The organism is Streptomyces sp. NPDC048671 (assembly GCF_055587045.1).
This window is the reverse complement of sequence record NZ_JBVJHB010000020.1, coordinates 1-57,671: the sequence shown is the minus strand read 5'-3', so window position 1 is coordinate 57,671 and position 57,671 is coordinate 1. Positions and strand designations below refer to the sequence as shown.

General features: G+C 71.9%; 47 protein-coding genes (1 of these 47 running past the window's edge). 27 read left to right on the top strand and 20 right to left on the bottom strand.

Features of this window, described 5'->3' with window-relative positions; translation table 11 throughout:
- The 6 genes in view from ACZ6S6_RS32775 to ACZ6S6_RS32750 are tightly spaced (at most 39 nt apart) and all read left to right on the top strand, a layout consistent with a single transcriptional unit that may run on beyond the window.
- Positions 1–216, top strand: partial view of a flavin-containing monooxygenase gene (locus ACZ6S6_RS32775; protein WP_362965638.1) — the final stretch only. It extends 951 nt beyond the left edge of the window; the window shows 216 of its 1,167 coding nt (coding positions 952–1,167); its start codon lies off the left edge, out of view; its stop codon occupies positions 214–216.
- Positions 216–1,571: an NAD(P)/FAD-dependent oxidoreductase gene (locus ACZ6S6_RS32770; protein ID WP_469708516.1), complete on the top strand. Its 1,356-nt coding sequence runs from the start codon at positions 216–218 to the stop codon at positions 1,569–1,571. Before ACZ6S6_RS32775 ends, ACZ6S6_RS32770 begins: the two co-directional genes overlap by 1 nt.
- A complete protein-coding gene (locus ACZ6S6_RS32765) occupies positions 1,568–2,941 on the top strand; it encodes a cytochrome P450 (RefSeq protein ID WP_469708514.1) in 1,374 nt (457 codons plus the stop codon). The genes ACZ6S6_RS32770 and ACZ6S6_RS32765 overlap by 4 nt, the downstream gene beginning before the upstream one ends.
- Positions 2,942–2,980: 39 nt before the next feature.
- Positions 2,981–3,925, top strand: a complete 945-nt coding sequence (locus tag ACZ6S6_RS32760) for a diacylglycerol/lipid kinase family protein (protein ID WP_362965633.1) — start codon at positions 2,981–2,983, stop codon at positions 3,923–3,925.
- 4 nt (positions 3,926–3,929) lie between these two features.
- Positions 3,930–4,544, top strand: a complete 615-nt coding sequence (locus tag ACZ6S6_RS32755) for a flavin reductase family protein (protein WP_469708512.1) — start codon at positions 3,930–3,932, stop codon at positions 4,542–4,544.
- On the top strand, positions 4,532–6,064 hold the full coding sequence (locus tag ACZ6S6_RS32750) for an MmgE/PrpD family protein (RefSeq protein ID WP_469708510.1): 1,533 nt from the start codon (positions 4,532–4,534) through the stop codon (positions 6,062–6,064). The genes ACZ6S6_RS32755 and ACZ6S6_RS32750 overlap by 13 nt, the downstream gene beginning before the upstream one ends.
- 6 nt (positions 6,065–6,070) lie before the next feature.
- Here the strand turns inward: ACZ6S6_RS32750 and ACZ6S6_RS32745 are convergent, their stop codons facing one another.
- From ACZ6S6_RS32745 to ACZ6S6_RS32730, 4 genes are all read right to left on the bottom strand, one after another.
- Positions 6,071–7,648: a helix-turn-helix transcriptional regulator gene (locus ACZ6S6_RS32745; protein ID WP_362965627.1), complete on the bottom strand. Its 1,578-nt coding sequence runs from the start codon at positions 7,646–7,648 to the stop codon at positions 6,071–6,073.
- A 663-nt stretch (positions 7,649–8,311) separates the two neighbouring features.
- Positions 8,312–9,862 carry a long-chain-fatty-acid--CoA ligase gene (locus tag ACZ6S6_RS32740; RefSeq protein ID WP_362965625.1) on the bottom strand — a complete coding sequence of 517 codons (1,551 nt, stop codon included), beginning with the start codon at positions 9,860–9,862 and terminating at the stop codon, positions 8,312–8,314.
- Between the two features lie 21 nt (positions 9,863–9,883).
- The gene (locus tag ACZ6S6_RS32735; protein WP_362965623.1) at positions 9,884–11,596 is read right to left on the bottom strand and encodes an aldehyde dehydrogenase family protein; all 1,713 of its coding nucleotides are present in this window, start codon (positions 11,594–11,596) and stop codon (positions 9,884–9,886) included.
- The gene (locus tag ACZ6S6_RS32730) at positions 11,593–13,149 is read right to left on the bottom strand and encodes a GMC family oxidoreductase (RefSeq protein WP_469708507.1); all 1,557 of its coding nucleotides are present in this window, start codon (positions 13,147–13,149) and stop codon (positions 11,593–11,595) included. The genes ACZ6S6_RS32735 and ACZ6S6_RS32730 overlap by 4 nt, the downstream gene beginning before the upstream one ends.
- Before the next feature lie 169 nt (positions 13,150–13,318).
- On the opposite strand from ACZ6S6_RS32730, the gene ACZ6S6_RS32725 reads away from it, so the two are divergent.
- Together ACZ6S6_RS32725 and ACZ6S6_RS32720 are read left to right on the top strand one after the other, a co-directional pair.
- Positions 13,319–14,512 carry a PucR family transcriptional regulator gene (locus tag ACZ6S6_RS32725; RefSeq protein WP_469708505.1) on the top strand — a complete coding sequence of 398 codons (1,194 nt, stop codon included), beginning with the start codon at positions 13,319–13,321 and terminating at the stop codon, positions 14,510–14,512.
- Between the two features lie 313 nt (positions 14,513–14,825).
- Positions 14,826–14,978 carry an SCO1431 family membrane protein gene (locus ACZ6S6_RS32720; RefSeq protein WP_362965617.1) on the top strand — a complete coding sequence of 51 codons (153 nt, stop codon included), beginning with the start codon at positions 14,826–14,828 and terminating at the stop codon, positions 14,976–14,978.
- A 98-nt stretch (positions 14,979–15,076) separates the two neighbouring features.
- Here the strand turns inward: ACZ6S6_RS32720 and ACZ6S6_RS32715 are convergent, their stop codons facing one another.
- Positions 15,077–16,348: a glycoside hydrolase family 18 protein gene (locus ACZ6S6_RS32715; protein ID WP_469708503.1), complete on the bottom strand. Its 1,272-nt coding sequence runs from the start codon at positions 16,346–16,348 to the stop codon at positions 15,077–15,079.
- A gap of 404 nt (positions 16,349–16,752) precedes the next feature.
- Between ACZ6S6_RS32715 and ACZ6S6_RS32710 the strand changes: the two genes are divergently transcribed.
- A complete protein-coding gene (locus ACZ6S6_RS32710; protein WP_469708502.1) occupies positions 16,753–17,925 on the top strand; it encodes an acyl-CoA dehydrogenase family protein in 1,173 nt (390 codons plus the stop codon).
- A 465-nt stretch (positions 17,926–18,390) separates the two neighbouring features.
- Here ACZ6S6_RS32710 and ACZ6S6_RS32705 read toward each other — a convergent pair whose 3' ends face one another.
- Positions 18,391–18,792 (bottom strand): hypothetical protein, encoded by a 402-nt coding sequence (locus ACZ6S6_RS32705; RefSeq protein WP_362965611.1) that lies wholly within the window; start codon positions 18,790–18,792, stop codon positions 18,391–18,393.
- 203 nt (positions 18,793–18,995) lie between these two features.
- Here ACZ6S6_RS32705 and ACZ6S6_RS32700 point away from each other — a divergent pair, with 203 nt between their 5' ends.
- The 4 genes from ACZ6S6_RS32700 (at position 18,996) to fxsA (ending at position 23,061) form a co-directional block, all read left to right on the top strand.
- Positions 18,996–19,436, top strand: a complete 441-nt coding sequence (locus ACZ6S6_RS32700; protein WP_362965609.1) for an Lrp/AsnC family transcriptional regulator — start codon at positions 18,996–18,998, stop codon at positions 19,434–19,436.
- 45 nt (positions 19,437–19,481) lie between these two features.
- Complete coding sequence (locus ACZ6S6_RS32695) at positions 19,482–21,122, top strand: amidohydrolase (RefSeq protein WP_469708499.1); 1,641 nt, start codon at positions 19,482–19,484, stop codon at positions 21,120–21,122.
- A gap of 528 nt (positions 21,123–21,650) precedes the next feature.
- The gene (locus ACZ6S6_RS32690; RefSeq protein ID WP_362965605.1) at positions 21,651–22,418 is read left to right on the top strand and encodes a polyprenol monophosphomannose synthase; all 768 of its coding nucleotides are present in this window, start codon (positions 21,651–21,653) and stop codon (positions 22,416–22,418) included.
- A 67-nt stretch (positions 22,419–22,485) separates the two neighbouring features.
- Entirely contained in the window at positions 22,486–23,061 is a 576-nt protein-coding gene (gene fxsA, locus ACZ6S6_RS32685) for an FxsA family membrane protein (protein WP_362965603.1), read from the top strand.
- Between the two features lie 167 nt (positions 23,062–23,228).
- Here the strand turns inward: fxsA and ACZ6S6_RS32680 are convergent, their stop codons facing one another.
- From ACZ6S6_RS32680 to yczE, 4 genes are all read right to left on the bottom strand, one after another.
- Positions 23,229–23,603 carry an RNA polymerase-binding protein RbpA gene (locus tag ACZ6S6_RS32680; protein WP_250970851.1) on the bottom strand — a complete coding sequence of 125 codons (375 nt, stop codon included), beginning with the start codon at positions 23,601–23,603 and terminating at the stop codon, positions 23,229–23,231.
- 275 nt (positions 23,604–23,878) lie between these two features.
- Complete coding sequence (locus ACZ6S6_RS32675) at positions 23,879–25,252, bottom strand: MFS transporter (RefSeq protein ID WP_469708496.1); 1,374 nt, start codon at positions 25,250–25,252, stop codon at positions 23,879–23,881.
- Positions 25,253–25,297: 45 nt separating this feature from the next.
- The gene (locus ACZ6S6_RS32670) at positions 25,298–26,062 is read right to left on the bottom strand and encodes a glycerophosphodiester phosphodiesterase (protein ID WP_469708494.1); all 765 of its coding nucleotides are present in this window, start codon (positions 26,060–26,062) and stop codon (positions 25,298–25,300) included.
- Complete coding sequence (yczE, locus tag ACZ6S6_RS32665) at positions 26,059–26,721, bottom strand: membrane protein YczE (protein WP_469708492.1); 663 nt, start codon at positions 26,719–26,721, stop codon at positions 26,059–26,061. Before yczE ends, ACZ6S6_RS32670 begins: the two co-directional genes overlap by 4 nt.
- A 102-nt stretch (positions 26,722–26,823) precedes the next feature.
- On the opposite strand from yczE, the gene ACZ6S6_RS32660 reads away from it, so the two are divergent.
- Entirely contained in the window at positions 26,824–28,323 is a 1,500-nt protein-coding gene (locus ACZ6S6_RS32660; RefSeq protein ID WP_469708490.1) for an SCO1417 family PLP biosynthesis transcription factor, read from the top strand.
- Between the two features lie 91 nt (positions 28,324–28,414).
- Here the strand turns inward: ACZ6S6_RS32660 and ACZ6S6_RS32655 are convergent, their stop codons facing one another.
- Together ACZ6S6_RS32655 and ACZ6S6_RS32650 are read right to left on the bottom strand one after the other, a co-directional pair.
- Entirely contained in the window at positions 28,415–30,007 is a 1,593-nt protein-coding gene (locus ACZ6S6_RS32655; RefSeq protein WP_362966230.1) for a hypothetical protein, read from the bottom strand.
- A gap of 38 nt (positions 30,008–30,045) precedes the next feature.
- Positions 30,046–30,240, bottom strand: coding sequence for a hypothetical protein (locus ACZ6S6_RS32650; protein ID WP_123468223.1), 195 nt, complete (start codon positions 30,238–30,240; stop codon positions 30,046–30,048).
- A gap of 313 nt (positions 30,241–30,553) precedes the next feature.
- On the opposite strand from ACZ6S6_RS32650, the gene ACZ6S6_RS32645 reads away from it, so the two are divergent.
- From ACZ6S6_RS32645 to ACZ6S6_RS32620, 6 genes are all read left to right on the top strand, one after another.
- Positions 30,554–30,946 (top strand): ankyrin repeat domain-containing protein, encoded by a 393-nt coding sequence (locus ACZ6S6_RS32645; protein WP_362966232.1) that lies wholly within the window; start codon positions 30,554–30,556, stop codon positions 30,944–30,946.
- 219 nt (positions 30,947–31,165) lie between these two features.
- Positions 31,166–32,584 (top strand): HEAT repeat domain-containing protein, encoded by a 1,419-nt coding sequence (locus tag ACZ6S6_RS32640; protein ID WP_362966234.1) that lies wholly within the window; start codon positions 31,166–31,168, stop codon positions 32,582–32,584.
- Between the two features lie 217 nt (positions 32,585–32,801).
- A complete protein-coding gene (locus tag ACZ6S6_RS32635) occupies positions 32,802–34,328 on the top strand; it encodes a hypothetical protein (protein WP_362966236.1) in 1,527 nt (508 codons plus the stop codon).
- Positions 34,325–34,498, top strand: a complete 174-nt coding sequence (locus tag ACZ6S6_RS32630) for a hypothetical protein (RefSeq protein ID WP_469708487.1) — start codon at positions 34,325–34,327, stop codon at positions 34,496–34,498. Before ACZ6S6_RS32635 ends, ACZ6S6_RS32630 begins: the two co-directional genes overlap by 4 nt.
- Positions 34,495–35,415, top strand: a complete 921-nt coding sequence (locus tag ACZ6S6_RS32625; RefSeq protein ID WP_362966240.1) for a hypothetical protein — start codon at positions 34,495–34,497, stop codon at positions 35,413–35,415. Before ACZ6S6_RS32630 ends, ACZ6S6_RS32625 begins: the two co-directional genes overlap by 4 nt.
- Before the next feature lie 99 nt (positions 35,416–35,514).
- Positions 35,515–40,344 carry a hypothetical protein gene (locus tag ACZ6S6_RS32620; RefSeq protein ID WP_469708485.1) on the top strand — a complete coding sequence of 1,610 codons (4,830 nt, stop codon included), beginning with the start codon at positions 35,515–35,517 and terminating at the stop codon, positions 40,342–40,344.
- Between the two features lie 63 nt (positions 40,345–40,407).
- Here the strand turns inward: ACZ6S6_RS32620 and ACZ6S6_RS32615 are convergent, their stop codons facing one another.
- Complete coding sequence (locus ACZ6S6_RS32615) at positions 40,408–40,893, bottom strand: hypothetical protein (RefSeq protein ID WP_469708483.1); 486 nt, start codon at positions 40,891–40,893, stop codon at positions 40,408–40,410.
- Positions 40,894–41,295: 402 nt separating this feature from the next.
- Between ACZ6S6_RS32615 and ACZ6S6_RS32610 the strand changes: the two genes are divergently transcribed.
- The 4 genes from ACZ6S6_RS32610 to ACZ6S6_RS32595 are packed head-to-tail and all read left to right on the top strand — an operon-like array spanning position 41,296 to position 45,618.
- On the top strand, positions 41,296–44,160 hold the full coding sequence (locus ACZ6S6_RS32610) for a sensor histidine kinase (RefSeq protein WP_469708481.1): 2,865 nt from the start codon (positions 41,296–41,298) through the stop codon (positions 44,158–44,160).
- The gene (locus ACZ6S6_RS32605; RefSeq protein ID WP_362966246.1) at positions 44,157–44,600 is read left to right on the top strand and encodes a roadblock/LC7 domain-containing protein; all 444 of its coding nucleotides are present in this window, start codon (positions 44,157–44,159) and stop codon (positions 44,598–44,600) included. The genes ACZ6S6_RS32610 and ACZ6S6_RS32605 overlap by 4 nt, the downstream gene beginning before the upstream one ends.
- 9 nt (positions 44,601–44,609) lie before the next feature.
- Positions 44,610–45,032, top strand: coding sequence for a DUF742 domain-containing protein (locus ACZ6S6_RS32600; RefSeq protein WP_362966248.1), 423 nt, complete (start codon positions 44,610–44,612; stop codon positions 45,030–45,032).
- A complete protein-coding gene (locus ACZ6S6_RS32595; protein WP_469708478.1) occupies positions 45,013–45,618 on the top strand; it encodes a GTP-binding protein in 606 nt (201 codons plus the stop codon). The genes ACZ6S6_RS32600 and ACZ6S6_RS32595 overlap by 20 nt, the downstream gene beginning before the upstream one ends.
- Before the next feature lie 110 nt (positions 45,619–45,728).
- On the opposite strand, the gene ACZ6S6_RS32590 is transcribed toward ACZ6S6_RS32595, so the two are convergent.
- From ACZ6S6_RS32590 to ACZ6S6_RS32575, 4 genes are all read right to left on the bottom strand, one after another.
- Positions 45,729–46,919 (bottom strand): lipid-transfer protein, encoded by a 1,191-nt coding sequence (locus ACZ6S6_RS32590; protein ID WP_469708477.1) that lies wholly within the window; start codon positions 46,917–46,919, stop codon positions 45,729–45,731.
- Positions 46,916–47,413: a Zn-ribbon domain-containing OB-fold protein gene (locus ACZ6S6_RS32585; RefSeq protein ID WP_469708475.1), complete on the bottom strand. Its 498-nt coding sequence runs from the start codon at positions 47,411–47,413 to the stop codon at positions 46,916–46,918. The genes ACZ6S6_RS32590 and ACZ6S6_RS32585 overlap by 4 nt, the downstream gene beginning before the upstream one ends.
- A 49-nt stretch (positions 47,414–47,462) precedes the next feature.
- Positions 47,463–47,810 (bottom strand): Mpo1-like protein, encoded by a 348-nt coding sequence (locus ACZ6S6_RS32580; protein WP_362966256.1) that lies wholly within the window; start codon positions 47,808–47,810, stop codon positions 47,463–47,465.
- A 117-nt stretch (positions 47,811–47,927) separates the two neighbouring features.
- Positions 47,928–48,734, bottom strand: coding sequence for a M15 family metallopeptidase (locus tag ACZ6S6_RS32575; RefSeq protein ID WP_469708473.1), 807 nt, complete (start codon positions 48,732–48,734; stop codon positions 47,928–47,930).
- A gap of 57 nt (positions 48,735–48,791) precedes the next feature.
- Between ACZ6S6_RS32575 and ACZ6S6_RS32570 the strand changes: the two genes are divergently transcribed.
- Positions 48,792–49,343 carry an NUDIX domain-containing protein gene (locus ACZ6S6_RS32570; protein WP_469708471.1) on the top strand — a complete coding sequence of 184 codons (552 nt, stop codon included), beginning with the start codon at positions 48,792–48,794 and terminating at the stop codon, positions 49,341–49,343.
- A 6-nt stretch (positions 49,344–49,349) separates the two neighbouring features.
- Here ACZ6S6_RS32570 and ACZ6S6_RS32565 read toward each other — a convergent pair whose 3' ends face one another.
- Entirely contained in the window at positions 49,350–51,701 is a 2,352-nt protein-coding gene (locus ACZ6S6_RS32565; protein ID WP_469708469.1) for a glycoside hydrolase family 31 protein, read from the bottom strand.
- Positions 51,702–51,951: 250 nt separating this feature from the next.
- On the opposite strand from ACZ6S6_RS32565, the gene ACZ6S6_RS32560 reads away from it, so the two are divergent.
- Both ACZ6S6_RS32560 and ACZ6S6_RS32555 read left to right on the top strand, forming a co-directional pair.
- Positions 51,952–53,928 (top strand): acetoacetate--CoA ligase, encoded by a 1,977-nt coding sequence (locus ACZ6S6_RS32560; protein WP_469708467.1) that lies wholly within the window; start codon positions 51,952–51,954, stop codon positions 53,926–53,928.
- Positions 53,929–53,995: 67 nt separating this feature from the next.
- Positions 53,996–54,943 carry a hypothetical protein gene (locus tag ACZ6S6_RS32555; protein WP_469708465.1) on the top strand — a complete coding sequence of 316 codons (948 nt, stop codon included), beginning with the start codon at positions 53,996–53,998 and terminating at the stop codon, positions 54,941–54,943.
- 69 nt (positions 54,944–55,012) lie between these two features.
- Here ACZ6S6_RS32555 and ptsP read toward each other — a convergent pair whose 3' ends face one another.
- Together ptsP and ACZ6S6_RS32545 are read right to left on the bottom strand one after the other, a co-directional pair.
- A complete protein-coding gene (gene ptsP / locus ACZ6S6_RS32550; protein ID WP_362966268.1) occupies positions 55,013–56,683 on the bottom strand; it encodes a phosphoenolpyruvate--protein phosphotransferase in 1,671 nt (556 codons plus the stop codon).
- Positions 56,684–56,759: 76 nt separating this feature from the next.
- Positions 56,760–57,209, bottom strand: coding sequence for a PTS sugar transporter subunit IIA (locus tag ACZ6S6_RS32545; protein WP_362966270.1), 450 nt, complete (start codon positions 57,207–57,209; stop codon positions 56,760–56,762).
- Positions 57,210–57,671 lie beyond the last annotated feature (462 nt).

Below are 57,671 nucleotides of genomic sequence, written 5' to 3'. Positions count from 1 at the left end.
GGCCTCCTGGGGCACCTGAACGTCCTGTCGCAGCCTGGTGGGCGCCCGCTCGTCCACGGGGGCAGTGTCGCACCGCACGCGCCGGGCCTCTATTTCCAGGGCTACCGGCTGCCCCCCGGCCAGCTGCCCGACATGGCCGTCGACGCGCGGGCGATCGCCCGCGCCATCACCGGGACCCGGCGCTTCAGTGCCACCGGCGTGCTGCGAGGCCGGTGATGACCGGCTACGGGACACCGTGGGCTAGTAGCGGGGACACCATCACCCGGCCCCGCCTGAAGGGCACCCACCGCTGCGATGTCGCCGTCATCGGCGCCGGCCTGACCGGCCTGTCCACCGCCGTCGAGCTCCTCGAACTCGATCCGGACCTCGATGTCGTCCTGGTGGAGGCGGACCACGTGGCGGCGGGCGCGAGCGGCCGGGGTACGGGGCTGCTCGGGCCGAGGATCGGACCCCCGACGTCAGTGGCCCGCCGACGGTACGGCGACGATGTCGCACGAGCCTCCTACCTCTGGTCGGCCGCCGCCGTCCAGCACACCATGGATCTCGTGCGGCGCCTGCGCATCTCCTGTGACCTGATCCCGGGAACTCAGCTCGTCGTCGCCGTCGATGAGAAGGCCGCCGAGGACCAGTGGCGGGAGGCCGAGGCCGCCCGTGCCCTCGGCCTCCCGGTCCCACTGGTCGAGCAGGACGAACTGCCCCCCGTCGCGGCCCGGTACCGCAGTGGTCTGCGCCACGGACCGGCGGCCACACTGGACCCCGCGGCCCTCACCGAACAGCTGGCCAGGGCCGGTGAGCAGCGCGGCCTGAGGATCTTCGAGCGCAGCACGGTGCGCCGCATCCGGCGCGGCCTGCTCCTCTGCGTCGCCACCGACGACGGAGAAGTGATCGCTGACGACGTCGTCGTCGCGGTCAACGGATTCAGCTCCGCACCAGGAGCACCGACGGGCGTGATCGGCGTGAGCGTACAGGCCGGGGTGACAGAGAAACTGCCGCCCGAGGCCGTCGAAGCACTGGACGGACTGCTCACCGAGCCCCTGATCGAGCACGGCGAGCTGTCGCCGTACTTCAGGCTTGTTCCCGACGGCCGGGTCGTGGTCGGCGGGGGAGCGGTGCGACGAGGGCCCTTCGGGTCGCTCGCGCCCGCTCCCGGACGGCTCGGCGCGGCCGTACGGGCGCTGTCGCCGGCGCTGGCGGACGTGGAGATCGAGTCCTCGTGGGCAGGGCCCGTCGCCATGACGCGCGACGGCCTTCCGGTCATCGGCCACCACCCCGGCGACCCCCACCTGCACCACGCCGGAGGCTGCAACGGCCACGGCATCGCGGTCTCGGTCCAGCACGGCGCGCAGCTGGCGCGCTGGATCGTGAACGGTGCCATGGACGACCTGCCCTCCGCTCTTCCCTGGGTACGCCCGAAGGCGCCGTGGGTGCCCAGGGGGCGTCTGGTGGACCGGGCGCTCGACCGCTATCTGGCCCATCTGACCACCGCTGCCGAGCGGGCCCGCCCCCCGGACACGGGCCGATACGCGGGACCGGCCGGGCATCCACGCACGACGGACGGAGAGACACCATGAGCAGCGGCGGACGCGACAGCACGAGCGCCAACGAGCGCCTGAGGACATCGGCCTCGATCAGTCACGTGTCGATCGAGGGAGCGATGGACGGGATGCCGCCCGGACCGCCGGACTCGGTGCTCTGGCAGACGATCCGCTTCCGGCGCGGACGGCAGCACTATCTGCCGCAGATGCACGACCGCTACGGCGATATCGTCACCCTGCGCGTGGTGCCCGGCGGGCCGTTCGTCATCCTGCGCAACCCCGAGCACATCAAAGAGGTCTTCCGGGGCGCCCCCGAGGTCTTCCACGCGGGCGAGGGCAACTCCCTCCTGGTCCCGATCGTCGGCCGGCACTCGGTCCTGACCCTGGACGCGCCCGAACACAAGCCCGCGCGCAAGCGGATCATGCCTCCGTTCCACCACGATCGCATCGCTGCTCTGACGTCGACGATGCGGGAGATCGCTGAACAGGAGGCCCGCAGCTGGCCGGTCGGTGAACCCGTCAGACTCCTGGACCGTGCCTACGCGCTGACGCTGGAGATCATGGTGCGGGTCGTGTTCGGCGTCGACGACGCCCGGCGGGCCGCCGAACTCAGCCGCGCGCTGCGCCAGGTGTCCGACATCGGCCTGTCGGACATCCTGGTGTGGATCCGCCCCGAACTGGGCAGGGTGTGGCCCTGGCGCAACGTGGTGCGCAACCTGGAACACGCCGACGCGCTCATGTACAAGGAGATCGCCAGGCGCCGTCGGGACCCCGGTTCCTCCGACCGGACCGACGTACTGTCCATGCTGCTGGAGGACGAGCCGGACGACGAGGTCGTGCGCGACGAGGTGATGACGCTCCTCGTGGCGGGTCACGAGACGACAGCCGTGGCGCTGGCCTGGCTCTTCGAGCGCCTGTTGCGTCACCCGCAGGTCCTCGCGCGAGTGCGCGAGGGCATCGACGAGCCCAAGGACGCCTATCGGACCGCGGTGTTCAAGGAGGCGCTGCGGGTCCGGCCGGTGATTCACAACGTGGCCCGGCGCCTCACCGAGCCCATCGAGCTGGGGGGCTACCGGCTCTCGGCCGGCGTGGCGGTGCTGCCGTCCGTGGGCGCCGTGCAGTCCGATCCGCGTCTGTGGGGCGCCGACGCGAAGGACTTCCGTCCGGAGAGGTGGCTGGAGAGCACTCCTCCGCAGAACGCGTGGATCCCCTTCGGAGGTGGCGTACGCCGGTGCGTGGGAGCGATGTTCGCACAGGTGGAGGTCGAGACGGTGATGGCGGGAGTGCTGCGTGCGGTGGAGCTCGAAGCGGTCGACCCCGGCGATGAGGGCAGCGCCATGAACCACATCACGATGATCCCCAAGCAGGGCACCCGCGTCAGGGTCGTCCGCAGGCTCGCCCCGTAGGACAGGCAGTGATCCGGCACAGCCATGAGAGGTGGGAAGATGACACGACGTTTACAGGTTGCCGCGGTGGTCAATCCGGCGGCGGGGGGCGACGAGGGCCGTGTGGTGGCCGCCCTGGAGGCGGTCGGCACAGCCGACGTCCGGTCGGTCAGGACCACGGCGCCGGGCGACGCCGCTGATATCGCGTACAAGCTCGCCGTCGACGACGTACCGCCGGACCTCGTCGTGGGCGTCGGCGGAGACGGTACGGTCCACGAGGTGGTCACGGGCCTGTACCGGGCTGCTGAGTCCGCCAACGCGGCCGTTCCGCGGCTCCTGGTCGCGCCGGGTGGCACGGGCAACTCCGTGTACCGCGGTCTGTGGAACGACGAACCCTGGGAGACCGTGGCCGGCCAGGCGCTGTCCGGCGCCGCGGCCGCCCGCACGATCGACCTCGCCAAGATCGAGCAGAACGGCCACATGGTGGTCCTCGGCTCCGGAAGCGGACTGTTCGCCGCGACACTGCTTGCTGCCAGGAACCGCCCCGAGACGGGGCGGGACCTTCTGATGGCGGCCGCCCTGGCCGCCATGGCGACTCACGAACCGTATCCGGGGCGCGTGTCCGTCGACGGGAAAGTGCTCCACGACGGCGGCGTGATCGAGACGATCGTGGGTGGATTCCGCCATCGCGGGGGCTTGTTGAACCTGGTGCCGGAATCGGTCCTCGACGACGGGCTGCTGGACATCACGGTCGTGACATCGGCCGTCGACATGGACGTCTTCGCCTGGGCCGCGGTCCACGGCAATGTCTACGAGGTCCCCGGCATCGTGCGGGGGCGCGGCGAACGGATCACTGTCGAGCGCGTCGACGGGAAGCCGGTGCTGTACGAACACGATGGTGAGGTCATGCCGCAGACCACACCGTCCTACGACATCCATGTCGTCCCGGCGGCGCTGACCGTGCTGACCGCGGCCGACGCGCCCGCGTGGTTCAGGGAAGGGTGAAGCCATGGCCGGTGCCAGTTCTCCCGGACTGAGGGAGTCGGTGCTCGACGACACGTCGTGCCGTACGTACTTCCGTAAACTGGCGGCAGCGGTCGCCGTCGTGACCGCGTGCGGTGACTCGGGATGGTCGGGGACGACCGTGTCGACTCTGACGAGCGTGTCCATGTCTCCGCCCATCGTCCTGTGCTGTGTTTCCCACGGCTCCCGGACGGTCGCCGCGATCCGTCACGCCGGGTGCTTCGCCGTCCATCTTCTGGCCGACGACCAGCCCTACCTGGCGGACAGGTTCAGCCGGCCGCCCAGCGACAGTTCACGGTTCGAGGACCTGGGGCACGAGGTCGGGTTGATCCGGGGCGCCCCGGCGATCGCGGGCACGCTGTCGATCGGGTGGTGCGACCTCCACTCCCTCGAAGTGGTCGGCGACCACATCGTCGTGTACGGACGGCTCACCGCCGTACGGGTCGGTGAGGGAGAACCACTGCTCTGGCACGACCGCTCCTACCGAACGCTCCAGGAGCCGGCCGGCCTCGTCCAGGAGCCCGCCGATCCGATCGACAGCTCGGCACGAGCCGACTCGTCGCCGCCGCGTGACAGGGGAATCCGGCTATGGCGTCCATGACTTCCGCCGACATCACGTCAGGCACGCCCGAGGTGGCCGGCAGTCTGTCCAGCCGGCTCGCCGCGTGGGCGCGCACCGTGACGTACGACGACATACCCACGCACACCGTGGAGATGGCCGTCAGTCAGCTCATCTCCAATCTCGCCGCCGTCCGGGGTTCGTTGAACCACCCGGTCGGCAGAAAGCTCGTCCGGGCGTTCGGCGCTCCGGGCCAGCCGGACCCCGGACGATCGGCGTATGTCCTCGCCGCGCTGGCGACGGCGCTGGACTTCGACGAGGTGGCCTACTCCGGACACGTGTCGGCCGGGGCGGTGAACGTGGCGATCGCGGAGGCGCGACGCAACGGGCTCGACGGGAAGTCCCTGCTGGCCACGATCGTCACCGCCAACGAGTGCGCGGCAAGGATCTCGGCGGCAACCATTCTCAGCCCCTTCTTCCGCGGCCAGACGAACACGCACTGCCACCTCGCGAGCGCGGCGGCGGCCCGGCTGCACGCCCGGCGCGCGCCCCTGCGGGAGTGGACCGCGGGGCTGGGCATGGCGTTCGGCATCCTGGCCGTGCCGCTTCACCACGGAGTCGTGACCAGCGATGTCAAGGCACTCGGGGCCGCGGCCCCGGTCCGGCTGGCACTCGACGCGTGCGACGCGGCGGCGCACGGGATGGAAGGGCCGGAAAGTATCCTTGAACACCCCGAAGGGCTGCTGGCGCAGCTGTCGGTGGTGCCGCTCCCGGAAGCGGTGACGGCGGGGCTGGGGCGCCGGTGGCACACCGACACCCTGACGTACAAGCGCTTCCCGGGCAGTGCCTACCTGCACGCTGCCTTCGACTGCGCCGAGCGCGTGCACCGCCGGATGGGCGCGCTCGACGCGGCGCGTGTCCGAAGGATCGTCATCCACGGGTCGCTGCTGACCTGGCAGATGGAACGCAAGGTCATCCCTGTTCTCGACGGCCCGCGCACCAGTGTCTCGGCCGCGACCCTGTCCGTCGGTTACGGCGTTGCCACGCTGCTGATGACGGGAGCTTTCGGGGTGGGGGACCTCACGGAGAGTGCGATCGCCGACGAGGCGCGCTGGTCGCTGGCGGGCAGGGTCACGGTCGAGCACGACATGGAACTGTCGGTACGGATGGCACAGGCCACTTCCCCGCTGGGGGAGGCGTTGCGTCTCGCGGGCGACCGCGCCCTGGAGTGGCCCGAGCTGATGGCGTGGGGCGACGAGGTGCGGGACATCCTGGCCGGACTGGGCGGACAGGAGGAGACGCTGGAGAACGCGACGATGGCCATCGGCGCGCGGATCGAGGTCGAACTGTCCGACGGCACCACGGTGACCGAGCGGTGCGACGCGTTCATCGGATCGGCGGGCCCGGCGACGCGGCGGTTCCACCGGTCCATAGTGTGCGACAAGTTCCGTGCCGTCGGTGGTGCGCAGGACGTGCTGTCCGAACTGGAGCGCATAGACGTGCTCGACCCGTCCCGGACGGCCCGAGCGCTGAGCCGTGCGGTGAGCGTCGACCAGGACTGACCGGCATCAGCGGGTTCCGGCCGGCCCGTTGTCCCCGGAGCCCGGATGCCCGTCGATACGGGCGATGATGGGCCCCAGTTTGACGCGCGTGGAGATCGACAGTTTCCGGAAGACGTTGCGCAGGTGGAAGTTCACGGTGTGCGGGGAGAGGCCGAGCTTCTTCGCCGCCTGCTGGTTCGTCATGCCCTGCCCCACCAGCCGTGCGACTTCGCTCTCCCGGTCGCTCAGCGAGGGGATCGGGCTCAGCCCGTGGGGCCGGGAGGCGACGGTGTCCGGCTCCGCGACGTCACGGTGAGCTGATCCCGTCGCCCGGCGCGCCGCGGCGCGCCCGGAATCGGCCGGCCGGGATACCTGTGGAGGAGGCGTCGAGCCGGAGGATGCCGTCGCCGCCCTGGACAGACGTGACGCCGCGGCGCGGGGAGAGCGGCCGGCGGAGCGGTCCAGGATCGTGGAGAGTTCGGGCTCGCCGCCGGCCCACGCCGTTCGCGCCCTCTCGGCCGCCATTTCCAGCGGGGCGAATCCGCGGTTGTTGTCCGCCAGCTTTTCGATCGCCCGGAGGCAGTTCTCGGCAAGGTCGGTGGCCCCGGCACGCCGCGCGACGCCGATCAGCCACGCCGGCCGTGAGGGATCCTCGATGATGCATCCGGATTCCATGGCGAGGAGGTGCCAATTGGCCCGTATACGGTCAGCCGCCATGCGTGGTCCCTCCCGCGCGGAGACCAGGGCGACTTCCGCGAAGGCGGCCCGCGCGAGGGAGTCGACCAGCGCGTAATAGCCGGTTTTCGCGTGGAACAGCCGTAGCAGTTCGGCGGCCCGGTCGTATTCGGCACGCGCCAGATGAGCGGTCGCCGCGACCGAGAGCGCGAGCTTCACTCCGATAGCGGACGAGGTCTCCTCACTGATGCGTACGGCTGTCGCCGCAGAATCGATCGCCTGCTGGAACCGCCCCGCTTGGAGGTGAAGCACCGACCGCAGGGCTTCAGGCAGGGAGCCGAACACGAGCAGGCCGGAACTGTCTATCAGTATGTCCATGCCGCAGATGACCCGGTCGGCCTGGAGATGTGCGTGGACGTCGCTCAGTTTCTTGGCGAGCAGCAGATCCGCGTAGACGCGCCATATGGGGGCCACGTCGCGGCTGTGTTCGACTGCGGAGCGGCTCAGCGCCAGCCCCTGCATCAGGCTGCCGGAATGCCAGTGCTCGTCCGACTCGACGCAGAGCGTGACCGTTCTCAGCGCGTCAGGACGGTCGGCGGACCCCGCGTCCGGCCCGGGGGCCCAGCGCTGGGAATCCTCACCGACCATGGATGCCACGAATAGCCGGAAGGCGATCACATCACGATAGGCCTGCTCCGATTCGGCCAGTTCCCCGAGTGCTTTGTCGACCGAGGAGAGCGCGGACCTGATATCGCCCCGGACGAAGAGCAGGCGAGCGCCGTCAAGTGTCCGGAGAATCTCCGGACGCAGCACCGTGGAGTGGTAGGAATTGATGAGATAGAGAATATCGCTCACGGAGGACGGGGATGAGGCGTCGGAATGTGCCCCGTCGCCGACCGTCCCGCTCTCGTTGCTCGGTACTCTCTCCATCTGTCTCCTTGTCGGCCTGTTCGAGATTGTTCGCCATGTGCCACCAGGCGCTCATGCCGAAATCGCAATTTCGAACCAGCCTTCATCAGTGCCATTCCTGATGGGGAATCTGCCTGTCAGGCGCCATGTGCGCCGTTTCAGGGCGGGGGAGACCCGGATCCGAGACCGTCCCGGCGCTGCCCGGCTCCTTCGGGAAGAGGCGGGCGGACGCCGGTGGAGGGCCGAAGGGCTGCCGCACCGCGCGGGGCACGACGGAGGGTGGGCACGCTCCGGGCGTGGGGTGCACCTTCTCCGGGTCCGGATCGAATCGGCGGAAGCCGACAGCGTCGGTCCACGTGGCAGCCCTTGTTCCATCGCACTGTCAGGGTCTGTACGTGCTCACTCGTCGACTCCTCCACCGTGCTGCTCGAATGCCTGAACCCTCAGGTCCGTCGGCGGGAGCGGAGCCGACGCTGACGATCCGGTGTATTCGCGGCCCATGGACCGCCCCCGTTGCTCGCATAGCAGTGCGACATTAATTCGTTCAGGCGTTCTCACGCTAGGCTTACTGGCCAGTCACCTGGGTTCTGTGTCAACTTTAACATTCGACGAATGGCTGATTCTCGACCCCTGTTCCGGCGTTTGGGATCGATTGTCGGCGGATGGGAACGCCTGGTCCGCTGCTCAGCCGGCGAGCTCACGTTTGAGGATCTTCCCGGTGGCCGTCATCGGGAGGCGGTCCCGGAACTCCACGAGGCGGGGGTACTTGTAGGCCGCCATGTGCTGCTTGCACCAGATCACCAGCTCGTCCCCGGTCACTGTCGCTCCCGGCTTGCGGACGACGTACGCCTTCACTTCCTCGCCGTGCCTGTCATGCGGTACGCCGACGACAGCGGCAAGACTGATGCCGGGGTGGGTGAGCAACGATTCCTCGAGTTCCCGGGGGTAGACATTGAAGCCGCCCCGGATGATCAGGTCCTTGATGCGGTCGACGATGTACAGATAGCCGTCGGTGTCCCGTCTGCCGATGTCACCGGTGCGGAACCAGCCATGCGGGTCGATCGCCTCGGCCGTCGCCTCGGGCCGGTTGAGATAGCCCTTCATCACGTTGTGTCCGCGGACGTGGATCTCGCCGGGCTCGTCCGGATCGCACAACGTACCGTCCGTGCGGACGATCCTCACCTCGACACCCCATACGGGCAGACCGATCGAGCCTGGTCTGCGAGGCCGGTCCAGACGGTTGAAGGTGGCGATCGGACTGGTCTCGGAGAGGCCGTACCCCTCCAGGATCGGCACGTTGAACCGCTTTTCGAAACCGCTCAGTACCTCCGACGGCAGGGCGGAGCCGCCGCATACGGCCATCCGCAGGTTCCGGGCGATCGCCGCCAGATCGTGAGTGTCGGCGGCCTCGTAGGTGAGCAGCGCCCAGTACATCGTCGGCACCCCGGCGAAGAACGTGACACCCGCCCGCTCCATCACCTCCAGGGCGGCGCCCGCCTCGAAGCGCGGCAGCAGCACGATCGTGGCTCCGCAGGCGAAGGCCGCGTTCAGCTGCACGGTCTGGCCGAAGGAGTGGAACATCGGAAGCGCGAGGAGGTGGACATCGTCCGCCTCCATGGCGAACTGGCGGTTCGCCAGCAGTGTGTTGTGCACCATGTTGCTGTGGGTCAGTTCGGCGCCCTTGGGGCTGCCCGTGGTGCCGCTGGTGTAGAGCACGACCGCGGTGTCGCCCTCCTCGGTCGCCACGGACTCGAAGACCGCCGGCATGCCGCGGGTGAATTCGGCGAGCGTCGTCGCCCCCTGCGAGGGTGTGGGGGACGCGGGGTCCTGGGTGATCACCACGAAGTGCTCGCAGTCCGCCGCGGCGGCGAAGGCGGCCCGGCCCGATGCGGCCATCGGCAGTTCCTCGGTGCCCTCGAAACAGAAGTAGACCCGGGCGGCGGAGTCCCGCAGGTGGTAGGCGATCTCACGGTCGGTGAGCAGGACGTTCAGCGGGACGACGACGGCTCCGGCCTTGAGGATGCCGAAGTAGACGACAGGGAAGAACGGCACGTTGGGACAGCTCAGAGCGACCCGGTCACCGGAGCCGATCCCGCGGGCCGACAGGCCCGCGGCGACCAGGGCGGCCGCGGCGTCGACCTCCGCGTACGACATCCGGGTCCCGCCCAGGACCAGGGCGACGCGGTCCGGGAACTCCCGGGCGGTCTGTTCCAGTACGACGGCCAGGTTGAGCATGGCGCGATCCTCTTCTCTGCGTCAGCCCCGCAGCGCGGAGGCGAAGATTCCCGGCAGCGCCGACCAGCGGGGCTCGGCGGCGAAACCGGCGAGCCGGCGCCCTGTCGTCGCACTGGTCCGGTTGGTGACGAACCACGGGGGCTTGGGGGACAGAGCGAGCTCACCGTACAGAAGGGCGCGGGGAGCCGGCCGGAACGGACCCCGCACCACGGTGCGTTCGGGGTTGCTGAGCAGCAACGCGTTGTGCACGACCCCGATGCCGCTCTGGACGTCGTCGAGCGTGTGGCCGGGGAACGCGCCCCAGCTGGCTGTCGCGGTCAGGTACCCGAGACCGGCCCAGGCGTTGACCGCGACCGTGCCATACCTGAGTTCGGCGATCGCATCGTCCAACGACGGCCCGAGACGGGCCAGGGTGCGTGGATGCGCGACAAGGCCGACGGCCAGGGTGCCGGCGAACTCCTCGTTGGCGGTACGGACCGCGGAGGCGAGGAACTCCCGCTCGTCGCCCGGCAGTTCGAGGACGCCCAGCACCGGCGCGAAGTACTCGGTGGTCACCGCTGGTCCGGGCTCCGCGGCATCGATCCCCTCGATGAGCACGCGCCCGCCGAGGACACGGGCCCGCGGGTAGGACTCCAGCGCCCCCGCCACCCGGTCATCGCTCCCCGGGTAGTACGCGCGGCGCTCAGGGGCCTCGGCCAGCGCCGCCCTCAGATGTGCCAGGAAGCGGTCCTTCTGGGCCCAGTCGGAGCCGACGACCACGACCTGGCTCGCCACGCAGTTGTAGCCGCCGTTGTGCAGCCGCTGGGTGGCCACGTGCTCGGCCTGGAAGCGCAGGTCGGCCTCCGACCACGAGCCCGGCACCACGATGACCGGTGAGACCCCGCCCAGTTCGCTGGTGACGGGCTTCGCCAGCAAGGGCGTACCGGCACGCTTGCGGGCCGCGCCCTCGGCGCCGTCGCCGAAGACGATCGCGTCGTGCGTCAGGGCGCTGCCGGTCATGTGCACATGCCCCACCGACGCGTGGTGGACGAGCCGCGTCCCGATGTCCGCGCCGCCGGTGAGGATCCGCACCGCTCCCACGTCGATCAGCGGGGCCAGAACCGTGCGGAACACATCCAGCAGCCCCGCGGCGACCGGATTGAGTTTGAGGGCGACGACCCGGTTGTGGGCGTACAGCTCGTAGAGCACGTCCAGCACCGGTATCGACGTGATGTTCCCGGCGCCGAGCACCACGCTCACGCCCGCGGTCCTGCCGGGCCGGCGCAGAGCGAGGCCGGCTTCCTCCCGCACGGCCTCGGCCGTGACGCCCGGCGGCATCCACACCTGCGCGCTGAAGCCGCTCAGCAGCAGCCGGTCCCAGATGCCGTGCGGCATGACGCGTACGGCAACGCGCCCACCTGGCGCCGTGGTCAGCGGGAATCCGTCCACCGGGCTCCGCCCCTCCTCCAGCGCGCGGACGCCGGAGGCCAGCGCCGACGTGGCGGTCAGGACCGGGTAGGGGCCGGACATCCATTCCTCGCCGAGCAGCGGACTGTCGTCGGGCAGCTGCTTGTACGCGGCAGCGGCGCGCACCCAGGCCCCGGCCAGGGCGGCGGTCCGGGTGTGCACCTGCTCCAGCAGCAGGCGGCGCCGCGCCAGATCGCACGCCGCCCAGGCCGCTTCGCCCCGGACCAGTTCGGCCAGGGACCGGTCGACCGATGCCACCTGCTCCGCCGTCGCCGGCACCGTGGTCATCGCGCGGCCCCCTTGATGAGATCGGCGGCCTTCTCCGCGGCCATGATGGTGGGCGCGTTGGTGTTGCCCCGGGGGACCGAGGGGAAGACCGACGCGTCGACGACCCGTAGCCCCGCCACCCCCAGCACGCGCAGCTCGGGATCGACCACACTGCCGATGGCGCATGTCGATGTCGGGTGGAACAGCGTCATTCCCGAGGTGCGCGCCCAGGCCAGGATGTCCGCCGTCGTATCCGAGTCGGGAACGTCGAACTGTCCGGTGACCGCGTCGGCCAGCGGGGCCTGCGCGACGATCTCCAGGGCGATCCGCACGCCGTTCACGAGGCAGTCGCGATCCTCGGCCGTGGTCAGGTAGTTGTGCGTGATACGCGGCGCCGCGTCCGGCCGCGACGAGCGCAGTGTGACCTGTCCGCGGCTCGTCGGCGCCAGCACACACGGGCCGAGCGAGAACCCGTGCTCGGCGACGGGACCGAGCCCCTCCTGATGGAACAGCACAGGAGCCAGGTGGAGCTGCCCGTCAGGCGCCTCGATACCCTCCCGCGTACGGAAGAAACCGCCTGCCTCACCGATGTTGGAGGTCAGCGGTCCCCGCCCCTCGCTCCGCAGGAGGGCCGCGTTCTCCGGGCTTGCCGCGGTCATCAGCGACTCGACGTGGGTGCGGAAGTTGAGCAGCGCCATGTAGTGGTCCTGGAGCCCCTGGCCGACCGGAAGCCCGCTCACCACGTCGATGCCTGAGGCGGACAGGGCGGCGGCCGGTCCGATGCCGGACAGCATCAGCAGCTTCGGGGATTCGTAGACACCCGCGGAGACGATCACCTCCTGCGCCGCGCGGATCACCTCGACGGCACCGCCCATGCCCACTTCGACCCCGGTGGCCCGCCCGTTCTCCACCACCACCCGGTGGACCAGGGCCGAAGACAGCACCGTGAGGTTCTGCCGACGCATTGCGGGATGGAGGTAGGCGGTGGCCGCGCTGCATCGCATGCCATCACGCTGGGTGAGCTGGTAGGGACCGACGCCCAGCTGCGACTCCGCGTTGAAGTCGTCGTTGGGCTTGTGGCCGGCCCGTACCGCGGATTCCACGAAGGCGGTGGCCAACGGGTGGGCGGAGCGGCTGTCGCTCACCCGCAGGGGGCCTCCCGATCCGTGGAAGGCGTCCGCACCGCGCTCGTTGTCCTCGGCTCTGCGGAAGTACGGCAGCACCTGCGAGTAGGACCAGCCCGTCGCGCCGGCCGCGGCCCAGCCGTCGTAGTCGGCCGGGTTGCCACGCATGTAGATCATCGCGTTCATCGAGCTGGAGCCGCCGAACGTCTTTCCGCGGGGCAGGTAGAGCCGACGCCCCGCGAGCCCGGGTTCGGGCTCGGTGTCGAGGTCCCAGTCGAGGTCGCTCTTGAACAGTCGGCTGAAGGCCGCGGGAATGTGAATCTCCTGCGCGGTGTCCGGGCCTCCCGCCTCGATCACCGCCACCCGGACGTCCGGGTTCTCGGAGAGGCGGGCAGCCAGCACACATCCCGCGGATCCTGCCCCGACGATGACGTAGTCGTAGTCGTACATCCGACCTCCAATGATCCGTCGAGGTGGTGCCACCGCATGACGGAACCACGGTGGAACCCACTGACCGTGATTCCATCGCTCCGTTCCCGATCAGGCCATGGGCAGCGAGCGGGAATCCGAGCCGCCCGTTTGTGCGCGCGCACAAACGGTGCGGGTCTAGAATCCGTGCGTGGCTGCGGAGTTGGAGGGTGACGAACGAGTCGCGGAGCTGGTCGGCCGACTTCTTGACGACGTGGGCCCGCTCAGCGACGAGCTGACCGTCGAGATCATGAGCGGCGAACACTCCTACGGCGAGGGCGCGCTGCTCGACGAGGAACGGCTGCGTACCGTCGTACGCGACAATCTCCGGACCCTGCTCACCACCCTTCAGCGCAGGCCCGCCACCCTCGACGCTCCGCGTGCGGCCGGACGGCTGAAGGCCGAACACGGCATCCCGCTCGCCGTACTGCTCCACGCGTACCGGACGGCCGGGCGTTTCGTCTGGGACAGGCTGCGCGCCCTGACCGACGACGAGGAGATCGCCGCCCAGCTCCTGCCTCTCGCCTCCAGTCTCTGGGCGGCGATCGACGCGTACTCCGGCGCGGCGGCTGACGCCTACCGCACCGCGGACGAGGTGCACGCACGCCGCGACGCCACGGCACGGGGCGCCATGCTCGCGACCCTGCTCGACGGCAGGGTCGGCACGAGCGCCGGCGCGTGGGAAATCGCCCGGGTCCTGGGGCTCGACCGCCAGGGGCCGTTCCTCGTGGTGTGCGCCGAGACGCGCGAAGGCGCGGAGCCTCTGCCCGGCGCGGGAGTCCGGCTCCGGGCGGCCGGGATCGGCTCCGAATGGATTCCCCAGATCGATGTCGTGGTCGGTCTGCTGGCGCTCTCGAACGAATCGACGGTCGCGACAGCCCTCGACGAGCTCATGGACGGGGTCCGCTCCCGTGTCGGCGTCAGCCGCCCCTTCACCTCACCCGTCAACGCCGCCACGGCCTGGCGCGAGGCGCAGCTCGCGGTGCAGTGCCTGCCGCCCGGCACGGCCGGGAGCCACCTCTACGGCACTTCACCGATCGCCCTTCTCGCCGCCGCCTCCCCGGACGCGGCGGCGGAGATGGCCGAGGCGGTGCTCGGCCCCCTGCGCGCGCTGCCGGAGGTGGACCAGGCCACGCTGCTGGAGACCCTGCGCGCCTGGTTCACCGTCGGCGGCTCCACGGCGCGGGCGGCAGAGCTGCTGCACTGCCATCGCAACACCGTCCTGTACCGCCTCAACCGGATCGCCGGACTGACCGGTCGGCGCCCCACGGAAGCGGAGTCCGCGGCTGAGCTCTACGTCGCGCTCCAAGTCGTACGGCTGGGTCTCGCGGTGAGCGGCGCCTGACGCAGTGCTGCGGCAGGCCCATCGGCTGACCGGACACTCACGCGCGCGGGCCGGTGGCCGAGCGGGTCGTCCGCACCGAGCGGTGCGACGCGAGCGGCGGTGTGGTCTCGGGCACAGGCGGCGTCCGCTGCCTGTACTTCCCCGCGCACCCGATACCCGCCCGGCGCCGGGCTCCGGCCGTCGTCGTGGTCCGCTGACGCGGTCCGGCTCCTGCGGGGCAGTGACGCAGGTCTCTACCCCGCGGGCCCGTCCTGCTGGCACTGTGGTCGGGTCCTCGGGGGACACCGACTGCCGGCCGACCGAACGAGATGCCATGACCGCGACTGCCGCCGCAACCACCACCCCTGCCCGCCGACGCACGCGGACGGGCGGGCCCGGGGACCGCTCCGGGCTGCTGGAGAACCTCCTGGGCTGGACGCTCGTCGTCGTCATCGCCATGTTCGTCACGCAGATCGGTCTCATGTGATCGGTCTCATGTGACCTGACGGGGGACGTGACGGCGGACGCGACGGGGGCGGGGAGTCCGCCCGGCTCCCCGCCCCCGTCATGCCCGCTGCGACGATGTCAGTTGATCGCCTTGATCAGCTCGCCGTCGGTGGTGTCACCGCTGAGCTCCCAGAGGAAGGTGCCGCCCAGGCCCTGCTGGTTCTTGTAGTCCATCTTGGTGCCGATGGTGGCGGGGGTGTCGTAGCTCCACCAGTTGGTGCCGCAGTGCGCGTACGCCGTACCCGCGACGGTGCCGGTGGTGGGGCAGCTGTTCTTGAGGACCTTGTAGTCCTCGATGCCCGCCTCGTACGTACCCGGGGCCGCGCCGGTCGCCGTGCCGCCCGGCTCGTCCTGGGTGACGCCGGTCCAGCCGCGGCCGTAGAAGCCGATGCCGAGCAGCAGCTTCGACGCGGGAATGCCCTGGGCCTTCAGCTTGGAAATGGCGGCGTCGCTGTTGAAGCCCTCCTTGGGGATACCCGGGTAGGAGTTCAGCGGGGAGTGCGGCGCCGTCGGACCCTGGGCGTCCCAGGCGCCGAAGAAGTCGTACGTCATCGGGTTGTACCAGTCGACGTACTGCGCTGCGCCGCCGTAGTCGACGGCGTCGAGCTTGCCGCCGTCGGAGCCGTCCGCGCTGATCGCCGAGGTGACCAGGTTGTTCGCGCCGAACTTGGAGCGCAGGGCGGACAGCAGGTTGCCGTAGGCGTCACGGCCGCTGGTGTCACAGGTCAGACCGCAGTCGTTGGGGTACTCCCAGTCGATGTCGATGCCGTCGAAGACATCGGCCCAACGGGGGTCCTCCACCAGGCTGTAGCAGGAGTCGGCGAACGCGGCCGGGTTCTGCGCGGCCTCACCGAAGCCGCCGGACCAGGTCCAGCCGCCGAACGACCAGAGGATCTTGAGGTCGGGGTGCAGCTTCTTCAGCTTGCGGAGCTGGTTGAAGCTGCCGCGCAGCTCCTGGTCCCAGGTGTCGGCCACCCCGTCGACCGACTGGTCGGCCGTGTACGCCTTCTCGTAGTCGGCGTAGGAGTCGCCGACCGTGCACCTGCCGCCCTGGACGTTGCCGAAGGCGTAGTTGATGTGCGTGAGCTTGTCGGCCGAGCCCGACGTCTCGATGTTCTTGACGTGGTAGTTGCGGTCGTAGACACCCCAGTCGGTGAAGTAGCCGACCACCTTGCTGCCGGCCGCTGTGGGGGCGGCGGCTGCTGCCGCGGGGGCGGCCTTCGGGTCGGCGGGGGCCGCGCCGGCGGATCCGGTGCCCGCGACACCCAGCAGGGCGGCGCCCAGGGCGGCGGTACAGGCGGCAGCGGCGAACGCCCGGAGACGGGCTCCCGGGCGATGCAGTCCGATCATCGTTGCTCCTCGTGGGGGAGGGGACTTGCCGGTGGACGACCGGCTTTCGACGCTCACATAGTTGGCATGAACGCGGAAAGCCGGTTCGCGGTGAACCGTAGATGGACTAGACCAGTTGGGTCAATGGTTCGGACCAATTCCGATGACGGATGCCTGAGCGGCCGCCGACGGCTGCCGTCCGCCGGCCGCCGTGGCCGAAGAGCTCTGTCACCCAGTGACGGATACCGTCCGATCGGGCATACTCAAGCCGCCACAGCCGCTGACCGGCACCTCTCGTAATCCGGGAGGGCAACATCGGCTGGGCCGCAGTCTTTTCGGGCCCCGCCCGGAGATCCCCCGGCGGCGCCGCTCACAACCCCGCGCGCGCGACCGCCGCAACGCCCGACAGGGAGGAGAGCGCCGTCATGTCCGACCGTGCCCCGCAACCAGTGGAACGCCGTCTGCCCACCGAGGAGTCCAGGCAGCTCATCGCGCTCGTCCGAGACATCGTCCAGCGGGAGATCGCGCCGCGGGCGGCCGAGGAGGAGGACGCCGGCCGGTTCCCGCGCGAAGTCTTCACACTGCTCTCCGAGTCCGGCCTGCTCGGACTGCCGTACGACTCCGCCCACGGCGGTGGCGACCAGCCGTACGAGGTGTACCTCCAGGTACTCGAAGAGCTCGCGGCCGCCCGCCTCACCGTCGGGCTCGGCGTGAGCGTCCACTCCCTCGCCTGTCACGCGGTCGCCGGCTACGGCACCAAGGAGCAGCAGGCCGAACACCTTCCGTCGATGCTCGGGGGCGGCCTGCTGGGCGCCTACTGCCTCTCGGAGCCCGCCTCGGGCTCCGACGCCGCCTCGCTGCGGACGAAGGCCGTACGGGACGGGGAAGACTGGGTCATCACCGGCACCAAGGCGTGGATCACCCACGGCGGTATCGCCGACTTCTACACCGTGCTGGCCCGTACCGGCGTCGACGGTGCCCGCGGAATCACCGCCTTCCTCGTCCCCGGGGACGCGGCGGGGCTGAGCGCCGCCCTCCCCGAGAAGAAGATGGGGATGAAGGGCTCGCCCACCGCCCAGCTCCATTTCGACGGCGTACGGGTCCCGGACGCGCGCCGGATCGGCGAGGAGGGGCAGGGCTTCGCGATCGCGCTGTCCGCGCTCGACTCCGGCCGGCTGGGTATCGCCGCCTGCGCCATCGGTGTGGCCCAGGCTGCGCTGGACGAGGCCGTCGCCTACGCCACCGGACGCAAGCAGTTCGGCCGCCCCATCGCGGACTTCCAGGGGCTGCGGTTCATGCTCGCCGACATGGCCACCCAGATCGAGGCGGGCCGGGCGCTCTATCTGGAGGCGGCCAGGCTGCGTGACGCGGGCAGCCCGTTCTCGCGGCAGGCGGCCATGGCCAAGCTGTTCTGCACGGACGCCGCGATGCGGGTCACCACCGACGCCGTCCAGGTGCTCGGCGGATACGGCTACACGCTGGACTTCCCCGTCGAACGGCTCATGCGCGAGGCGAAGGTGCTGCAGATCGTCGAAGGCACCAATCAGATCCAGCGCATGGTCATCGCCCGCCACCTCGCGGGTCCTGAGTCGCACTGACCCGCAGCGGCCGGTCCGACCACACGGGCATCGTCATGATCCGGTTCCACTCCTGGTCATGGCGGCCCGGCAGGGTCCTGCCGGTGCCCTCCCAGTGCCGGAGCATCGCCCGGTAGATGGGCGGATCGGTCGAGTGGGGCACCGGACGCGGCGCCGGGCGGGGCGGCTCGGGCTGCGGCGCCGGTGACGATCCGGGCTGCGGAACCGATTCTTCGGAGGCCGGAACGGCGAGACGGCGGCGACCGGGGCCGGCCGTGGAGTGCAGCAGGGTCATGCCAGGCCAACGCCGCGGGGCGGGGCCGGGTCACTGCCCGGCCGATTCGGGCGCCCGTTCGCCAGGTTCTCCGGCGCGCCGCGGAACCGTTCGCTGCCCGCACCACGCCGGTCGGGCCGTCGTGGTGCAGCGCGGTTCCGCCGTCTCTGGCGGCCAGGGGGCTCGCGGTCCCGCTGAGGCGGGAGGCGGGCTCAGGCGGCGTCGCGCCGGAGCTGGTGCGGCACCCGGAGCGGGTGCGAGCCGTCGCCCCCGGCGTGCGAGAAGGGCTGCATCCTCCAGTCGAGCCCCTGAGGGAGCGTCAACAGCAGGGCCGTCTCCTGCTCCTGGACGTCGGGCGACTCATCGGCGGGCCGCGACTTCGACGCCGGGCGGCCGGTCCCGGCGCACACCGTCAGGACGAACGGGTTCCACGGAGTCGGGCACAGGGCGTGCTCCGGGAGCGTGTCCTCGTCCGCCAGGAGAGCGATCGGCTGCGCGCAGTCCGGGCAGGTGACCCGGTACATCTCAAGTGTGTCGTACGCGTCGGGAGCGGTGTCCTCGAAAGGATCAACGGGCTCCGGTTCGGTACGTCCGGTGAGCTTCAGGCTCTGCATGGAAATTCCCCCCTCGGGTGGGCCGACAAGGCGCCGCGGCCTCGGCCAAAGCAAGCACTTCCCGTCGTGGATCGGCCGTAACCGCGAGGGGCCCGGCTACTGGCCCGTAAACCTGTGGCATTCATCACATGGCTGCCGCAGGTTCCCCTTCAGTCGCTCCCGCGGCTGTGCCTGGAGGCGCCCGGGGCCATAGATTGATCCATATGGAGGAGCTGGACCGTCAAATCGTGGAGTTGCTCGTCAAGGACGGGCGGATGAGCTACACCGACCTGGGCAAGGCCACCGGCCTGTCCACCTCGGCCGTTCATCAGCGGGTCCGCAGGCTGGAGCAGCGCGGGGTGATCCGGGGCTACGCCGCGGTCGTCGACCCCGAAGCCGTCGGCCTGCCGCTGACCGCGTTCATCTCGGTCAAGCCCTTCGACCCGAGTGCCCCGGACGACATCGCCGAGCGGCTCGCCGGTGTGCCGGAGCTGGAGGCGTGCCACAGCGTCGCGGGTGACGAGAATTACATTCTGAAGGTGCGGGTCGCGACCCCGCTTGAGCTTGAGCACCTGCTGACGCGGATCCGCACACTCGCCGGTGTCTCCACGCGCACCACGGTCGTCCTGTCCACGCCGTACGAGGCGCGGCCGCCGCAGATCTGAGGGGTCGCGCACGGGGCGGGACCCGGCAGGCGGGAGACTGGTCCCATGACCGAGAGCACCGCCCCCCAGAGCGAACACCGCACCGTGCTGCTGCGCGGTGGAGACGTCCACAGCCCCGCCGACCCCTTCGCCACCGCCATGGTGGTGGAACGGGGCCATGTCGCCTGGGTGGGCTCCGAGGGGGCCGCCGACGCCTTCGCGGGCGGCGTCGACGAGGTGATCGACCTCGACGGGGCGCTGGTCACCCCCGCGTTCACCGACGCCCACGTCCACACCACGTCGACCGGACTGGCCCTCACCGGCCTCGACCTCTCCGGTGCCCGCACCCTGGACGAGGCCCTCGCTCTCGTACGGACGTACGTGGCGGCGCACCCCGCCGACCGGGTGGTCCTGGGTCACGGCTGGGACGCCACGCGCTGGCCCGAGCAGCGGCCGCCCTCGCGCGCCGAGCTCGACGCGGCGGCCGGCGGCCGGCCGGTCTACCTGCCCCGGGTCGACGTGCACTCGGCGGTCGCCAGTACCGCGCTGCTGGACCTGGTCCCCCGAATCGCCTCGATGCCCGGCTACCACCCGGAGGCGCCGCTGACCGCCGCCGCCCACCACGCGGTGCGCGCGGCCGCCCACGGTGCCGTCTCGCCGCGGCAGCGCGCCGACGCCCAGCGTGCCGCGCTGAGCAGGGCCGCGTCCCTGGGCATCGGCGCGGTCCACGAGTGCGGCGGCCCCGACATCTCCGACGAGGAGGACTTCACCGCCCTGCTGAAGCTCGCCGCGGGGCAGCGCGGACCGCGGGTCTTCGGCTACTGGGCCGAACAGGTCGCCGACGGGAAGGACGCCCGGCGCATCCGGGAGCTCGGCGCGGTGGGCGCGGCCGGCGACCTCTTCGTCGACGGCTCGCTCGGCTCGCACACCGCCTGCCTCCACGAGCCGTACGCCGACGCCCCGCTGACCGGCGCCGCCCACCTGGACGCCGGGCAGATCGCGGCCCACGTCGCGGCCTGCACCGAGGCCGGGTTGCAGGCGGGCTTCCACGCCATCGGCGACGCCGCGCTCTCCGCCGTCGTCGAGGGCATCAGGGCGGCCGCCGAGAAGGTGGGCGTGGGCCGGGTCCGGGCCGCGAGGCACCGGGTCGAGCACGCCGAGATGCTCACCCCCGAGACCGTCGCCGCTTTCGCGGAACTGGGGCTCACCGCCTCGGTCCAGCCCGCCTTCGACGCCGCCTGGGGCGGTGAGGAGGGCATGTACGCCCAGCGGCTGGGTGCCGGGCGGGCGAGGACCCTGAACCCGTACGCGGCCCTCCTGCGGGCCGGTGTGCCCCTCGCCTTCGGCTCCGACAGCCCGGTGACCCCGCTGGACCCGTGGGGGACCGTGCGGGCCGCCGCGTTCCACCGGACGCCCGAGCACCGGATCTCCGTGCGGGCCGGCTTCACCGCCCACACCAGGGGCGGCTGGCGGGCCGTCGGCCGCGATGACGCGGGCACCCTGGTGCCGGGCGCCCCGGCCGACTACGCGGTCTGGCGCACCGCGGAACTGGTGGTCCAGGCACCGGACGACCGGGTCGCCCGCTGGTCGACGGATCCCAGGTCGGGGACGCCCGGACTGCCGGACCTCAGTCCGGGGGCCGAACTCCCGGTCTGCCTGCGCACGGTCGTCTTCGGACAAACTGTCTACGTACGGCCGAACGAGTGACGTGCGGACATTTCGTACCGCCGACCGAAGGTGCCCCGGTTCTCCCGCGACCTGGGGATCTCCGGTACTGACCAGGCAAGTTCGGTAAACGATGCAGGTCAGGCAGGTATTGACAGAATGCGCCCACCGGCCGGTAGGTTCGGCCGAGTCCACCACAGGACGTCCGACCGGTTAAACCTCCACGCAGTCGTCGAACGCCGCTGAGTCATGGGGTGGTGTGCCGCACCGGCGCACCACCGCTGACAGCCAGGTTCAGCGCCCGCGCCTCGGGGGCGAGGGAAGGTTTCAGCCGGACGGAGGGTGCGACCCGGGTGGGGCCCGGACGTTCAGTAGACAACGGCCCTGGGCCGACCCGCAGCCGGCGGGTCCCGGGTCGGCCCGAAGGACGCCGGGCCCCGATCCGCAGTTCTGTCCGTACTTCCGCTCTTCTGTCCGCCGCCACGCTCCGGGCCGCCCCGACCAGGTCGGTCTGCGGCCCCGTCACGCTGGATATGGTGTGCACCTGCGTACGGACTTAAGGGGCAGTAAGTGAACGACGGCGGTCAGAGGCGATACGGCCCGCTCGGCAGAACCTTGGTGATCATTCCGACCTACAACGAGGCCGAGAACATCAAGCCGATCGTCAGCCGGGTGCGCGCCGCCGTACCGGAGGTCGACATCCTGGTCGCCGACGACAACAGCCCCGACGGCACCGGCAAGCTGGCCGACGAGCTGGCCGCCGAGGACGACCGGGTCCATGTGCTGCACCGCCAGGGCAAGGAAGGGCTCGGCGCGGCCTATCTCGCCGGCTTCCGCTGGGGGATGGAACACGACTACGGCGTGCTCGTGGAGATGGACGCGGACGGCTCCCACCAGCCCGAGGAACTGCCCCGGCTGCTCACCGCCCTCAAGGGCGCCGACCTGGTGCTCGGCTCCCGCTGGGTTCCGGGCGGGCGCGTGGTCAACTGGCCCAAGTCCCGCGAGATGATCTCCCGAGGCGGCAGCACCTACTCGCGGCTGATGCTCGGGCTCCGGACCAGGGACGTCACCGGCGGATACCGGGCCTTCCGCACGGAGACCCTCAAGGGCATCGGCCTCGACGAGGTCGCCTCGCAGGGCTACTGCTTCCAGGTGGACCTGGCACGCCGCGCGATCGAGGCCGGCTACCACGTCGTCGAGGTCCCGATCACCTTCGTGGACCGGGAGATCGGTGACTCCAAGATGAGCCGGGACATCCTCGTCGAGGCGCTCTGGCGGGTCACCACCTGGGGCGTCACCACCCGTACGAACCGGGTGCTCGGACGCCGGACGCCCTGACGCCTCCGGGGCGATGATCGTCACCCCCCTTACAGCGCTCGGACCCGTGGCCAGGCACACTGGGGGCATGACGACCGGCACACCGCCCCCGACCGCCCGCCGGCGCTCGCGCGCCCGGACCCTCGTACCTCTCGCCATCGCCGCCTGGGCGGTGCTGGAGATCTGGCTGCTCATCGTGGTGGCGGAGGCGGCGGGCGGGTTCACCGTCCTGCTGCTCCTGGCCGCGGGCGTGGTGCTCGGAGCCGTGGTGATGAAGTCGGCCGGCCGCCGCGCCTTCCGCAATCTCACCGAGACGCTCCAGCAGATGCCGGGACAGCCGGGCGCCGACGGCTCCTCACCCGCTCCGCCGAGCAGCAGGGGCAACGGCTTCCTCATGCTCGGCGGGCTGCTGATCATGATTCCGGGGATGATCTCGGACGTCGCCGGACTGCTGCTCCTGGTGCCGCCGGTCCGGTCGGCGCTCAGCAGGTACGCGGAGCGGTCGCTGGAGCGCCGGATGCGCGCTGCGGCTCCCGGCGGCCTCTCGGACGCCTTCCAGCAGGCCCGGATGCACAGGCCCGACGGAAAGGTCGTCCAGGGCGAGGTCATCCGCGACGACCCCTCCCACCCGGACGAGAACCCCCGCCCGCCCCTGGCGCCGTAACCCGCAGACGGCAGAACCAAGCCCGTCCGGATCAAGCCTGTCCGGCGGTCGAGGACATCTCTGCCGGTGCCCCCCTGGGCACCGGCCCACGGGACAGAACAGAGCCGCGGGCCGCGACACACAAGGTGTCGCGGCCCGCGGCTCTGTCTCAGTGCTGTGCTACGCGGTCAGGCAGACTTCCTGCTGTCCCGCGGATGCACGGCAATATTCATGGCTCCGGAGCGCAGAACCGCCAGCCTCTCGGCCAGCACCTCCTCCAGCTCCTCGCGTGTGCGCCGCTCCATGAGCATGTCCCAGTGCGTACGCGCAGGCTTGCCCTTCTTCTCCTCGGGGCCATCCCCGTCCACCAGGAGTGCCTGGGCGCCACACGCCTTGCACTCCCACTCCGGCGGAATGTCCGCCTCTACCGAGAACGGCATCTCAAATCGATGTCCGTTCTGGCATGCGTACTCCACCGCCTGGCGCGGGGCCAGATCGATGCCGCGGTCCGTCTCGTAGCTGGTAACCACAAGTCGCGTGCCGCGGAGAGCTCGCTCACTCATGAATCGTGCCTCCCGGGCTTGTCGCCCACAGGACAGGTGTCGCTGTCGTCGTCATCCGGCTCAACGTCCGGTCGGCGGCAAAGATTCCCGTTGCCGGTCATGCGTCGCCCGTCGTACCGCTGAGTATTCAGGTTTGCCAGGGTTCAAGTACCCGCCAACGCCCGGTTTGTCACATCTGGCAGAAGTTGTCACCCAACGGTTTGGATTCTTCCACTGGCAGTAACGGTCCTCCGGGCAGGCCAAAGGCGTACACTACCGGCCTTTTACTTCAACGTCTAAATCCGCTCGGGAACGGGATTCCCGGCCGCCGCCACGGCCAGCCGTACCGGCACCCTCGCGAGCAGCACCGAACCGACCACGAAGAAGATCACCAACGAGATGATCGCATCCCGATAACTGCCGGTCAGCTGGTACGCGAGCCCGAACACCAGTGGCCCCAGCCAGCTCAGTCCGCGGTCGCTCATCTCGTACGCCGAGAAGTACTCGGCCTCCTTGCCGCGCGGCACCAGATGCGAGTAGAGCGAGCGCGACAGGGCCTGGCTGCCGCCGAGGACCAGGCCGATCGCCGCGGCCAGCGCGTAGAAGAACGCCGGCGCGTCGGCGGGCAGGAAGTATCCGGCGACGAGAATCGCCGTCCAGACGACCAGGGACGCCAGGATCGTGTGCTTCGCGCCGTACACCCGGGCCAGCCGGCCCATCCCCAGCGCTCCGGCCACCGCGAGTATCTGGACCAGCAGGACGGCCGTGATCAGCGTCGTCTGGTCGAGGCCCAGTTCCTCGGAGCCGTACACCGAGGCCTGCGAGATCACCGTCTGCACGCCGTCGTTGTAGACGAGGTAGGCGAGCAGGAAGGAGAGGGTGAGCGGATGGCGGCGCATGTCGCGCAGGGTCGCCATCAGCTGCCGCCACCCGGACCCGACCGCTCCGCGGCTGCCCGGAGCCACCCGCCGGTCGCGCAGCCGGCGCAGCGGTACGACGGTGAACGCGCCCCACCAGACGCCGGCCGAGGCGAGACAGATCCGGACGGCCTCCGACTCGGAGAGGCCGAAGGAGTCGTGGCCCGTGTAGAGGATCAGATTGAGGACGAGGACCAGCGCCCCCGAGGTGTAGCCGAAGGCCCAGCCCCGCGAGGAGACCGCGTCGCGTTCGTCGGGCTCCGCGATCTGCGGCAGGTAGGCGTTGTAGAGGACCATCGACACGGATATCGCGGCATTCGCCACAATGAGCAGGAACGCGCCGAGCAGATAGCGGGTGCCGTCCAGGAAGAACATTCCGGCGGTCGCGGTGGCGCCCACGTAGGCGGCCGCCGCCAGCAGCGGCTTCTTGCGTCCCGAGCGGTCGGCGGCGGCGCCGACGACCGGCATCAGGATCACCGCGACGATCACGGACGCCGAGACCGCGTAGGCGAACAGCGATCCGGCGCGGACCGGGACGCCGAGCGGATGGACGAAGCCGTCGGCGTCGGCGGCCGCCTTGGCGATCGACGTCAGATACGGCCCGAGGAACACCGTGAGGACGCTCGTCGAGTAGACGGAGCAGGCGAAGTCGTAGAAGTACCAGCCGCGCTGCTCGCGCCGGCGCTCGCCGGGGTCGGGCGACCCGGCCGTGTTCTCCGCCGGTTCGGCGGCATCCGCGGTCTCGGCGCTCATCGCACACCCCTCGTCTCTCCCCGTGGAGACGTCACCGGGCCGACGTCAGGCCCAGGCCCCCCGCTCGCTCAGCACCGTACGCAGCGTCTCGATGTGATCGGTCATGATGCCATCCACGCCGAGGTCCAGGAGCGCTGCCATCCGCTCCGGTTCGTTCACCGTCCAGACATGCACCTGGAGCCCCCGCGCGTGCGCCTCCCGCACGAAGCGCCGGTCCACGACCCGGACGCCGCCCTGGCTCTCCGGCACCTGCGCGCACACCGCACCGGCGCGCAGCGCCGCCGGGATGCCGTACGAGCGCAGCCGCAGGCCCAGGACACCGCGGACTCCGTAGGAGGTGGCCAGCCGGGGGCCCGCCAGCCGGTGCGCCCTGGCGACCCTGGCCTCGGAGAACGAGCCGACGCACACCCGGTCCCAGGCGTCCGTCCGGCGGATCAGGTCCACCAGCGGCTCAAGGGCCGGCCCGGCCTTGATGTCCACGTTCCAGCGGGCCGCCGGGAACGCCTCGAGCAGCTCCTCGAACAGCGGCAGCGGTTCACGGCCCGCCACCCGGGCCTGCCGTATCTCGCTCCACGGCAGCTCCGACAGCCGGCCCCGGGCGTCCGTCATCCGGTCCAGCGTGGCGTCGTGGAAGGCCACCAGCCGGCCGTCCGCCGAGGCGTGCACATCGGTCTCGAAGTAGCGGTACCCGGCGTCGGCGGCCCGGCGGAACGCGGCCGCCGTGTTCTCGATCCCGTCCGCCGATCCGCCCCGGTGGGCGAACGCGAGCGGGGCGGGGTGGTCCAGATAGGGGTGGCGTACGGAAGTCACTGCGGCAGTATGGCCTGCCCGGGTGCCGGGGTGGCGGCCGTGGTGGCGCCGTTGTCCGGGATCGCGAAGAGGCGCAGGAAGAACTGGGCGAGCGGGCCGATCGCCAGGGCGTACAGGACCGTGCCGACGCCGAGGGAGCCGCCGAGCAGGAATCCGGTCACCACGACCGCCACCTCGATCGCCGTGCGGACGAGCCGGATGGAGCGGCCGGTGAGCCGGTGCAGCCCGGTCATGAGCCCGTCGCGCGGACCGGGGCCGAACCGGGCCGCGATGTACAGCCCCGTCGCGACACCGTTCAGCACGATGCCCGCCACCATCACCCCGGCCTGCGCGGCGAGCCCGTGCACATCGGGGACGAGCGCCAGCGTGCCGTCCATCGCGATCCCCACCGCGAAGACATTGGAGACGGTGCCCAGCCCCGGCCGCTGCCGGAGCGGGATCCACAGCAGCAGCACGATCGCGCCGATGATGATCGAGACGACGCCGATGGTGATCCCGGTGCGCTCGGCGAGCCCCTGGTGGAGCACCCCCCACGGCTCCAGGCCGAGCCCGGCGACGACCAGCAGCGCCGAACTCGCCCCGTACAGCGCCAGGCCTGTGTACAGCTGGATCAGCCGTCGGGTGAGGTGCGTTCCGCGCGGGGCGTCGGTGGTGGACAAGTGGTGCCCCCTGGTGTGGTGGTAGTGGACTGCTGCGTGTCACTCTGTGGCAGGGGATTGGCTGCCAACCATGGCCAATCCGAGGAAGGTGGACTGATTCTCATGGCGCAGTGGACTTCGGCGGTCGGTGCGGCTCAGCTCGCCCGGCAGCTCCACGCCCAGCAGCCCAGGCCGACGGGCCCCGGCAACCGCAAGCCGCCGGCCTACCGCGCGCTCGCCGACGGTATCCGGCTGCTCGTCCTGGAGGGCCGGGTCCCGGTCGCCGCCCGGCTTCCCGCCGAACGGGAACTGGCGCTCGCCCTGGCCGTCAGCCGTACGACGGTCGCCGCGGCCTACGAGGCGCTGCGGGCCGAGGGCTTCCTGGCGTCCCGGCGCGGGGCCGGCAGCTGGACGGCGGTGCCCGCGGGGAACCCGCTGCCCGCCCGCGGCCTGGAGCCGCTGCCCCCGGAGGCGCTCGGGTCGATGATCGACCTGGGCTGTGCCTCGCTGCCCGCCCCCGAACCGTGGCTGACCCGGGCGGTCCAGGGCGCCCTGGAGGAGCTGGCCCCGTACGCGCACACCCATGGCGACTACCCGGCGGGGCTGCCCGCCCTGCGGCAGATGATCGCCGACCGGTACACCGCCGCCGGCATCCCGACGATGCCCGAACAGATCATGGTCACCACCGGTGCGATGGGCGCGATCGACGCCATCTGCCACCTGTTCGCGGGCCGCGGTGAGCGGATCGCGGTGGAGTCCCCGAGTTACGCCAACATCCTCCAGCTGATGCGGGAGGCGGGCGCCCGCCTCGTACCGGTGGCCATGGAGGAGGGGCTCGGCGGCTGGGACATGAACCGGTGGCGCCAGGTGCTGCGGGACGCGGCCCCGCGGCTCGCGTACGTCGTCGCGGACTTCCACAACCCCACCGGCGCCCTCGCCGACGAGGACCGGCGCCGTGCGCTGGTGGACGCCGCCCGCTCGGCCGGTACGGTCCTGGTCGTCGACGAGACGATGAACGAACTGCACCTGGACGACGACGTGCGGATGCCGCGCCGGGTCTGCGCCTTCGACCCTGCGGGCAGCACCGTGCTCACCGTCGGGTCCGCCAGCAAGGCCTTCTGGGCCGGCATGCGGATCGGCTGGGTGCGCGCGGCACCGGACGTCATCCGCAGTCTGGTGGCCGCCCGCGCCTACGCCGACATGGGCACCCCGGTCCTGGAACAGCTGGCCGTCAACTGGCTGATGCGCACCGGCGGCTGGGAAGAGGCCGTACAGATCCGCCGGGAGCAGGCGCGGGGCAACCGGGACGCGCTGGTCACGGCCGTGCGGCGGGAGCTGCCGGACTGGGAGTTCGCCGTACCGCGCGGCGGTCTGACGCTCTGGGTGCGCACCGGCGGCCTCTCCGGCTCGCGGCTCGCGGTGGCCGGGGAGCGGGTCGGGGTGCGGGTGCCGTCCGGGCCCCGGTTCGGTGTCGACGGCGCCTTCGAGGGATACGTACGGCTGCCGTTCACGGTCGGCGGGCCGGTGGCGGACGAGGCGGCCCTGCGGCTCGCGGCCGCAGCTGAGCTGGTCAGCTCGGGGGCGGCCGCGGGCGCGGAGGCGCCTCGGACGTTCGTCGCCTGAGCGGTCACCGGGGCGGGGGGGGGGGGGGGGGGGCGGCGGGCCCCGCGGCCCCCCCCCCCCCCCCCCCCCCCCCCCCCCGCTCCCGCATCCGTCAGTCGCTGACGGCCACGGACTCCATGGCGACGGAAGCGGTCGCGGTCTTCGCCGTCGCCGGGTCGGGCGCGCTCGCCTCGATCGCCGTCCGCCGTTCGGGCAGCAGGCCGAGCACCGTCTGCCGCTGCGCCTCGCTCGTCGCGTCGTCGTACGGATCGGGCGTGGCCGGCACCTGGATGCGCAGCACCGGACCGGCGCCGAGCCGTGCGTACCCGCGGCCGGGCGGGACGTCCGGGGTCGGGGTGGTGTGCGGCTCGAGCCCCAGGACGGACTCGATCTGTACGGGGGAGCAGTGGCCGAGCACCACGCGGGCCCGGGTGTGGGTCCGCACGGTGTCGTTCAGGCCGTCCAGGCTGTCGAACTGCTCGGTCATCACCACGGTGACGTTGGCGGCCCTGCCGTGCCGCAGCGGGACGTGGAGCAGCTCCTGCGGGTCGGGCCCGCCGTCGGCGGCGGCCAGGTGGCCGAGCACGCTGGGCCGGTCCAGCAGGATCCAGAGCGGGCGCCTGGTGTCCTCGGGGGCGGCATGGCCGGACTGCCGGGCCCGGTTGGCCTCGATCAGCCGGCGCTCCGTCTCCTGCGCCGCCCATTCCAGGGTGGCCAGCGCCCCGGCCGCCCCGCACTCCACGGCGAGCACGCCCTCGCGGCCGTTGAAGCAGGCGTACTCGCCGATGCCGCTGCCCTCGACGATCAGGATGTCGCCCTGCTGGAGGGCCTGGAGGGCGATGGAGCGCATCAGCGTGGTGGTGCCGCTGCCTGGCTGGCCGGCGATCAGCAGATGCGGCTCCGTGGTGCGTGCGCCGGTCCGCCAGACGACTCCCGGCGCGTCCCGGGTCTCGTCCCCGTCGTTCACCGGGACGGTGCGCCGCACCGCGTCGTCGTCCGTGAAGCCGAGGACGGTCTCGCCGGGGGCGGTGACGAAGCGCTGGGCGGCGATCGAGGTGGGCAGGGCGTCGAGCACGCTCATGACGAGCTGGTTGCCCTCCTCGTCCCAGCTGAACCGGTACTCCCGGCCGCGGCCCGACTTGGCGTGCAGCAGCTGTTCGATCCGGGCACGGGAGGCGGCCTCGCTGTCGGTGAAGTACGCGGGGTACGTCACCCGGAGCCGGGAGACCCGGCCGTCGCCGTCGAACTCGTAGTCGTTGAAGACCTGGTCCCAGTCGCCGCCGTGGGCGAACAGCGGACTGGGGTCGTCGGGCGTGGAGAAGTACGGCACGAGCGCCTCGTACAGAGCCTGTAGGCGCCCGGTCTCCGCCTCGTCCGGGCCGGTTCTGACGGGAGTGCGTGCCCGTCCCTTCCATGCGGCTGCGCCCATCACCGCGACCAGGGCCATGATCGACCCGTAGGGGACGAGCGCGACCACGAGTACGCAGGCCGCGACGAGGAACAGCGTGGGACCACGCCGGTCCTTGGGCGTCGCGGCCCACTTCTGCCGTCCTGCACCTGCCAGCAGCCGCAGACCACGGGTGATCATGATCAGCGGATGGAGCACATCGGTGGCGCTGTCGGCGGCCGTGCGCGCGAACTCGCGACTGCGAGTGATCGAAGCGCTGCCGCTGCTCAGAATGCGGGGGAGTGGTCGCCGGGCCACGTCTGTCTCCTGATGGGGGTGGGAGCGGGAGCGGTACGTCAGAACTTGATCCCGCCCAAGAGGCCGGCGAGGCTCGCACCGCCCGCGGTGATGCTCGGTGCGATGGCGGTGCCGGCCAGATAGAAGCCGAACAGGGCGGTGATGAGGGCGTGCGAGGCCTTGAGGCCGTCCTTCCTGAAGAACAGGAAGACGATGATGCCGAGGATGACGACGCCTGACATGGAAAGGATCATGAGTGGTTCTCCTGGTCGGGGGGACAGTCACCATGAGTCCTTCCAGGGTCACCGGAAGTATCTATAGGATAAAAGGTGCAAGTGGGTGAAAAGTCGGGTTTTTCACTGGACTGGCGGACAGTGGAGCGCAGGCCGGAGGGGTTCGCGGTGTCGCCTGTCGCTCCGCCGTCACCCGACGTGATCTTTTGCCATGGACGGGCCGGGTCGTGTGCGCGTCCGGGCAGTACCCTGTCGATTCACTCGTACGGCCTCAAGGCGCATGCCCCCACAGGCCGGCGGCGGAGAAAACGGTTAATGGAAGGGCGGTCCCCCGATGAGCGAAACCCCTGATCCCGAGGTGGTGGAGCTGGCGACCAAGGTCTTCGACCTGGCGCGCCGCGGCGACACCGACGCGCTGGCGGCCTACGTCGACGCCGGTGTTCCCGCGAACCTCACCAACGACCGCGGCGACTCGCTGCTGATGCTCGCCGCCTATCACGGGCACGCCCCCGCGGTCACGGCACTGGCCGGTCGCGGCGCGGACCCGGACCGGGCCAACGACCGGGGGCAGACGCCGCTCGCCGGAGCCGTCTTCAAGGGTGAGGACGCGGTGATCGCGGCCCTGCTCGCCGCAGGGGCCGATCCGGCGGCCGGAACACCCTCCGCCCTGGATACCGCACGCATGTTCGGCAAGGCCGACCTGCTGGAACTCTTCGGTTCCCGCTGACCGGGTCCGCCGTAAATGTGGTCGCGGTGGCGAAATGGGTGGGTCATCATGACGTCGCGGGCCCGATTCGGGCCACCGACGAGAGGCAGAGGAAGATGGTCTACACCAGGCAGAAGACGGCGGTCGGCCGATCATGTTGCTGCGCGGTCTAGTGCCTGTCCGGCACGCGGCACTGCACAGTCCCCGGTTGCGTCGACAGCTTGATGTGAGGCTTTTCCCATGTTTGATCCGTTCATAGCGCCGAGCGGCACTCTGCTCGGCCTGCTGCAGAGGGGCCGCGGCGACGGCACGCTCCACGCGCTCGCCGCACCGCGCCCCGAGGCCCTGGCGGCTCTCAACCACTGCGTCCTGAGCGATCCGCGTCACGACTGGCAGGTGGAGAACCGCTCCCTCTACTACGCGCGCCTCTACCTCGACCTCGACGGCGGCATCGAGGAGATCGAACGGCACCTCGGTGATCCCGACGACCACCTCGACACCGACGAGTCACGGACCGGCCTGGCCCTCGCCGTGCTCGGCCACCTCGCCTCGTACGGACGCGACGACGCCCTCGCCCTGCTGCGGCGCTACGCCGCGACCGGCTCCAACTGGGCCTGGGCCCTGGACGAGCTGGCCCTGCGCGACGACGACGCGGGCCTCCGCTCCCTCGCCGTGCCCGTGCTCGCCCGCTTCGGCACGGACGCCGAGGGCTCCGCCGACCTGGCCACCGCCGTACGCGACGCCTTCGAACCCCGGCCCTGGCGGCTCTGGGCCGACGATCCGCGCGAAGCGGTCGGCGCCCGGGTGAGGGCCGCCTCCGAACAGGGCTCGTTCGACCGCTGGCAGCGCCAGATGCGGCCCGGAGGACCCCGCCCCGGCTGGAGCGTCCAGGCCGTCTTCGACTGGGCCCAGCAAGGACTCGACCGAGGCAGCGACCTCCATGTGCCGGCCGCCCGCTGTCTCTCCGCCGTCGCGGGACCGGAGGACCGGCCCGTGATCGTCGAGGCCGCCCGCAGCGGTCCCGAGGGCGCCCGGTGCGCCGCCCTGCACTACCTGACCGAGGCCCAGGACCCGGTCGTGCTCGACCTGATCGAGGCCGCGGCGGTCAGCTCCTCGCGCACCGTCGCCGACGCGGCCGTCGCCGCCTTCGAGCGGATGTGCGGTGAAGCCGCCGTCGACCGCGCCCGGCGCTGGGCCCGGCGGCCCGACGCGCTCGGCGCCTCGGCGGCGGGTGTACTGGCCGGCCGCGGCGCCGCCCAGGACGCCCCGCTGGTCCTGGGCGCCCTGCGCGAAGCCGTACGCGGCGACGGGCCCGACGCCCCCCGCCTGTGGACACTGGTCGACGGCACCGGACGGCTGGGCATCGCCTGCGCCGCTCCCGTCCTGCGCCACGTCTACCGGGAGACGTCCTCCTCCCACCTGCGGGGCAGAGCCGCCCGCGCACTGGCCGCTACCGACCCCTCCTTCGCCACCGGCTTCGCAGTCGAGTGCCTGTGGGACTGCGAGGAGACGACCCGCGAAGTCGCCGCACGCCACGCGGAGACCGGCGACATCAGGGTGGCCGAGCGGCTGCGCCGGCTGGCCGCCGACCCGGCCGAGGAGGCCGAGGTGCAGACAGCAGTACGCAGCAGGATCGGCCCGGACGCACCCGCCGTCTGACCCGGTACGAACAGCAGGGGCGTCGCGCGTCGGGGGCGCGCGGCGCGACGCCGCCCGGCCGGCCGCGGCCGGGGGTGCGGACCCCGTACCGAGGGCCGCGGAGCGGAGCCGTCCGGGTCCCGCGGGGACGGCCGGCAGAGCATGACCGACTCCGGGGCAACCAGCCGCTTCTGCGCCGTTTCGACCGTTGTCAGTGCGAGGACCTAATCTGTGCAGCGTGACTTCGCCTGCCTATACGGAAAACGCTGCGCCCCAGCTCAGCGCGGGGCCGCGGCCCGCACCGGGCCCGGCCGCCGACGAGGGGCTCTCGCGGCGGCTGCGTGCCCTCGCCTGCACCGCGCCGCTGCACGACCTCGACGTGCGCAAGGCGAACCTCGCCGGTGAGTTCACCGTCTACGCGATGGCGGAGGTCGCGCTCGCCGCGATCGACCACGTCACGCTCAACATGGACTTCGACACCGGCGCGGACCACGACCAGATAGTGGCCAGACTCCTCCCGCGCGTCGCCGCGCAGGCCCCGCGCCGCCCGGCCGCCGAGCACGAACGGGTCGCCCGCTGGGTCCTGGAGAACCTGATCAACGTCGGCAGTGTCGACCGGGGCTTCCGGGCCGTCTACGGCACCTTCGGCCCGGACGGCACCTACGTGCGCCGCGACTACGACTTCAAACTGATCGAAGAAGTCCCCGGATACGGCGGCAGCGTCTATCTGCGGGCCACCGACGAGGCGGTCAACGTCCTGGTCGGCGCCCTCGACACGGACGTCACCAGCGCCCAGATCGCCGCCGAGGTGAAGCTGGAGGTCCTGATCAGCCGCGGCCGCCTCGCCGATGCGCAGCTCGCCGCCGAGCAGGCCCGCTACCGGACCGTGCAGTACGCGGAGACCCTCCGCAAGACACTCGACGCGACCCGGCGCAACGTCCGGGCGGTCGACTGGCTCAACGCCGTGCCCGACATGATCGCCGAGGCGCTGGAGCACGTCGCCGACCGCTACCGCCACGAGAACGCCATCCTCACCAACATCCGCAAGGCCCGTGACGAGGCCGAGGAGCCCGAGCACAAGCGGCGCGCCGCCGAGCTCGTCGACATCGTCAAGGACTGCATCCGCCGCCACACCCAGCTGCAGTCCCGTCTGCTGGAGGCCGGACCGCTGTTCCGCGCCGAGCAGGACCGGCAGGCGTTCGCCGCACCGGCCGTCCGGACCGGTCTCGACCTGTACGGACAGCTGCTGGCACCGCTGCTGCCACTCCCCGTCGAGCAGGCGATCCGGGCCACCGACGCGTTCTTCGCCCACGGCACGGGACTGCGCACCCCCACCTCGGTCCGGGTGGGCGATCTGGTCGACATGCTGCTGACCCCGCCGCTGGAGCGCGAACACCTGGGCGCCGAGATGCCCGAGCCCGATCTGATCGCCACCCCGGCCGACAGCCGGTTCAGCGAGGAGCAGCTGGCGAGCGCCATGGAGCTGCTGGACCTGGAGCCGGACGCGCCACGCCGCCTCTCCGGGCTGCTGGCCGAGGCCAGACGACGCGACGCGGACCTGCCCTACCTGGTCGCCCTGCTCGCGGTGCACGCGGCGAGCCCGCCGGTCGGCACCGCCTACCGGCAGGGAGAGCGCCGCCTGCTCTTCTCCGTCGACGACGGGACCCAGCTGGAGGACCACGAATTCGGCGGGGCCGACCTGATCGTGGGTATGGCCCTGCTGGACGCGGCCGGCACGGCAGCGGACCGCTCGGAGGCGGCGTGAGCGGCCCGCGGCCCGCCCGGACCGCTCCCGCCCGGACCGTGCCCGTCCGGCTCGCGGCCGCAGGCACCGGCACCGTCCCGCACCCAGGGGGCGGGACGGCCGCGAGCATCCGAACCGCCCACCCCGTACCCGTACCGAAGACCGTCCGCAACAAGGAGCGCCCGTCGTGAGCGACCACCGCGCAGAGCACGCCGACGCGTGGAGCGAGCAGAGCGCCGGGTACCCGGCCGACCGGACCGCGTCCGCGCAGCCGTCCGCACCCGCCGCGGTCACCCCGGCCGACGCCGCCGACGCCGCCCGGCTCGTCGCCTTCGGGCTCCAGCCCAAGCTGCTGCCCGCCCGCGACGCCGAGTACGCCGAACTGCTGCGCCGCTACCGGGAGGAGCCGGCCTTCGGCCGCCTCGCGGACGCCGTGGCCACCGGACTCGGCCTCATCGTGCTGGAGGTGTCCACCCGGGCCGGCATGGCCGTCACGGCGGGCGAGGACTCGGTCTTCGCCGTCCGCATGGGCGACTACGCCCGCCGGGCCTCGCCGGACTCCGCCGACCGCTTCCTGCACGGCCTCGCCCACCTGGCCGTCGCCGCGATGGCCTTCCCGCGCCCCGAGGACCTCGCCGACGACGCGTACATCGGCCGGATCACGGTCAACGGCGTCGACGCCTTCGTACGCCAGGCGTGCCACCGCCTGGAGGAGCGCGCCGACGAGCACGGCGACAACACCGACCCGGCCAGTGACGCCCCCGGCCTGGAGGCCGGCTGGCGGATCTACGCCCGGCGCAGCTCCACCGGAGCGACGAAGGACGCCCGGCGGCTGGCCGGATCCACCACCGGCATCGTCGGCAAGGCCGTCGCCTTCCTCACCGACTCCGGCTTCCTCCAGCGCACCGGGGACGACGCCGGAGGAGCCTTCCGCACCACCGCCCGCTACCAACTCCAGGTCCGCGACATGGCGGGCGGTGCCGCCATGGCCGAACTGCTGGAGCTGGGGGTGGTACCGGTCACCGACGGATCGGCGACGCTGCTGCCGCCACCCGACCCCGACGACCTGGAGCTGGCGGCCGACGCGGGCCTGCCCTTCCACGGCTGACCGGCCCCCCGGCCACCGCACGGTCCGCCACCGCCACCGCCACCGCCACCCGCCACCGACGCCTCCCTCCCGCTGCCTGAACGACGAGAGTCCGCCGCCATGTACGAGTTGTCCCGGGTCCGCCTCTACTCCATCGGGCCTGCCGGTGCGCGCTACGCCGACACCGTGCTCGACCTGCGCGGGGTCGGCGCGCCCGTGCCCCACCCCGCACCGGCGCAGGCGGAGTTCTTCGAGGAGGAACCGGTCGGCCCGCCCCGCCGCCCCGCCCCCGCCGGAGTGCTCTTCCTGGAGAACGGCGGCGGCAAGTCCGTCCTGCTGAAGCTGATCTTCTCGGTGATGCTGCCCGGCCACCGCAACACCCTCGGCGGCGCCAGCTCCGGCGTCCTGCGCAAGTTCCTGCTCGCCGAGGACTGCGGGCATGTCGCGCTGGAGTGGCAGCACACCCTTACCGGCGAGTGCGTCGTCGTCGGCAAGGTCAGCGAATGGCGTGGACGCCAGGTCTCCAACGACCCGAGGAAGTTCGCCGAGGCCTGGTACTCCTTCCGGCCCGGCCCCGGACTCAGCCTCGACTCGCTGCCCGTCGCGGAGGCCACCTCGGTGGGCCGCCCCGCCGAAGGCGTCTCCGGCGCCCGTGGCAGGCGCCGCACCATGAAGGGCTTCCGGGACGCGCTCACCGAGGCCGGCAAGTTCTACCAGCACCTCGACGTGCACTGGGAAGAGATCCACGACCGCTGGAACGAGCACCTCGGAGACATCGGCCTGGACCCCGAACTCTTCCGCTACCAGCGCGAGATGAACGCCGACGAGGGCGAGGCCGCAGGACTCTTCGCCGTCAAGAAGGACTCCGACTTCACCGACCTGCTGCTGCGCGCAGTCACCGACACCCGCGACACGGACGGCCTCGCCGACCTCGTCAGCGGCTTCGGCAACAAGCTGGGCCGCCGAGCCGAACTCACCGCCGAGCGCGACTTCACCGCGGGCTCCGTCGATCTGCTCGGCCGTATCGTGGAGGCCGCCGGAGCGCGTTCGCGGACCCGGGACATCCACGCCGGTGCCGAGCGCCGCACCCGCACGCTGGCCCGCAGGCTCTTTGCCCGCGCCGGCCTGGAGCGCGGCCGGACCGCGGAGCTCGCCCAGCAGGTCACCGGCGCGGCCCACACCGTCACCGGCGCCGAGCAGACCCGCGGCCGGGCCGCCCTGATCGCCGCCGAACTCGCCTACCGGCACGCCTCCCTGGCCCTCACCGCGGCCGAGAAGAGCGCGGCGGCCCAGCGCCGGGAGCTGGGCGACGCCCGCACCCTGCACTCCGCCTGGCAGGCCGCCGAGGCCGTGCTGCGCCACCGCGCCGCCGCCGACCGCGCCGCCCGCGTCGCCGTCGCGATCCGCGAGGCCGAGCGCGACGCCGCCCCGGCGCTGGCCGCACGCGCCACCGCCGCGGCCGATCTCGTACGGGCCCTGCACACCGCCGCCGAGGCGGGCGAGAGCGTCGCCAACGAGGAGGAGGAGCGCTCCGAGACGCTCCAGACCTCGGGCGAGGCCGCGCACCGTGACGCCACCACGGCCGCCACCGAGGCCCAGCGCGCCCGCAGCGAGGCCGGCCACCTCCGCCAGCGCCTCTCCGAGGTCGAGCAGGAGACCGCCGAGGCGGTCCGGGCCGGCTGGCTCGACGACACCGCACCGAACGCGGACCCAGCCCGCGCGGCCCTCGCGGCGAACGACGCCGAAAACTCCGCGGTGGCCGCCTGGGACACCGCGCGCGAGGCCGCCGGGTCGGCGGCGGACCGGTCCAGGCAGGCGGCGGCCACCGAGAGCCGCGCCGAACTCGCCGCGGCGCGGGCCGCCGACGGCGCGCGGGCCGCCGAACAGGCCTACGAGGCCGAGCTCAGGGCCGCCGAGTCGATCGCCGCCGAGCACCGCCTCGCCGATCTGCTCGGCCTGCCCACGGCGCAGGGCAGCGGCGTACCCCGGCCGCGGCGGGGCGCCACCGGACCCGAATCCGGGGCGGAGGCCGGTGCCGATGACCAGGGACCGCGACAGGAAACCCCGGACACCGAGGGGGGAGCCTGCGGCTCCGGCGCCGACGGGACCGGACCGGCCGCGCACGGCGCCCACACCGTCACGGCCCGGCAGCCCCGCCCGGCCGAACAGCCGCTCACCGCAGCCGAGTTCGACCGCAACGCCGAAGAGCTGCGCGAGCTCCTCGACCAGGGCGTCAGCTCCGCCGAACGACGCCTCTTCGAGCTGCGCACCGCGGCCGCCGACGACTCCCGCATCCTGGGCGCGCTCGGCGACGGAGGACTGCTGCCGCCCGGCCCCGACGTCCTGGCCACCGTCGAATACCTCGGCGAGCACGGCATCCCGGCCCTGCCCGGCTGGCGCTACCTCGCCCAGGCCGTCGACCCCGCCGACCACGCGGCCGTGCTCGCGGCCCGGCCCGAACTCGTCGACGGCGTGGTGATCACCGACCCGGACGCGCACGCCCGCGCCCGTGAGGTCCTCGGCGCCGCCGCTCTGCTGCCGCGCTCGGCCGTGGCCGTCGGCACCGCCGCCGCCCTGCTCGCCCCCGTCCCGGAGCCCGGCACCGGCTCCGCCGCGAACGGTGACGGGGTGTTCCTCGTCCCGCCGAACCCGGCCATGCACGACGAACACGCCGCCGACGAGGAGCGGCACGCGCTCAGGAGCCGCACCGCCGCCCGCGACGAGGACATCCGCACCCTCGCGGCCCGGCTCGCCGCCGACCGCGCGCTCGCCGCCCGGATCGGCTCCTGGCGCCTGGACTGCCCGCCCGGCACACTCGCCGAACTGGCGGAAGCGGCCGGCACCGCCCGTACGGCCGCCGAGACGGCCGAGGCCGCGCTCGCCGAGGCCCGTACCGTGCGCGCCGAGGCCGACGAGGCCGCCGCGGACACCGCCCGCGTCCGCGACGAGCGCCAGGAGGCCGCCCAGCGCGCCCGCCGGGCCGCCGACGCACTCGCCGGACTCGCCTTCCGCCTCCGCGAACGGGCGGGCTGGCAGGTGAAGCTGCGCGAACTGGCCGACGAGGCGGCGGAGTCCGAGGGCCGCGCCACCGTCTGCCTGGACCGCGCCAGAGCCGCCGACGAGGACCGCAGGGCCGCCCAGCGCGCCGCCGACGACGCCCGCCGCACCGCCCGCGCCCTGCGTGCCGAACGGGCCGAGATCGCCGGCGCGCCCGAGCACATCCCGGAGCCCGCGCCGGACGCCCCGCGCCACGCGCTGCCCGCCCTGCGCGAGGCCTACCGGGCGGCGTCCCAGCTCTACGAGAAGGTGGGCGTCGGCGCCGACCTGCGCGCCGAACAGGCCCGCGCGGAGAGCGACGAGAGCGCCGCACTGGCCGAGCTGGACCGGCTCACCAACAAGGTCCGCACCCGGGCCGCCCAGCTCCTGGAAGGAACGGACGGCGCCGACGGCCCGTCCCGGCAGGCGGCGGCCGCCCGCGCCGAGTCCCTGGTCCAGCTCCTGGAGACCCGGGCGTCGGCCGCCAGCGAGCAACTGGGCAGGCTGCGCGGCGAGGCCGAGCGGCTGGCCCCCGCCGACGGCGAGACCCTCCACACCGAACTCCCCGACGAGCAGGTCCCCGCCGACGCCGGACAGGCCCAGGCCCTCCTGCGCACCGCCACGGGCGAACTCACCTCCGCCACCGCGGCCCTGGACACCGCCAGGGCCGCCCACGCCGAGCTGCTGCACGCCCATCGCACGGCCGAGGACTCGGCAGGCGGCTTCGACGAGACCGCGGCCCTCCTGCGCGACCTCCTCAGGGACCACGGCGACGACGAGCCCGAGACCCCCGAGCCGTACCCCGGCAGCCTCGACGAGGCCCGGCAGTCCGCCGCCGAGGCACGCCGTTCACTGCGCGGCTGCGCCGCCGACCTGTCCACCTCGGAAGCGGCTGTCCGGGAGGCGAGCGATGTGCTGGTCCGGCACGCCAACTCGACCCGTTACGAACAGGTCCGCACCCCGGCCCGCCAGCAGATCCGTGAACTCCCGGCCGCCGCACTGCCCGATCACGCGGAGAAGTGGGCCATCGCCTTCGCCCCCAGGCTGCGGGTCCTCACCGATGAACTGACCCAGCTGGAGCGCAACCGCGACTCCATCGTCGACCGGCTGCGCGGCCTCGTGGACTCCGCGCTCACCACGCTGCGCTCCGCCCAGCGGCTCTCCCGGCTCCCCGAGGGCCTGGGGGAGTGGTCCGGCCAGGAGTTCCTCCGGATCCGCTTCGAGGAACCCGACCAGGCCACCCTGACCGAACGGCTCGGCGAGGTCGTCGACGAGGCCACCAAGGCGGCCCTGAAGAAGAACTCCGACCTGCGCCGGGACGGCATGTCCCTGCTGCTGCGAGGTGTACAGGCGGCACTGGAGCCCAAGGGCATCGCCGTGGAGATCCTCAAGCCGGACGCGGTGCTGCGCGCCGAGCGCGTACCGGTCGGGCAGATGGGCGACGTCTTCTCCGGCGGTCAGCTGCTGACCGCCGCCATCGCCCTGTACTGCACGATGGCCGCGCTGCGCAGCAACGACCGGGGCCGTGACCGGCACCAGCCCCAGCACGCGGGCACGCTCTTCCTCGACAACCCCATCGGTCGCGCCAACGCCACCTATCTGCTGGAGCTCCAGCGTGCGGTGTCGGACGCGCTCGGCGTACAACTGCTCTACACCACGGGGCTGTTCGACACGACGGCGCTCGCCGAATTCCCGCTGGTGATCAGGTTGCGCAATGACGCGGACCTGCGGGCCGGGCTGAAGTACATCAGCGTCGAGGAGCATCTGCGCCCCGGACTGCCGCAGCAGGACCCCGGCGTCGAGACGGTCCACGGGGAGATCACCGCCACCCGGATGTTCAAGCGCACCGCACCGGCGCCCGACGCGCTCCCGGCACGGACCGAGGCGGAAGGCACGGACGGAAGCACCGGCTGAGCCGGCAGGTGCGGTCACGTGGGTGTGGGCCGGTCCCCTCCCGGCGTGGCCGCCACGGCGGGTTCAGGCCCGGGACAGCCTGCGGCCCGCGGAGCGGCGGCGTATCCGTGTACCGTCCCGCTGCTCCGTCCGGGCGGCCCGCCTCGCCCGGCGCCTCTCGCGGCGCAGCCGCCGGGCGGAGCTGCTCGGAATCGACACGACGCCGTTGCGCTGATTCCACACCTGCCGGGTGACCCACACATCCAGCACCGACCATGTCGCGCCCACCGTGCTGGCCACGCTGCTCAGCACCATCGGGAAGGCCAGCCAGGACCCTGTCACCGTGGCCAGGAAGGCCACCATCGCCTGGATGATCGTCAGCGACATGATCAGAACGGCCCGCACGGCCGCGGTACGCACCGGGTCCGGCATCCGCCGCCGCAGCGCGGGCTCCTCGACCCAGAGCTGCTGCCGCGGAATCACCGGACGGCCCGCCGCCGCGGGCGCCGCACCCTTCGCCGCCCGGACCCGCGCCGACTCCGCGGCGCCATGACGCTCTTCCGTTTCCAAGGACTTTCAACTCCCCACCGCTGTCCGACTTCAGGGTTGCTGCCCGGCATGAGCGGTTTCTACGCGGACGGGCCGCCCCATCCTGCCGAATGCACCCCTGCAGTCCCCCTACCCCCGTACAGACAGACGAGTGCCGGGCTGTGAAGATTCCCCCGAACCGTCACGGAACGTAGAATTCCAGCCAACTGGCACGGGGAGGAATGTGGGGCTCTGGCTGGTCTCTTCTGTCGCCTTCACGAATTTCATCTCCAGGAATACCGGGACAACTCATGGTCAACTCCCAGTAAGGCGGCCGAAAATCGTCCGGGCGGGCCTTCGAGTTGTCTGTGCGTCGGTAGTAGGCTCGCGCCGTTTGTTGACGGAACACCATCACCGCCCTGCGGTGCCGAGCTGGGGGAGGCCATGCGCTTTCGCGGAAAGTCCATCCGCAGGAAGATCGTGGCGTTGCTTCTGGTGCCGCTCGTCTCCCTCACCGCACTATGGGGCTTCGCCACCTATCTCACCGGCCGTGAGGCCGGCCAGCTGATGAGCGCGAGCACCGTGGTGGAGAAGATCGGCCACCCCCTGGAGGACACCGTCCGGGCCGTGCAGAACGAGCGCCGGCAGACTCTCGTCTTCCTCGCGGACCCGCGCGCCTCCGACGCCCTGCCGGTCCTGCGCCGCCAGCGCGCCGCCACCGACCGGGTCGTGAAGCAGGTCAACAGGAGCGCGGGGCACAAGGACATCCGTGAAGCGCTGCGGCCCGACGCCGAGACCCAGCTCAGCTCGATCCTGGGCGCGGTCCAGGGGCTGCAGTCGCTCCGCGACTCCGTCGACAAGCGCACCATCGACCGGGCCAAGGCGATGGAGTACTACAACGGCCTCATCGACCCCTGCTACCGCTTCCTGACCGGCCTCCACGTCATGGAGAACGTGTCGATGGACAAGCAGGTCCGTGCCCTGGCGGGCATCTCGCGCGCCCGCGAAATGCTCTCCCAGGAAGACGCGCTCGTCGCGTCGGGGCTCCTCGCGGGACGGCTGACGGCCCCCGAACTCCGGCAGATCTCCGACCTCATCGCCAAGCGCGGACTGCTGTACGAGATCAACCTCGAAGCGCTTCCCGCCTCGGAGCGCCGCCGTGTCGAGCAGTACTGGGCGAGCCCGGACAGTGAGCCGCTGCGCTCCGCCGAGGGCAAGCTCATCGCCCAGGGGCCCACCCAGGACCCCCGCGAGATGGACGCCGCACGCTGGCAGGAGGTGGCCCCGCCGGTCCTGGACCGGCTGGCCAACGATTCGACCGAGATGAACAACCGCTTCCAGGACCGCGGCAGGCCCGCCGGCTACGGCGTCCTGATCAAGGCGGGTGTCGCCGGCGTACTGGGATTCCTGGCCCTGCTCGTCTCGGTCTTCGTCTCCGTGCGCATCGGCCGCGAACTCATCCGCGACCTCTCACGCCTGCGCAAGGACGCCCACGAGGTCTCCGGGGTACGCCTGCCGAGTGTGATGCGGCGTCTCGCGGCGGGCGAACAGATCGACGTCGAGACCGAGTCCCCGCACCTCAACTACGAGCGGGACGAGATCGGCCAGGTCGGGCAGGCACTCAACATCCTGCAACGGGCCGCCGTCGAGGCCGCCGTCAGGCAGGCCGACATGCGTCGCGGGGTGTCCGAGGTGTTCGTCAACCTCGCCCGCCGCAACCAGGTACTGCTGCACCGCCAGCTGACGCTCCTGGACACCATGGAGCGCCGCACCGAGAACACCGAGGAACTCGCCGACCTCTTCCGTCTCGACCACCTCACCACGCGCATGCGGCGCCACGCCGAGGGCCTGGTGATCCTCTCGGGAGCCGCACCGTCACGGCAGTGGCGCAAGCCCATCCAGCTGATGGACGTGGTGCGCGCCGCGGTCGCGGAGGTGGAGGACTACGAACGGATCGAGGTCCGCCGGCTGCCGAGGATCGGTGTGGGCGGCCCGGCCGTCGCCGACCTCACCCACCTGATCGCGGAGCTCCTGGAGAACGCCACGGTGTTCTCGCCCCCGCACACCGCGGTCCAGGTGCACGGCGAGCGCGTCGCCAACGGGTTCACCCTCGAAATCCACGACCGCGGGCTCGGCATGCCCGCGGAACTCCTCCTGGACGCCAACCTCCGACTCGCCGAGACACCCGAGTTCGAGCTGTCCGACACCGACCGGCTCGGCCTCTTCGTCGTCAGCCGGCTGGCCCAGCGGCAGAACGTCAGGGTGTCGCTCCAGCCCTCCCCCTACGGCGGCACCACCGCGGTCGTCTTCATCCCGGCGGCGCTGCTCACCGACGCCCCGGAGGCGCACGGCACCGGATTCCGCCTCGACCGCAGGTCCGAGAGGGCGATCGCCGGCAGCGGGCCGGGCGGCGACGCGGCGGGCAGCGGCAAGGACGGCGGCAAGGACGACGGCCGCCCGCAGAGCGGCAGATCCGCCGGCCTCTCGCCGGTGCCCACCGGACTGGCGGACCCGGCGCTGCTCGACGGTCCCGTCGAGCTCGAAGGACCGGTCGGCCCACTGGACTTCACCCGTGACCCGGTACTCGAAGCCGTCGCCGGACCAGGACTCGACCCGGTGCTCGACGGAGTGTCCGACCTGGAGGACACCGAGAGCGAACGAGGCGGCATCTTCCGGGCCCGTGAGCTCCGCCGCGACGGCGAGCGCGATCAGCACCAGCAGGCCGCCGACCAGACCGAGGATCAGGACGGGGTCCGGGAACTGCGCCCGGACGGCGTCAGGCCGCTGCCCCGCCGCACACCGCCGACCCTGGTCACCGACCGGGGCCGCCGGATCGACGAGGCGGGCCGGGACCACCCCACGGCCGCCGACCCGGAGCGCACGCGCCCGGCGCCCGGACCCGTCCGGTCCGCGGACCGCGGCCGGCCCACCGAACCCCGGCAGCCCAACGGCTCGCGGACCCGCACCGAGCACGCCATGTCCCCGGCGGCCACGCCCTCGGTGCCTGCGCCCCGTCCGCAGTCACCCGCCCGGACCCCGGCGCCCGCTCCCGAGACGGTCGGCGGGCTGCCCCGCAGGATCCGGCAGGCCAGTCTCGCCCCGCAGCTCCGCGAGGGATCCGTCGGCCGCGCCGCCGAGCCGGACCTGGTGGAGACGGTGGAGGACATCGAACGCGACGCCGACGAGGTACGCAGCCGCATGGCGTCGCTCCAGCGCGGCTGGCAGCGCGGCCGCCTCCAGAACGCCGAGGACGTGACCGGCCCCGGTGACACAGCACAAGGAACCACTCCGGGAGGGGACGGTCCATGACCGCACCGAACGCCGCAGCACTCAACTCAGCACGCCAGGGGTCCGGCGAACTCAACTGGCTCCTCGACGAACTCGTCGAGCGCGTCGCCAGCATCCGCAAGGCGCTGGTGCTCTCCAGCGACGGTCTCCCCACCGGCGCGTCCAAGGACCTGACCAGGGAGGACGGTGAGCACCTGGCGGCCGTGGCCTCCGGGTTCCACAGCCTCGCCAAGGGAGTCGGGCGGCACTTCGACGCCGGCCGGGTCCGCCAGACCGTCGTCGAACTCGACGAGGCGTTCCTGTTCGTCACGGCGGCCGGTGACGGCAGCTGTCTGGCCGTGCTCGCCGACTCCGACTCGGACGTCGGGCAGGTGGCGTACGAGATGACGCTGATGGTCAAGCGTGTGGGCGCCCACCTGGCCAGCTCCCCCCGGTCGACCGGTCTGCCCAACGGAGGGTGAGTGGATGGCATGAGCGCCGACTCCTCGCGTTCCCCGGCCGCCCCCGGCGGTCCGCAGTCCTCGCGCTGGTACGACGCCGACGCGGGGCCGGTCGTCCGTCCGTACGCGATGACGCGGGGACGTACCAGCAGCGCGTCCCGCCACCGTCTCGACCTGATCGCGATCGTCGTCCCCGAACCCGCGGCCGACGATCCCGGCCGGGACCAGACGCTCTCCCCGGAACACGTGGAGATCGTCGAACTGTGCAGCGGCATGCCCCAGTCGATCGCCGAGCTCGCGGCCGGTCTGGACCTCCCCGTCGGGGTGGTCCGGGTGCTGGTCGGTGATCTCGTCGAGGACGAGCTGGTGCATGTGACCCGTCCCGTTCCGCCGGCCGAGCTGCCGGACGTGAACATTCTTCGCGAGGTGATCAATGGCCTTCGGGCGCTCTAGCCGCAGCAGGCGGCCCGTGGAGCCCGTTACCCTGAAAATCCTGGTGGCGGGCGGCTTCGGAGTGGGCAAGACGACCATGGTGGGAGCGGTCAGTGAGATCAGGCCGCTGCGCACCGAGGAGAGGCTGACCGAGGCAGGACGTCCCGTGGACGACCTGGAGGGTGTCGAGGCGAAGACCACCACGACGGTGGCCATGGACTTCGGGCGGATCACGCTCCGCGAGGACCTGGTGCTGTACCTCTTCGGCACCCCGGGGCAGGACCGGTTCTGGTTCCTCTGGGACGAACTCGCCCAGGGTGCGCTGGGGGCGGTAGTCCTCGCGGACACCCGGCGCCTGGATGACTGCTTCGCGGCGGTCGACTACTTCGAACGCCGGGCGATCCCCTTCGCCGTCGCCGTCAACTGTTTCGAGGGCGCCGACCGGTTCCCCACCGGGACGGTGCAGGCGGCGCTTGACCTGGATCCGGAGGTACCGGTGCTTCTGTGCGACGCGCGGGACCGGTCGTCCGTACGGGACGTACTGGTGGCCGTCGTCGAACACGCGCTGGCCCGCGCGGACGCACCGCGCGAACCGGCCACGACGTAGTCCGGCCCCGAGCCGGCCGGGCGGCACCGGCAGCACGCGGCACGTACCCCCGGCCCATAGGGGGACGTGCCGCGCGTCGTGCGTCCACAAGCCGCTGCGGGCACGGCCCGTCAGCGGACCGCGACCACCGCCGAGCCGTGGCCGAACAGCCCCTGGTTCGCGGTGATTCCGGCACGCGCCCCCGGAACCTGACGCTCTCCCGCCGTGCCGCGCAACTGCCAGGTCAGCTCGCAGACCTGGGCGATCGCCTGCGCGGGCACGGCCTCGCCGAAGGACGCCAGCCCGCCGCTCGGGTTCACCGGGACGCGCCCGCCGAGCGCCGTCGCCCCCTCCCGGACGAGCGCCGCGCCCTCACCGGCCGGGCACAGCCCGATGTCCTCGTACCACTCCAGCTCCAGCGCCGTGGAGAGGTCGTACACCTCGGCCAGCGAGAGGTCCGAGGGCCCGATGCCCGCCTCCTCGTACGCCGCCCGTGCGATCGAGGCGCGGAAACTCGCGGCCGCCGGTTCCGCGGCGACCGCCGAATCGGTGGCGATGTCCGGCAGATCGAGCACCGCCTTCGGGTACGTCGGCGTCACGGTCGACACGGCCCGGATGCGGACCGGGTCCGCGGCCCCGTGACGCCGGGCGAACTCCATGCTGGACAGCACCAGCGCCGCCGCACCGTCGGACGTGGCGCAGATGTCGAGCAGCCGCAGCGGATCGGCGACCACCGCGGACGCCGCGACCTGCTCGGCGCTCACGGGCGCCCGGTAGCGGGCGTTGGGGTTCAGCGCGCCGGCCGCCGCGTTCTTCACCTTGACCAGCGCGAAGTCCTCCGGGGTGTCCCCGTGCACGGCCATCCGGCGGCGGGCGTAGAGGGCGAAGTACGCGGGGTTCGTCGCGCCGAGCACCCGGAACCGCAGCCAGTCCGGGTCGTCGGGCCGCTCGCCGCCCGCCGGGGCGAAGAACCCCTTGGGCGCCGCGTCCGCCCCCACCACGAGCACCACGTCCGCCATACCGGCCAGGATCTGCGCCCTGGCGGTGTTGACGGCCTGGGCGCCCGACGCGCAGGCCGCGTACACGCTGGTGACCCGGGCGCCCTGCCAGCCCAGCGCCTGCGCGAACGTCGCCCCGGCCACGTACCCCGGATATCCGCCGCGCACGGTGTCCGCGCCGACCACGGACTGCACGTCCGGCCAGTCGACGCCCGCGTCGGCGAGTGCGTTGCGGGCCGCCACCCTGCCGTACTCCACGAAGCTGCGCCCCCACTTGCCCCACGGGTGCATCCCGGCCCCGAGAACGGCCACGTCCCCGCTCATCGCGCACCGTCCCCGGAGCCCGAACCCGAGCCGGTGTCCACGGGCCGCCAGTGCCAGGTCGTCCACACCGTGCCGTCCTTTGTGCCGTCGCCGGATTGCGGACCGAGCATCCCGGGCACGACCTCGACCGTCATCCCGACCGCGAGATCCGCCACGCCGACCCCCGGCGCGGCCTGCCCGAGCACCACCATCCGCTCGGCCGCGAGCTCCACGGCCACCAGCGTGTACGGCTCCCAGGGCACGTCCGGGTCCGAGGGGTAGGGGGCGGGCGGCCGGTAGCGGCCGTCGGTGTACGACCAGACCGTGCCGCGCCGGGACAGCGGGACCTCGACCGGTTCGCCGCCGTCACAGCCCGGATTGCGGCAGAAGCCGTCCTGGCGGGGGAAGAAGACCGACGAGCAGAGCGGACAGCGGGTGCCCAGCAGCCGGAAGTCCTCATCGGGGCCGTCCTCGGTGAACCACCCGGCCACCACGGGTATGTGCTTGCTCGGCAAAGTTCCTCCCCAGCACTGAATCTGACGGAACGTCAGAAGTGTGCCACGGTCAGCTGTTGTCGGCGAGCCACTTGGCGGCGGTCTCCGCGAGCTCCCGGTCGCGGCCGGCCAGCATCATCCGGATCATCTGCACATCGCCGCGCAATGACCAGGCCGGATGACCGAAGGAGGCCGGGTTGTTCCCCTCGATCAGGAAGTGGGCGGGCCAGGCGGTCCCGTACCCGATCAGCGGCAGCGCCGCCGCGTACCGCTTGCGGCCGCGTGCCAGGCCGTAGGCGGTGATCGCGAGCCCGGTCAGGGTGCCGGTCAGATGGACCCAGCGGGTCGCTGCCCTGGAGTGCATCGCGACGTAATAGGGCCAGAATTCCTCGTACGAATCGAACGTCTGCTGTGACATACGGGCACCGTAATGGCTGGAACGGCAACCGGATACGGCCGATTCGCGTCCGAGAAGAAGAACGGGTGGCCGGAACCCACGGGGGTGGTCCCAGTCACCCGTTTCTCCCCTTCGGTCTCAGTGGCCGGCGACGGACCGACGGGCCACCGGGAAGTCGAAATAGGTGTCGGGGAACAGCTCCGGCGTGAAGGTGTAGTGCCACCACTCCTCGGCCAGATTGACGAATCCGGCGTCGGTGAGCGTCTTCTTCAGGAACTGCCGGTTGGCGCGCCGCACGCCCTGGATCCGCGGATCGTCCGTGTGCGAGAGCGTGTCGAAGCAGTCGAATCCGGTGCCCATGTCGATCGAGTTGTCCGGGAAGCGCTCGGCCTGCGGTGCGTAGCAGGGGACCAGTTCCTGACCCGGCCGGTAGGGCGGGGCCGGCCGGGCCGGCAGCCTCACCAGCGTCAGGTCCACGGTGCTGCCCCGGCTGTGCCCGGACTTCTCCGCGATGTAACCGTCGGCGAACAGCCGGGTCTTGTCGACCCGCGGATAGAACTCGCCCTTCATGGTCTCGTCGTCGAGATCCTTCGCCCACCGTACGAAGTGGTCGACGGCCCGCTGGGGCCGGTAGCAGTCGTACACCTTCAGCGAGTAGCCCTGGCGCAGCAGCCGGAGCTGGGCCCGGTGCAGCGCCTGGGCGGCGGGCCGGGTCAGGATGCACAGGGACTCGCGGTAACCGTCCACCGGTTCGCCCATGAAGTCGTGCCCGGTGGGATAACGCATCTCCTGGATGATCGTGGGATCCACCGCACGCAGCGCGACGAATTCGGCGGGAGCCCTGGGCTCGGGCCTCGCCCGCGCCGCCGGGGCGACGGCGGTGACGGCGAGCAGGGCGGCGGCAGTGGCTGCCAGGGCACGGAGAGTGGAAGCAAGACCTGTCATGAGCACATCGTCCATCAGTCCTGCGGCACCGGGCAGGTGATCGGATACAGTCCGCGCGTGTCCGAGACGACGAGAACTCCCGAGAAGCCCGAGAAGCCCGTGAAGGACTCCCACTGCGACAGCTGCGGAGCCCCGTACACCGCCCTCGCGTCCCCGGACGCCTGGCCCCGCACCTGCACCGTCTGCGGCGCCACCGCCTACCGCAACCCGCTCCCGGTCGCCGTCGCCCTGCTCCCCGTCACCGGCCGGGACGGCACCGGACTGGTCGTCATCACCCGCACCATCGAACCCTGCCTCGGCGGACGCGCACTCCCCGGCGGCTTCGTCGACCACGCCGAGGACTGGAAACACGCGGTCGTCCGCGAACTCCACGAGGAGACCGGCATCGAGGCCCACCGCGACGACGTCCGGCTCGCCGACGCCCTCAGCTCACCGGACGGCCACCTGCTCCTGTTCGGCCTGCTCCCGCCCCGGCCGGCCGCCGCCCTCCCGCCGTCCGCACCCACCGAAGAGACCTCCGGACACGAAGTCCTGCACGCCCCCGAGGAACTGGCCTTCCCCCTGCACACCGAGGCCGTCCGCTCCTGGTTCGCCGGCCGCTACCGCTGAGCGCGCTCACCGCCCCCGGACCCGCACCGAGCAGTCCACCAGCCCCTCCTCACCGTCCCGCTCCACCACGACCCGCCCGCCCACCAGCCGCGTCGTGTACCGCTCGACCACCGCAGGCTCCCAGCCGTCCCCCGCGTCACGGACCACGAAGCCACCACCGCCGCGCCCCTCCACCGGAGCCCAGACCTCCAGCTCCAGCCCACCGTCCGCACCCCGCACCGGAATCACCGACCCGGCCCGCGCCAGCACCGGCACCCGCGACAACGGCGCCTCGACCACCACCTGACCCGGCCCCTCGTACACCGCACCGGTCACCGTGTCGTACCAGCGCCCCGGCGGCAGCCGCACCGCCCGTTCACCCACCCCCGGCCCCAGCACCGGCGCCACCAGCAACGCGTCCCCCAGCAGGAACGCGTCCTCGCACTCCCGCAGTGCCCGGTCGCCCGGCGCACCCCACCACAACGGACGCGCGTACGGCGCGCCCGTCAGCCGGGCCAGCTCCGCCAGCGTCACCCAGTACGGGCGCAGCCGCTCCCGCTCCAGCAGCACCTCGCGGGCCGCGTCGAGCACCCGGGGCCCGAACTCCCACGGCTCCCGCCGGCCCGCGTCGATCGCCGAATGCGTACGGAACAACGGCAGATACGCGCCCAGCTGGAACCACCTCAGATACATCTCCGGCGACGGCGACCCGTCGAACCCGCCCACGTCCGGGCCCGAGTACGGCACCCCGCACAGCCCGAGACCCAGCACCAGCGCCAACGAGGCCCGCAGCCCCGGCCAGCCCGTCGACACATCACCGGACCAGGTGCCCCCGTACCGCTGCATCCCCGCCCACCCGGACCGCGAGAACAGGAACGGCCGCTCGTCCGGGCGCAGCCGGCACAGCCCCTCGTACCCGGCGCGCGCCATGGCGAGGCCGTACACGTTGTGCGCCTCCCGGTGATCGCCGTCGCGCCCCTCCAGCGAGTGGCGCGCCGAACGGGGCAGCGTCGGGTCACCGAACGCCGCGAACGACACCGGCTCGTTCATGTCGTGCCAGACACCGGAGAACCCCTGCGCCAGCCGCTCCCCGTACAGCCCGCCCCACCACTCGCGCACCCGCGGATCGGTGAAGTCCGGGTACACGCACTCACCCGGCCACACCTCCCCGCGCACGGTCCGGCCCCGGGCGTCCCGCACGAACGCACCCGAGGCCCCCACCGCCCTGCCGCCTTCGAACACCGCGTTCCCCGGCGCGGCCGGCACCGCCGGGTCCACGATCGACACCAGCCGTATCCCGTCCCCGCGCAACTCCTCGGCCAGCCCCGGAAGATCGGGGAACCGCTCCCGGTCCACCGTGAACACCCGGTGCGCGTCGTAGTGGTCTATGTCCAGATGCAGCACGGACAACGGCAGCCCCCGCTCCCGGTACCCCGACACGATCCGCCGCACCTCCCGCCCGCTCCCGAAGCCCCAGCGGGCGTGCTGCGGACCCAGCGCCCAGGACGGCGGCAGCGCCGGCGCGCCCGTCAGGGCCGTCCAGCCCTGGAGCACCCGGGCCGGCGTGCCCGCCACCACCCAGCAGCGCAGCGGCCCGCCGTCCATCCGCACCTCGGACATCCCCGGACGGTCATGACCGGAACCCGCGCCCTCCTCCCCCTCGCGCAGCGTCACCCGCCCCGCCCAGGAGTTGTCGTGGAAGGCCAGATGAGTCCCCGCGTCCGAGACCACCAGCTGGACCGGCATCGTCAGGTACAGCGGGTCGTCGTCCGGCCCGAACCGCCCGCCCGGATCGGTGTTCCACAACCCGTACACGCCGTCCCGGAGCCGAGGCCCGCCCGCTCGCCCGCCGAGCCCGAAGAACCGCGCGTCCGCCGGGACCTGCGACCGCTGCACCCAGCGCGCGGCCCCGCCCGCCACCGGCTCCCACCACCGGGGCGGCAGCTCGCGCCGGAGCACCACGCCGCCAGGAGTGCGCAGCTCCACCGCCCCGTGCCGGGACACCGCGACGGTCAGCCGCTCCGAGACCACCTGCCATCCGCCGTCCTTGTCCGGCTCCAGAACGGCCCGCGGATCCGCGTCGGGCGCCGGCCCCGGCAGGGCGTACGACGGCAGCGGCTCCGCCCCGTCCCATCCCCAGAAGACCGCACCCCCCACGGCCACCCGGACGCTCAGCTGCGAACGCGCGAACCGCACCACACCACCGCCGGGCCCCGGCTCCGCCCCCACCGCGGGCCCCGGCACCCTCGCCCGCTCCGGGCCGCGCGACGGCAACGCCCGCGCATCCGCCCGCGAGCGCCGCCACGCCGAACGCACCGTACGCAGTCCCTGCTTCGAACCCACCGACTTCACCGAGCGCACCAGGTCACGACCGTTCATGCGGCTCACCCTGCCATCCGGCGAGCGGGGAACGGGCTCTGTTCAACTTTCGTTCATCCACGGGCCGGACGTGGCCGGACGTGGCCGGACGTGGCCGGACCACATATCCGGACACGCGGTCATGGGTGGGCGGCCCTGGTGCGAAAGACGATCACATGGCATCGTCCGTGAAAGCCGCCTCACGCGCACACCCCAGCACGTGCGCGCGACCCACGCTGACCCGCGTACCCGTACAGCCAGGAGCCGACCCATGACCTCAGCAGCCGACGAAGCCCCCCTCTGGCAGCCCGGCCCGGACCGCATCGCGACCGCGACCGTCACCCGCTTCCAGAACTGGGCGGCCGAGCGCCACGGAGCACCGGCCGAGGGCGGATACGCAGCGCTGCACCGCTGGTCGGTCGACGAACTGGACACCTTCTGGCAGGCCGTCGCCGAATGGTTCGACGTACGGTTCTCCACCCCCTACGAGAGCGTCCTCGGCGACCGCACCATGCCCGGCGCCCAGTGGTTCCCCGGCGCCACCCTCAACTACGCCGAACACGCGCTGCGCACCGCCGAGGACCCCCTCCGCGCCGACGCGCCCGCGCTGCTCCACGTGGACGAGAGCCACACCCAGAACCCCACCTCCTGGTCCGAGCTCCGCCGCCGGGTCGGCTCGCTCGCCGCCGAGCTCCGCGCACTCGGCGTCACCCCCGGCGACCGGGTCAGCGGCTACCTCCCCAACATCCCGGAAGCGGTCGTCGCCTTCCTCGCCACCGCCGCCGTCGGAGCCGTCTGGACCTCCTGCGCCCCCGACTTCGGCGCCCGCAGCGTTCTCGACCGCTTCCAGCAGGTCGAGCCCGTCGTCCTGTTCACCGTCGACGGCTACCGATACGGCGGCAAGGAACACCACCGCGCCGACACCGTCGCCGAGCTGCGCCGCGAACTCCCCACCCTGCGCGCCGTCGTCCACATCCCGCTGCTGGGCACCGACGCACCCGAAGGCGCCCTCGACTGGTCCGCCCTCATCGCCGCGGACACCGAGCCCGTCTTCGAGCAGGTCCCCTTCGACCATCCGCTGTGGGTGCTCTACTCCTCCGGCACCACCGGCCTCCCCAAGGCCATCGTCCAGTCCCAGGGCGGCATCCTGCTCGAACACTTCAAGCAGATCGGCCTGCACTGCGACCTCGGCCCCGAGGACCGCTTCTTCTGGTACACCTCCACCGGCTGGATGATGTGGAACTTCCTCGTCTCCGGTCTCCTCACCGGCACCACACTCGTGCTGTACGACGGAAGCCCCGGCTACCCGGACATCAGCGCCCAGTGGCGCGTCGCGGAACAGACGGGCGCCACGCTGTTCGGCACCTCCGCCGCCTACGTCATGGCCTGCCGCAAGGCCGGCATCCACCCGGGGCGCGACTTCGACCTCTCCCGTGTCCAGTGCGTCGCCACCACCGGCTCCCCGCTCCCGCCCGACGGGTTCCGCTGGCTCCACGACGAAGTGGCCGACGAGCTGTGGATCGCATCCGTCAGCGGCGGCACCGACGTCTGCAGCTGCTTCGCCGGAGCGGTCCCCACCCTCCCCGTCCACATCGGTGAGCTCCAGGCCCCCGCCCTCGGCACGGACCTCCGGTCCTGGGACCCGGCGGGCAACCCGCTGACCGGCGAGGTCGGCGAACTCGTCGTCACCAAGCCCATGCCGTCCATGCCGATCCGCTTCTGGAACGACCCCGACGGCAGCCGCTACCACGACAGCTACTTCGACATGTACCCCGGAGTCTGGCGCCACGGGGACTGGATCACGATCACCGACCGCGGCTCCGTCGTCATCCACGGCCGCTCCGACTCCACCCTCAACCGCCAGGGTGTACGCATGGGCTCCGCCGACATCTACGAAGCGGTCGAGCGCCTCCCGCAAATTCACGAATCACTCGTCATCGGACTGGAGGAGCCCGACGGCGGCTACTGGATGCCGCTCTTCGTCCACCTCGCGCAGGGCGCCGCGCTCGACGACGAACTGCGCGCCGCCATCAAGCAGACCATCCGCGAGAACCTCTCCCCGCGCCACGTCCCGGACGAGGTCATCGAGGTCCCCGGCATCCCGCACACCCTGACCGGCAAGCGCATCGAGGTTCCGGTCAAGCGCCTGCTCCAGGGAACGCCCCTGGCCAAGGCCGTCAACCCCGGCTCGATCGACAACCTGGAACTCCTCCACTTCTACGAGGAGCTGGCGCGCAAGCGCCGCTGACCGACGGCACTGTCAGTACCCCTGATTACTCTGAGTGAGCAATGATCGACAGCGCACTGGGGGAATCATGGCGCAGACCAGGAACAAGCAGACCAGGAACAAGCCGACCAGGAACAAGCGGGCCACGATCCACGGCCGGACCGGCGCCACCATGCGACGCACGCTGCGCCGCGAAGCACCGAACACCATCGGCCTCCTGACCGATGAACAGGACTTCGCGGTGATGCGGCACTACGCCACGTTCGCCTTCGACGACCACTGCGTCTACCTCCAGCAGGTGGAACGCCTGCTCAAATCACTCGCCGCACAGGGCATGCACACAACGGTCGCCCTCTTCGACCCGGAGGAGTACGCGGAGTTCTGCGCCGAATCGGACATCGCGGCAGACTCCCCGGCGAGCCGCAGCCGCTTCACCGCGGAGATCGCGGCGATCGGAGCCACCGTCACCTACACCGGACAGCCGCTCGACACCCTGATCCCGCTCCTCGTCTCCCGGGCGGTACGCCGGGCCACCTGGGAGTACGCCACGATGCTCCTGGCCGGCCTGGGGGAGTGCGCCGACTGCGGCCAGGACGTGGGCCGCGCGGCGTTCGACCGGGCGTCCCACCTCCTGCTGCGCACCCTTGAGACAGCGGGCCCCGGCACCCACCACCTGGTCTGCAGCACCCCCACGGAGAGCGAGCAGCTGCTCGCCGCCCTGCACACCGAACGGGACATGAGCGGACCGGCCCGCCTCGACTCGGCGGAAGGAGCCGAATTCGTGACCGTGCTGGCCGTCGGCATCGCCCTCGAAAGCCGCGGGGGAGTCGTCCTGCGGACGAGCGCACCCGGCACCCCGGACCGGGTGCACGGCTGGCGGCTGACCCGCGGCGGCCTCGCCCCGCTCACCGCGGGCGAGGTCTTCAGCGCCTACTGCACCGATGCCGACACCGGGGAACCGGTCTCCCCGGAGTCCGGCGTGGAGTACTGCGCGGGCTTCGACATCGGCGCCGACGAGCCGGAACCCCACCACTGACAAGCCGAAGGGGCTCCCCGCCACCATCGGCGGGAAGCCCCTTCTCCTCAGCGTCCTGGCGCTGCGGTCCTACTCGCCCGAAAGCACCGCCTGCGCGGCGACCCGCGCCTCCTCGGCGGAGTCCGCCGCACGGGCGGCGGCCGCGGCCCGCTCGCACTGCGCGAGCGTGTACTTCGCCAACGTGGTGCGCACATAAGGAATGGAAGCGGCGCCCATCGACAGCGACGTCACTCCCAAGCCGGTCAGGACACAGGCGAGCAGCGGATCGGCGGCAGCCTCACCACAGACACCACAGCTCTTGCCCTCGGCCCTGGCCGCATCGGCCGACATCGCCACCAGATCCAGCAGCGCCGGCTGCCACGGATCCTGCAGCCGGGACACCGCACCCACCTGACGGTCCGCCGCGAAGGTGTACTGCGCCAGGTCGTTGGTGCCCAGCGACAGGAACTCCACCTCCTGAAGCACCGAACGGGCGCGCAGCGCGGCCGACGGAATCTCGACCATCGCACCGAACTTCGCGTTCAGCCCGGCCTCGCGGCACGCGTCGGCGAACGCCTTGGCGTCCGCACGGTCCGCGACCATGGGCGCCATGACCTCCAGGTACACGGGCAGCCCCTCGGCCGCCTTCGACAGAGCGGTCAGCTGGGTCCGCAGCACATCGGGGTGATCCAGCAGACTGCGCAGCCCGCGCACGCCCAGCGCCGGGTTCGGCTCGTCCGCCGGAGTCAGGAAGTCCAGCGGCTTGTCCGCACCGGCGTCCAGCACCCGCACCACGACACGTCCCTCGGGGAACGCCTCAAGCACGGCGCGGTACGCCGCGATCTGCTTCTCCTCGGACGGCGCCTGCTTGCTGTCGTCGAGGAAGAGGAACTCGGTGCGGAACAGCCCCACACCCTCGGCACCCGCCTCGATCGCCGCCGGCACGTCGCCGGGCCCGCCGACGTTGGCGAGCAGCGGCACCTTGTGGCCGTCGGACGTCGCACCGGGACCGGTCGACGTGGACAACGCGGCCTTCCGCGCGGCCGCGGCGCTCTCCATCTCCGCCCGCTTCTCGGCGCTCGGCTCGACGAAGATCTCACCGGTGCTGCCGTCCACCGCGATCACGGTGCCCTCGGCCAGCTCGCCTGCGCCGGGCAGCGCCACGACGGCGGGCACACCGAGCGCCCGCGCCAGAATGGCGCTGTGGCTGGTCGGTCCGCCCTCCTCGGTGACGAAGCCGAGCACCAGGGTGGGGTCGAGCAGCGCCGTGTCGGCAGGAGCCAGGTCCCGCGCGATCAGCACATACGGCTCGTCGCTGTCGGGTACACCCGGCATCGGCACGCCGAGCAGCCGGGCCACGATCCGGTTGCGCACATCGTCGAGGTCGGCGACACGGCCCGCGAGGTACTCCCCGGCACCGGCCAGCAGCGCCCGGTACGAAGCGAACGCGTCGTACACGCCCCGCTCGGCGGTGCTGCCGACAGCGATGCGCCGGTCGACATCAGCCATGAGCTCGGGGTCCTGGGCCATCATGGCCTGGGCCTCCAGCACGTGCTGGGCCTCGCCGCCGGCCAGGTTGCCGCGTGCGACGAGGTCGGCCGCCACAGCGTCCACGGCCTGCCGCGCCCGCCCCTGTTCGCGCTCCGCCTCCTCGGCCGGGATCTGCTTGGCCGGCGGTTCGAGCACTGCCGTGCCCATGTGCCGTACCTCGCCGATCGCCACACCGTGGCTCACGCCTACGCCCCGCAGCGTTGTCTCCATTTCACCTGTCTCCGATTGTGCGGTGGACGATGTCCCCGCGGTGGATATCCGGTCGGCCGTCACTGCGCCGAACGCATTACTGCCAGCCGAACAGTGCGTCGGCGACCTTCACGTCGCCGTCCTCGACGACGTCGGAGAGGGAATCGGGAGTTGCCTCCAGCGCCACGACGGGACAGATCGGGGACTTGCCGGCCGCCTCCACGGCGGCCGGGTCCCAACGCACGATGCGCTGGCCGCGCGTGACGGTGTCACCCTTGTTCACCAGGAGCTCGAAGCCCTCACCATTGAGCTGGACCGTGTCGATACCGAGGTGGGTCAGAACCCCGTGTCCCTCACTGTCCACGACCACAAAGGCGTGCGGGTGGAGGGAGACGACGATTCCGTCGACCGGCGACACGGCCTCCGACGGCTCGCGTACGGGGTCGATGGCGGTACCGGGACCGACCATCGCGCCGGAGAAGACCGGGTCGGGCACCGCGGCGAGCCCGATGGCGCGTCCGGCAAGAGGGGACGTCACAGTGGTCATGGGGAGCCTCCCAGAGTGGAGCTTCTATGGCGCCGCCAGGGCTTGGTAGGAGGGCGGCGTACTGCTCAGCAGGGTAAGTCATGGGAAGTCCCGGTTCCGCCTGAGTCCTGGCGGTTCGAGGACCTAGGGGTGCACCGGAAACGATTTGCCTCGTCTCTCGGCAGCCTGTACTGTCGTACTCCTGCCTGGCCCCAACGCGACATTGAGTCGGGGGTCGGCGGCGACTATTAAGCCCAAACCCTAACCCGACGTCGGCACCGGCATGTCTGCTGGGGCTGGTCAATCGGACCGGAGAGGCCTGATAGAGTCGGACTCGCCGAAAGGGAAAAAGCGAAAGCGAAATTCCCCGGAGGTAATCAAGAACAATCCCGCTTCGACCGGGAATCGGACACGAAAGAGTCTGATAGAGTCGGAAACGCAAGACCGAAGGGAAGCGCCCGGAGGAAAGCCCCAGAAAATGTT

Bases quoted from the DNA above. Each gene is read 5' to 3' on its own strand.
- ACZ6S6_RS32770 (WP_469708516.1), top strand. From the start codon at position 216: ATGACCGGCTACGGGACACCGTGGGCTAGTAGCGGGGACACCATCACC.
- ACZ6S6_RS32765 (WP_469708514.1), top strand. From the start codon at position 1,568: ATGAGCAGCGGCGGACGCGACAGCACGAGCGCCAACGAGCGCCTGAGG.
- ACZ6S6_RS32760 (WP_362965633.1), top strand. From the start codon at position 2,981: ATGACACGACGTTTACAGGTTGCCGCGGTGGTCAATCCGGCGGCGGGG.
- ACZ6S6_RS32755 (WP_469708512.1), top strand. From the start codon at position 3,930: ATGGCCGGTGCCAGTTCTCCCGGACTGAGGGAGTCGGTGCTCGACGAC.
- ACZ6S6_RS32750 (WP_469708510.1), top strand. From the start codon at position 4,532: ATGGCGTCCATGACTTCCGCCGACATCACGTCAGGCACGCCCGAGGTG.
- ACZ6S6_RS32745 (WP_362965627.1), bottom strand. From the start codon at position 7,648: ATGGAGAGAGTACCGAGCAACGAGAGCGGGACGGTCGGCGACGGGGCA.
- ACZ6S6_RS32740 (WP_362965625.1), bottom strand. From the start codon at position 9,862: ATGCTCAACCTGGCCGTCGTACTGGAACAGACCGCCCGGGAGTTCCCG.
- ACZ6S6_RS32735 (WP_362965623.1), bottom strand. From the start codon at position 11,596: ATGACCACGGTGCCGGCGACGGCGGAGCAGGTGGCATCGGTCGACCGG.
- ACZ6S6_RS32730 (WP_469708507.1), bottom strand. From the start codon at position 13,149: ATGTACGACTACGACTACGTCATCGTCGGGGCAGGATCCGCGGGATGT.
- ACZ6S6_RS32720 (WP_362965617.1), top strand. From the start codon at position 14,826: ATGACCGCGACTGCCGCCGCAACCACCACCCCTGCCCGCCGACGCACG.
- ACZ6S6_RS32715 (WP_469708503.1), bottom strand. From the start codon at position 16,348: ATGATCGGACTGCATCGCCCGGGAGCCCGTCTCCGGGCGTTCGCCGCT.
- ACZ6S6_RS32710 (WP_469708502.1), top strand. From the start codon at position 16,753: ATGTCCGACCGTGCCCCGCAACCAGTGGAACGCCGTCTGCCCACCGAG.
- ACZ6S6_RS32705 (WP_362965611.1), bottom strand. From the start codon at position 18,792: ATGCAGAGCCTGAAGCTCACCGGACGTACCGAACCGGAGCCCGTTGAT.
- ACZ6S6_RS32700 (WP_362965609.1), top strand. From the start codon at position 18,996: ATGGAGGAGCTGGACCGTCAAATCGTGGAGTTGCTCGTCAAGGACGGG.
- ACZ6S6_RS32695 (WP_469708499.1), top strand. From the start codon at position 19,482: ATGACCGAGAGCACCGCCCCCCAGAGCGAACACCGCACCGTGCTGCTG.
- fxsA (WP_362965603.1), top strand. From the start codon at position 22,486: ATGACGACCGGCACACCGCCCCCGACCGCCCGCCGGCGCTCGCGCGCC.
- ACZ6S6_RS32680 (WP_250970851.1), bottom strand. From the start codon at position 23,603: ATGAGTGAGCGAGCTCTCCGCGGCACGCGACTTGTGGTTACCAGCTAC.
- ACZ6S6_RS32675 (WP_469708496.1), bottom strand. From the start codon at position 25,252: ATGAGCGCCGAGACCGCGGATGCCGCCGAACCGGCGGAGAACACGGCC.
- ACZ6S6_RS32660 (WP_469708490.1), top strand. From the start codon at position 26,824: ATGGCGCAGTGGACTTCGGCGGTCGGTGCGGCTCAGCTCGCCCGGCAG.
- ACZ6S6_RS32650 (WP_123468223.1), bottom strand. From the start codon at position 30,240: ATGATCCTTTCCATGTCAGGCGTCGTCATCCTCGGCATCATCGTCTTC.
- ACZ6S6_RS32645 (WP_362966232.1), top strand. From the start codon at position 30,554: ATGAGCGAAACCCCTGATCCCGAGGTGGTGGAGCTGGCGACCAAGGTC.
- ACZ6S6_RS32640 (WP_362966234.1), top strand. From the start codon at position 31,166: ATGTTTGATCCGTTCATAGCGCCGAGCGGCACTCTGCTCGGCCTGCTG.
- ACZ6S6_RS32620 (WP_469708485.1), top strand. From the start codon at position 35,515: ATGTACGAGTTGTCCCGGGTCCGCCTCTACTCCATCGGGCCTGCCGGT.
- ACZ6S6_RS32610 (WP_469708481.1), top strand. From the start codon at position 41,296: ATGCGCTTTCGCGGAAAGTCCATCCGCAGGAAGATCGTGGCGTTGCTT.
- ACZ6S6_RS32605 (WP_362966246.1), top strand. From the start codon at position 44,157: ATGACCGCACCGAACGCCGCAGCACTCAACTCAGCACGCCAGGGGTCC.
- ACZ6S6_RS32600 (WP_362966248.1), top strand. From the start codon at position 44,610: ATGAGCGCCGACTCCTCGCGTTCCCCGGCCGCCCCCGGCGGTCCGCAG.
- ACZ6S6_RS32595 (WP_469708478.1), top strand. From the start codon at position 45,013: ATGGCCTTCGGGCGCTCTAGCCGCAGCAGGCGGCCCGTGGAGCCCGTT.
- ACZ6S6_RS32590 (WP_469708477.1), bottom strand. From the start codon at position 46,919: ATGAGCGGGGACGTGGCCGTTCTCGGGGCCGGGATGCACCCGTGGGGC.
- ACZ6S6_RS32580 (WP_362966256.1), bottom strand. From the start codon at position 47,810: ATGTCACAGCAGACGTTCGATTCGTACGAGGAATTCTGGCCCTATTAC.
- ACZ6S6_RS32575 (WP_469708473.1), bottom strand. From the start codon at position 48,734: ATGACAGGTCTTGCTTCCACTCTCCGTGCCCTGGCAGCCACTGCCGCC.
- ACZ6S6_RS32565 (WP_469708469.1), bottom strand. From the start codon at position 51,701: ATGAACGGTCGTGACCTGGTGCGCTCGGTGAAGTCGGTGGGTTCGAAG.
- ACZ6S6_RS32560 (WP_469708467.1), top strand. From the start codon at position 51,952: ATGACCTCAGCAGCCGACGAAGCCCCCCTCTGGCAGCCCGGCCCGGAC.
- ACZ6S6_RS32555 (WP_469708465.1), top strand. From the start codon at position 53,996: ATGGCGCAGACCAGGAACAAGCAGACCAGGAACAAGCCGACCAGGAAC.
- ptsP (WP_362966268.1), bottom strand. From the start codon at position 56,683: ATGGAGACAACGCTGCGGGGCGTAGGCGTGAGCCACGGTGTGGCGATC.
- ACZ6S6_RS32545 (WP_362966270.1), bottom strand. From the start codon at position 57,209: ATGACCACTGTGACGTCCCCTCTTGCCGGACGCGCCATCGGGCTCGCC.